This window comes from Desulfoplanes formicivorans, assembly GCF_001748225.1.
Classification (GTDB): Bacteria; Desulfobacterota; Desulfovibrionia; order Desulfovibrionales; family Desulfomicrobiaceae; genus Desulfoplanes; species Desulfoplanes formicivorans.
Genome location: NZ_BDFE01000020.1, coordinates 247,481 through 303,940 on the forward strand (window position 1 = coordinate 247,481; position 56,460 = coordinate 303,940).

General features: G+C 54.0%; 56 protein-coding genes and 3 tRNA genes (2 of these 59 only partly in view). 43 read left to right on the forward strand and 16 right to left on the reverse strand.

Features of this window, described 5'->3' with window-relative positions; translation table 11 throughout:
- On the forward strand, positions 1–261 hold the 3' end of the coding sequence (gene upp, locus DPF_RS12645) for a uracil phosphoribosyltransferase (RefSeq protein ID WP_069860030.1). The gene continues 366 nt to the left of window position 1, outside the view; 261 of the gene's 627 nt are visible here — the last part of the coding sequence; its start codon lies off the left edge, out of view; its stop codon occupies positions 259–261.
- A 128-nt stretch (positions 262–389) separates the two neighbouring features.
- Positions 390–1,631, forward strand: coding sequence for a uracil-xanthine permease family protein (locus DPF_RS12650; protein ID WP_069860031.1), 1,242 nt, complete (start codon positions 390–392; stop codon positions 1,629–1,631).
- A 310-nt stretch (positions 1,632–1,941) separates the two neighbouring features.
- On the opposite strand, the gene DPF_RS12655 is transcribed toward DPF_RS12650, so the two are convergent.
- A tRNA-Pro gene (locus DPF_RS12655) sits at positions 1,942–2,018 on the reverse strand.
- Between the two features lie 212 nt (positions 2,019–2,230).
- Between DPF_RS12655 and DPF_RS12660 the strand changes: the two genes are divergently transcribed.
- From DPF_RS12660 to DPF_RS12690, 7 genes are all read left to right on the forward strand, one after another.
- On the forward strand, positions 2,231–3,742 hold the full coding sequence (locus tag DPF_RS12660) for an HD domain-containing phosphohydrolase (protein ID WP_083254717.1): 1,512 nt from the start codon (positions 2,231–2,233) through the stop codon (positions 3,740–3,742).
- 89 nt (positions 3,743–3,831) lie between these two features.
- The gene (locus DPF_RS12665; protein WP_069860171.1) at positions 3,832–4,896 is read left to right on the forward strand and encodes a protein-glutamate methylesterase/protein-glutamine glutaminase; all 1,065 of its coding nucleotides are present in this window, start codon (positions 3,832–3,834) and stop codon (positions 4,894–4,896) included.
- A 183-nt stretch (positions 4,897–5,079) separates the two neighbouring features.
- Positions 5,080–7,008: a HEAT repeat domain-containing protein gene (locus tag DPF_RS12670; RefSeq protein ID WP_069860032.1), complete on the forward strand. Its 1,929-nt coding sequence runs from the start codon at positions 5,080–5,082 to the stop codon at positions 7,006–7,008.
- Complete coding sequence (locus tag DPF_RS12675) at positions 7,008–7,889, forward strand: CheR family methyltransferase (protein ID WP_069860033.1); 882 nt, start codon at positions 7,008–7,010, stop codon at positions 7,887–7,889. Before DPF_RS12670 ends, DPF_RS12675 begins: the two co-directional genes overlap by 1 nt.
- Positions 7,890–7,891: 2 nt before the next feature.
- A complete protein-coding gene (locus tag DPF_RS12680) occupies positions 7,892–8,299 on the forward strand; it encodes a PilZ domain-containing protein (RefSeq protein ID WP_069860034.1) in 408 nt (135 codons plus the stop codon).
- Positions 8,300–8,338: 39 nt separating this feature from the next.
- Positions 8,339–8,710, forward strand: a complete 372-nt coding sequence (locus DPF_RS12685) for a response regulator (RefSeq protein ID WP_069860035.1) — start codon at positions 8,339–8,341, stop codon at positions 8,708–8,710.
- 68 nt (positions 8,711–8,778) lie between these two features.
- Positions 8,779–11,571, forward strand: a complete 2,793-nt coding sequence (locus tag DPF_RS12690; protein ID WP_069860036.1) for a chemotaxis protein CheA — start codon at positions 8,779–8,781, stop codon at positions 11,569–11,571.
- Positions 11,572–11,748: 177 nt separating this feature from the next.
- Here DPF_RS12690 and DPF_RS12695 read toward each other — a convergent pair whose 3' ends face one another.
- From DPF_RS12695 to DPF_RS12710, 4 genes are all read right to left on the reverse strand, one after another.
- Positions 11,749–12,543, reverse strand: coding sequence for an undecaprenyl-diphosphate phosphatase (locus DPF_RS12695; RefSeq protein ID WP_069860037.1), 795 nt, complete (start codon positions 12,541–12,543; stop codon positions 11,749–11,751).
- 3 nt (positions 12,544–12,546) lie between these two features.
- Positions 12,547–13,326: an amino acid ABC transporter ATP-binding protein gene (locus DPF_RS12700; protein WP_069860038.1), complete on the reverse strand. Its 780-nt coding sequence runs from the start codon at positions 13,324–13,326 to the stop codon at positions 12,547–12,549.
- The gene (locus DPF_RS12705; RefSeq protein WP_069860039.1) at positions 13,313–14,344 is read right to left on the reverse strand and encodes an ABC transporter permease subunit; all 1,032 of its coding nucleotides are present in this window, start codon (positions 14,342–14,344) and stop codon (positions 13,313–13,315) included. The genes DPF_RS12700 and DPF_RS12705 overlap by 14 nt, the downstream gene beginning before the upstream one ends.
- Positions 14,345–14,463: 119 nt before the next feature.
- Positions 14,464–15,255 (reverse strand): amino acid ABC transporter substrate-binding protein, encoded by a 792-nt coding sequence (locus DPF_RS12710; protein ID WP_069860040.1) that lies wholly within the window; start codon positions 15,253–15,255, stop codon positions 14,464–14,466.
- A 291-nt stretch (positions 15,256–15,546) separates the two neighbouring features.
- Here DPF_RS12710 and DPF_RS12715 point away from each other — a divergent pair, with 291 nt between their 5' ends.
- From DPF_RS12715 to DPF_RS12725, 3 genes are read left to right on the forward strand one after another with little or no spacing between them, the layout of a single operon-like run.
- Positions 15,547–15,732, forward strand: a complete 186-nt coding sequence (locus DPF_RS12715; protein WP_069860041.1) for a hypothetical protein — start codon at positions 15,547–15,549, stop codon at positions 15,730–15,732.
- An 11-nt stretch (positions 15,733–15,743) separates the two neighbouring features.
- Entirely contained in the window at positions 15,744–16,934 is a 1,191-nt protein-coding gene (gene lptF / locus DPF_RS12720; protein ID WP_069860042.1) for an LPS export ABC transporter permease LptF, read from the forward strand.
- Positions 16,924–18,015 carry an LptF/LptG family permease gene (locus DPF_RS12725; RefSeq protein WP_069860043.1) on the forward strand — a complete coding sequence of 364 codons (1,092 nt, stop codon included), beginning with the start codon at positions 16,924–16,926 and terminating at the stop codon, positions 18,013–18,015. The genes lptF and DPF_RS12725 overlap by 11 nt, the downstream gene beginning before the upstream one ends.
- 141 nt (positions 18,016–18,156) lie before the next feature.
- On the opposite strand, the gene DPF_RS14170 is transcribed toward DPF_RS12725, so the two are convergent.
- Positions 18,157–18,321, reverse strand: a complete 165-nt coding sequence (locus DPF_RS14170) for a hypothetical protein (RefSeq protein WP_176724267.1) — start codon at positions 18,319–18,321, stop codon at positions 18,157–18,159.
- Positions 18,322–18,475: 154 nt separating this feature from the next.
- Between DPF_RS14170 and DPF_RS12730 the strand changes: the two genes are divergently transcribed.
- Positions 18,476–18,763: a hypothetical protein gene (locus DPF_RS12730; RefSeq protein ID WP_069860044.1), complete on the forward strand. Its 288-nt coding sequence runs from the start codon at positions 18,476–18,478 to the stop codon at positions 18,761–18,763.
- A gap of 49 nt (positions 18,764–18,812) precedes the next feature.
- Here DPF_RS12730 and DPF_RS12735 read toward each other — a convergent pair whose 3' ends face one another.
- Both DPF_RS12735 and DPF_RS12740 read right to left on the reverse strand, forming a co-directional pair.
- Entirely contained in the window at positions 18,813–19,007 is a 195-nt protein-coding gene (locus tag DPF_RS12735) for a hypothetical protein (RefSeq protein WP_069860045.1), read from the reverse strand.
- 11 nt (positions 19,008–19,018) lie between these two features.
- On the reverse strand, positions 19,019–19,210 hold the full coding sequence (locus tag DPF_RS12740; RefSeq protein ID WP_069860046.1) for a hypothetical protein: 192 nt from the start codon (positions 19,208–19,210) through the stop codon (positions 19,019–19,021).
- A 343-nt stretch (positions 19,211–19,553) separates the two neighbouring features.
- Here DPF_RS12740 and DPF_RS12750 point away from each other — a divergent pair, with 343 nt between their 5' ends.
- The 6 genes from DPF_RS12750 (at position 19,554) to DPF_RS12775 (ending at position 23,235) form a co-directional block, all read left to right on the forward strand.
- The gene (locus DPF_RS12750; protein ID WP_069860048.1) at positions 19,554–19,934 is read left to right on the forward strand and encodes a rhodanese-like domain-containing protein; all 381 of its coding nucleotides are present in this window, start codon (positions 19,554–19,556) and stop codon (positions 19,932–19,934) included.
- A gap of 179 nt (positions 19,935–20,113) precedes the next feature.
- Positions 20,114–21,301, forward strand: coding sequence for a phosphoglycerate kinase (locus DPF_RS12755; protein WP_069860049.1), 1,188 nt, complete (start codon positions 20,114–20,116; stop codon positions 21,299–21,301).
- The gene (tpiA, locus tag DPF_RS12760; protein WP_069860050.1) at positions 21,298–22,053 is read left to right on the forward strand and encodes a triose-phosphate isomerase; all 756 of its coding nucleotides are present in this window, start codon (positions 21,298–21,300) and stop codon (positions 22,051–22,053) included. The genes DPF_RS12755 and tpiA overlap by 4 nt, the downstream gene beginning before the upstream one ends.
- Before the next feature lie 133 nt (positions 22,054–22,186).
- Positions 22,187–22,615 carry a preprotein translocase subunit SecG gene (gene secG / locus DPF_RS12765; protein ID WP_069860051.1) on the forward strand — a complete coding sequence of 143 codons (429 nt, stop codon included), beginning with the start codon at positions 22,187–22,189 and terminating at the stop codon, positions 22,613–22,615.
- Between the two features lie 16 nt (positions 22,616–22,631).
- Positions 22,632–22,718 (forward strand) — tRNA-Leu (locus tag DPF_RS12770).
- 187 nt (positions 22,719–22,905) lie between these two features.
- Positions 22,906–23,235: a hypothetical protein gene (locus DPF_RS12775; RefSeq protein ID WP_069860052.1), complete on the forward strand. Its 330-nt coding sequence runs from the start codon at positions 22,906–22,908 to the stop codon at positions 23,233–23,235.
- A 106-nt stretch (positions 23,236–23,341) separates the two neighbouring features.
- Here the strand turns inward: DPF_RS12775 and DPF_RS12780 are convergent, their stop codons facing one another.
- The gene (locus DPF_RS12780) at positions 23,342–23,650 is read right to left on the reverse strand and encodes a PilZ domain-containing protein (RefSeq protein WP_069860053.1); all 309 of its coding nucleotides are present in this window, start codon (positions 23,648–23,650) and stop codon (positions 23,342–23,344) included.
- 253 nt (positions 23,651–23,903) lie between these two features.
- Here DPF_RS12780 and DPF_RS12785 point away from each other — a divergent pair, with 253 nt between their 5' ends.
- The 17 genes from DPF_RS12785 to DPF_RS12870 all read left to right on the forward strand — a co-directional run bounded on the left by DPF_RS12785 (position 23,904) and on the right by DPF_RS12870 (position 41,710).
- The gene (locus tag DPF_RS12785) at positions 23,904–24,251 is read left to right on the forward strand and encodes a hypothetical protein (RefSeq protein WP_069860054.1); all 348 of its coding nucleotides are present in this window, start codon (positions 23,904–23,906) and stop codon (positions 24,249–24,251) included.
- A gap of 303 nt (positions 24,252–24,554) precedes the next feature.
- On the forward strand, positions 24,555–25,205 hold the full coding sequence (locus tag DPF_RS12790) for a succinate dehydrogenase/fumarate reductase transmembrane subunit (RefSeq protein ID WP_069860055.1): 651 nt from the start codon (positions 24,555–24,557) through the stop codon (positions 25,203–25,205).
- A 14-nt stretch (positions 25,206–25,219) separates the two neighbouring features.
- On the forward strand, positions 25,220–27,055 hold the full coding sequence (locus DPF_RS12795) for a fumarate reductase flavoprotein subunit (RefSeq protein ID WP_069860056.1): 1,836 nt from the start codon (positions 25,220–25,222) through the stop codon (positions 27,053–27,055).
- A 3-nt stretch (positions 27,056–27,058) separates the two neighbouring features.
- Entirely contained in the window at positions 27,059–27,811 is a 753-nt protein-coding gene (locus DPF_RS12800) for a fumarate reductase iron-sulfur subunit (RefSeq protein ID WP_069860057.1), read from the forward strand.
- 78 nt (positions 27,812–27,889) lie between these two features.
- Positions 27,890–28,729 carry a fumarate hydratase gene (locus DPF_RS12805; protein ID WP_069860058.1) on the forward strand — a complete coding sequence of 280 codons (840 nt, stop codon included), beginning with the start codon at positions 27,890–27,892 and terminating at the stop codon, positions 28,727–28,729.
- The gene (locus DPF_RS12810) at positions 28,726–29,277 is read left to right on the forward strand and encodes a Fe-S-containing hydro-lyase (RefSeq protein ID WP_069860059.1); all 552 of its coding nucleotides are present in this window, start codon (positions 28,726–28,728) and stop codon (positions 29,275–29,277) included. The genes DPF_RS12805 and DPF_RS12810 overlap by 4 nt, the downstream gene beginning before the upstream one ends.
- A 145-nt stretch (positions 29,278–29,422) precedes the next feature.
- The gene (locus DPF_RS12815) at positions 29,423–29,665 is read left to right on the forward strand and encodes a hypothetical protein (protein WP_069860060.1); all 243 of its coding nucleotides are present in this window, start codon (positions 29,423–29,425) and stop codon (positions 29,663–29,665) included.
- Between the two features lie 866 nt (positions 29,666–30,531).
- On the forward strand, positions 30,532–32,064 hold the full coding sequence (locus tag DPF_RS12820) for a sigma-54-dependent transcriptional regulator (protein ID WP_069860061.1): 1,533 nt from the start codon (positions 30,532–30,534) through the stop codon (positions 32,062–32,064).
- A gap of 539 nt (positions 32,065–32,603) precedes the next feature.
- The gene (locus DPF_RS12830) at positions 32,604–33,860 is read left to right on the forward strand and encodes an EAL domain-containing protein (protein ID WP_069860063.1); all 1,257 of its coding nucleotides are present in this window, start codon (positions 32,604–32,606) and stop codon (positions 33,858–33,860) included.
- An 88-nt stretch (positions 33,861–33,948) separates the two neighbouring features.
- Positions 33,949–35,637, forward strand: a complete 1,689-nt coding sequence (locus DPF_RS12835; protein WP_069860172.1) for a bifunctional sulfate adenylyltransferase/adenylylsulfate kinase — start codon at positions 33,949–33,951, stop codon at positions 35,635–35,637.
- A gap of 480 nt (positions 35,638–36,117) precedes the next feature.
- Complete coding sequence (locus DPF_RS12840) at positions 36,118–37,551, forward strand: DegQ family serine endoprotease (RefSeq protein WP_069860064.1); 1,434 nt, start codon at positions 36,118–36,120, stop codon at positions 37,549–37,551.
- Positions 37,544–38,452 (forward strand): 4-(cytidine 5'-diphospho)-2-C-methyl-D-erythritol kinase, encoded by a 909-nt coding sequence (gene ispE, locus DPF_RS12845; protein WP_083254719.1) that lies wholly within the window; start codon positions 37,544–37,546, stop codon positions 38,450–38,452. Before DPF_RS12840 ends, ispE begins: the two co-directional genes overlap by 8 nt.
- Positions 38,453–38,455: 3 nt before the next feature.
- Positions 38,456–38,531: transfer RNA gene (locus tag DPF_RS12850), tRNA-Gln, on the forward strand.
- A gap of 22 nt (positions 38,532–38,553) precedes the next feature.
- Positions 38,554–39,501 carry a ribose-phosphate diphosphokinase gene (locus DPF_RS12855; RefSeq protein WP_069860066.1) on the forward strand — a complete coding sequence of 316 codons (948 nt, stop codon included), beginning with the start codon at positions 38,554–38,556 and terminating at the stop codon, positions 39,499–39,501.
- Between the two features lie 24 nt (positions 39,502–39,525).
- Complete coding sequence (locus DPF_RS12860) at positions 39,526–40,149, forward strand: 50S ribosomal protein L25 (protein ID WP_069860067.1); 624 nt, start codon at positions 39,526–39,528, stop codon at positions 40,147–40,149.
- 129 nt (positions 40,150–40,278) lie between these two features.
- Complete coding sequence (pth, locus tag DPF_RS12865) at positions 40,279–40,863, forward strand: aminoacyl-tRNA hydrolase (RefSeq protein WP_069860068.1); 585 nt, start codon at positions 40,279–40,281, stop codon at positions 40,861–40,863.
- 310 nt (positions 40,864–41,173) lie between these two features.
- Positions 41,174–41,710 carry a CarD family transcriptional regulator gene (locus tag DPF_RS12870; RefSeq protein WP_069860069.1) on the forward strand — a complete coding sequence of 179 codons (537 nt, stop codon included), beginning with the start codon at positions 41,174–41,176 and terminating at the stop codon, positions 41,708–41,710.
- Between the two features lie 252 nt (positions 41,711–41,962).
- Here the strand turns inward: DPF_RS12870 and DPF_RS12875 are convergent, their stop codons facing one another.
- A complete protein-coding gene (locus DPF_RS12875) occupies positions 41,963–42,175 on the reverse strand; it encodes a hypothetical protein (protein ID WP_069860070.1) in 213 nt (70 codons plus the stop codon).
- Between the two features lie 56 nt (positions 42,176–42,231).
- Here DPF_RS12875 and rho point away from each other — a divergent pair, with 56 nt between their 5' ends.
- The 6 genes from rho to secF all read left to right on the forward strand — a co-directional run bounded on the left by rho (position 42,232) and on the right by secF (position 49,236).
- Complete coding sequence (gene rho, locus DPF_RS12880) at positions 42,232–43,479, forward strand: transcription termination factor Rho (RefSeq protein ID WP_069860071.1); 1,248 nt, start codon at positions 42,232–42,234, stop codon at positions 43,477–43,479.
- A gap of 55 nt (positions 43,480–43,534) precedes the next feature.
- Complete coding sequence (nadE, locus tag DPF_RS12885; protein ID WP_069860072.1) at positions 43,535–44,419, forward strand: NAD(+) synthase; 885 nt, start codon at positions 43,535–43,537, stop codon at positions 44,417–44,419.
- A 27-nt stretch (positions 44,420–44,446) separates the two neighbouring features.
- Positions 44,447–45,964: a beta-barrel assembly-enhancing protease gene (locus DPF_RS12890; protein ID WP_141721135.1), complete on the forward strand. Its 1,518-nt coding sequence runs from the start codon at positions 44,447–44,449 to the stop codon at positions 45,962–45,964.
- Between the two features lie 71 nt (positions 45,965–46,035).
- On the forward strand, positions 46,036–46,407 hold the full coding sequence (yajC, locus tag DPF_RS12895; RefSeq protein ID WP_069860073.1) for a preprotein translocase subunit YajC: 372 nt from the start codon (positions 46,036–46,038) through the stop codon (positions 46,405–46,407).
- A 130-nt stretch (positions 46,408–46,537) separates the two neighbouring features.
- A complete protein-coding gene (gene secD / locus DPF_RS12900; protein ID WP_069860074.1) occupies positions 46,538–48,139 on the forward strand; it encodes a protein translocase subunit SecD in 1,602 nt (533 codons plus the stop codon).
- A 14-nt stretch (positions 48,140–48,153) separates the two neighbouring features.
- Positions 48,154–49,236 carry a protein translocase subunit SecF gene (gene secF, locus DPF_RS12905; protein ID WP_069860075.1) on the forward strand — a complete coding sequence of 361 codons (1,083 nt, stop codon included), beginning with the start codon at positions 48,154–48,156 and terminating at the stop codon, positions 49,234–49,236.
- Between the two features lie 105 nt (positions 49,237–49,341).
- Here secF and DPF_RS12910 read toward each other — a convergent pair whose 3' ends face one another.
- Entirely contained in the window at positions 49,342–50,748 is a 1,407-nt protein-coding gene (locus DPF_RS12910) for a multiheme c-type cytochrome (protein ID WP_083254736.1), read from the reverse strand.
- Between the two features lie 63 nt (positions 50,749–50,811).
- Positions 50,812–51,363, reverse strand: a complete 552-nt coding sequence (locus DPF_RS12915; RefSeq protein ID WP_231702183.1) for a NapC/NirT family cytochrome c — start codon at positions 51,361–51,363, stop codon at positions 50,812–50,814.
- A 416-nt stretch (positions 51,364–51,779) separates the two neighbouring features.
- Here DPF_RS12915 and DPF_RS12920 point away from each other — a divergent pair, with 416 nt between their 5' ends.
- A complete protein-coding gene (locus tag DPF_RS12920; RefSeq protein WP_069860076.1) occupies positions 51,780–52,811 on the forward strand; it encodes a mechanosensitive ion channel family protein in 1,032 nt (343 codons plus the stop codon).
- A 141-nt stretch (positions 52,812–52,952) separates the two neighbouring features.
- Here the strand turns inward: DPF_RS12920 and DPF_RS12925 are convergent, their stop codons facing one another.
- The 4 genes from DPF_RS12925 to DPF_RS12940 all read right to left on the reverse strand — a co-directional run.
- Positions 52,953–53,243 carry a HypC/HybG/HupF family hydrogenase formation chaperone gene (locus DPF_RS12925; RefSeq protein ID WP_069860077.1) on the reverse strand — a complete coding sequence of 97 codons (291 nt, stop codon included), beginning with the start codon at positions 53,241–53,243 and terminating at the stop codon, positions 52,953–52,955.
- Positions 53,216–53,770 carry a HyaD/HybD family hydrogenase maturation endopeptidase gene (locus DPF_RS12930; RefSeq protein WP_069860078.1) on the reverse strand — a complete coding sequence of 185 codons (555 nt, stop codon included), beginning with the start codon at positions 53,768–53,770 and terminating at the stop codon, positions 53,216–53,218. The genes DPF_RS12925 and DPF_RS12930 overlap by 28 nt, the downstream gene beginning before the upstream one ends.
- A 63-nt stretch (positions 53,771–53,833) precedes the next feature.
- Positions 53,834–55,534: a nickel-dependent hydrogenase large subunit gene (locus DPF_RS12935; protein ID WP_069860079.1), complete on the reverse strand. Its 1,701-nt coding sequence runs from the start codon at positions 55,532–55,534 to the stop codon at positions 53,834–53,836.
- A gap of 200 nt (positions 55,535–55,734) precedes the next feature.
- Positions 55,735–56,460, reverse strand: the 3' portion of a protein-coding gene (locus DPF_RS12940) for a hydrogenase small subunit (protein ID WP_069860080.1). The gene runs 228 nt beyond the window's last position; 726 of the gene's 954 nt are visible here — the last part of the coding sequence; the start codon falls outside the window, past its right edge; its stop codon occupies positions 55,735–55,737.

Below are 56,460 nucleotides of genomic sequence, written 5' to 3' on the forward strand. Positions count from 1 at the left end.
AATCGTATTGCCTTGATCCTTGACCCCATGCTTGCCACGGGTGGAACCCTTATCGCGACCATTGACCTGCTCAAGAAGGCCGGTTGCAAGACCATCAAGGGCATTTTTCTTGTGGCTGCTCCCGAAGGGCTTGAAAATCTTGAAAAGGCCCATCCGGATGTTGATGTCTATGTTGCCGCCATTGATGATCATCTCAATGAAGATGGCTACATCATTCCCGGTCTCGGTGATGCCGGAGACAAGATTTTTGGAACCAAATAGGCCTGTTGGCCTTTTTTTTTGATTGTTTGACAATGGCACCAATAACCGAAGCGCGGTATGATTGGTCTTGTGATTTCCCTGTAACGTACCTGTAGATCCCCAAGAACGGGATAGAAATGGAGGTAACGATGGCTGAGAAGAATCCCACGGATTATGATTTTCGAATCAAGGATTGTCTGCTGGGCGGACAAATGCTTTTTGTGGCCTTTGGGGCCCTTGTTCTTGTTCCCCTGCTCACGGGACTAGATCCCAATGTGGCATTGTGTACTGCAGGGCTTGGTACCATTGTGTTTCAGATGGTCACCAGGCGCAGTGTACCCATTTTCCTGGCCTCGTCCTTTGCTTTCATTGCTCCCATTATCTATGGTGTCCAGACGTGGGGCATTCCCTCAACCATGTGTGGTCTGGCCGCTGCCGGCATTTTCTACATCGTGCTCAGCCTGTTCATCTCCTGGCGAGGAACAGGGGCCATCGAGAGGTTGCTTCCCCCGGTGGTGACGGGGCCGGTAATCATGGTTATCGGTCTGGTTCTCGCCCCGGTTGCCGTGAACATGGCCATGGGCAAGACCGGTGACGGGGCTGTTGCCCTGGTACCGGAAAAGACCGCTCTTATCGTGTCCATGATTTCTCTGGCCACCACGGTCATTGCTTCGGTCTTTGGCAAGGGGATTTTTCGACTCATTCCCATCCTGTGTGCCATTGTTGTCGGCTATGTCACGTCCCTGATTATGGGAATCGTTGATTTTACCGAGGTGACCAATGCCCCCTGGTTTGCGGTGCCCAATTTCACCTTTCCCGAGTTCAACTGGCAGGCCATTTTGTTCATCGTGCCTGTGGCTATTGCCCCGGCCATCGAGCATTTCGGGGATATCATTGCCATCAGTTCCATCACCGGCAAGAATTACCTCAAGGACCCCGGTGTCAACAGAACCATGCTCGGTGACGGCCTGGCCACTTCCCTGGCCTCGTTTCTGGGCGGTCCTCCCAACACCACCTATTCCGAAGTCACCGGAGCCGTGGCCCTGGTCAAGGTGTTCAATCCGGGCATCATGACCTGGGCGGCCATTTTGGCCATTGCGTTGTCCTTTGTGGGCAAGGTGGGTGCCTTTTTGCACAGCATCCCGGTCCCGGTTATGGGCGGAATCATGATCCTGCTGTTCGGAACGATCATGGTTGTCGGCATCAACAACCTGGTCAAGGCCCAGATCGACCTGATGAAGGCCCGCAATCTGGCCGTTGTGGCCCTGATCGTCATCTTTGGCGTGGGCGGCATGGCCTTTTCAGCAGGCCAGTTCACCATCCGCGGCATCGGCCTGGCCGGTATCCTCGGAGTTGCCCTTAACCTGATCCTTCCTGACAAGGATCGGTAATTTTTGTTGGGTTAACGCGTTATTCCTTAAAAAGGGCGGTGTTGAAACACCGCCCTTTTTGCATGGAAGAAACTTGGACTTCATCCGGCTGAGTTGTTTTTTGGGGCGAGACAACCACGGAACAATCGGCAAATGGAAACGTTCAAAAATCATCAATAAAAGAAAAGCCCCTGAAATTCAGGGGCTTTTCTCATTGTAAATGGGCTTTTGAGTAGAGCGATAAGATTTTGGGCCATTTTTCATGGTCTCTCATTAATAAGGATCAAAAAAAGGGGCTCGCGAAATTGAATTCGCAAGCCCCTGATTTTACTGGTCGGGATGGCGCGATTTGAACGCGCGGTCTCTGCGTCCCGAACGCAGCGCTCTACCAAACTGAGCCACATCCCGTCGAGGGATATGTCTTTAGAGATTTTCAAAGAAGAATGCAAGAAGAATTATCTATTGTAATTGTCAGGATTATTTTCTATTCGCATATGAATAGTTGCCGCCTTTAGGGCTGGCTAGCAATTGATGTGAAAACGGGCTGTGCTGGCTCATGATGTACGCAAGTATGATCCTTTTTGAAGATTACCTTAACGAATGGGAAGAGATGTGTGGATATGACCAGTTTGGAATCTACCTCCTCCGCGCCACCAGGGCACCGGGAGAAGCACGGCCAGCTAGACCGGATACTCGTGGTTGATGACGAACCGGGATTGCGGGATATTTGCAGGGAGGCCCTGGTTGACTGCGGCTATAATGTCGTTTGTGTGGGGTCTGGCCAGGAGGCCTTGGAATATCTTGCAAAGGCCCAGGTGGACCTGATTCTTTCTGACTATCGCATGCCGAACATGTCTGGTCTTGAATTGCTAGAAAAGGTCAAGACCATGGGGCTGGACCCCGATTTTCTGATCATGACCGGTTTTGGGACCATAGAGACGGCCGTTGAATGTATCAAGACGGGCGCTGCCGACTATCTACCCAAGCCTTTCAATATAAGCCATCTGCTTCTCAAGGAGGAAAAGGTTCTCAGGGATCGTCAAGACCGGTTGGATCGCAAGAAATTGAGTAGCCTGGTGCGCATGCTTAACCTGAGTAATGCCCTGAATGTTCAACTAGATTTGTCAGCACTGGTGCAGGAGTTTCTGTTCCACGTGCAGAAAAATTTCGGCCCGGACAGTATCCTGTTCCATCTTCCCGATTCCCAGTCGTTCAATCGGGTCACCGTGCGTGGCGCGTTGCTTCGGACCAATAGACCTCTTTTCGTGTGGCTCAATCAGCTCTGCGAAGCTGTGCAGCGCAAGGGCGAATCCAAAATCGTGGATCGTTCCACTGTGGCCCTGGAAACCAATCAGCCACCGGCCAGTCTCGAAGATTTCCCTTATTCGATCATGGTCGTTCCCATGGTCCAGTACTCCCGGAAAATCGGGATTATTGCCGTGGTCCGCTCCAAGAATAAACCCGGATATACCCCGTCTGATCTGCAACTCCTGACGGTTTTTTCGTCCCACATTGCTTCGTCTCTGCAAAATGCCCGGTTATACACCAAGATGAAGACGCTCAACCGGGAAGTGATCAGTTCCTATGCCCAGGCCGTGGAAGCCAAGGATATTTATACGCGTGGGCATTCTGAACGGGTGGCCACGTACGCACGCAACCTCGGTCAGTTCCTCGGCCTTTCCTCCAAGGAGCTCGATACCTTGTACATGGCGGGGATTCTCCATGATATCGGCAAGATCGGTATACCTGACAGTATTTTGAATAAACCCGGGAAACTGACTTTTGAGGAATACAATGTCATGAAGAGTCACCCGCAAGTGGGCCGTGACATCTTGTCCCGGGTGACTAGCTTCAAAGAGATTTTGCCCATTGTCTACCATCATCATGAACGTGTGGACGGCAGGGGATATCCCGAGGGATTGAACGGTAGTGAAATCCCCTTTCTGGCCAGGGTGATCAGTGTAGTCGACAGCTACGAGGCCATGACCTCGGACCGGGCCTATCGAAATGCCCTCCCTCCTGAGGAGGTGCGTTGCATCCTCAAAGCAGGAGCCGGCACCCAATGGCAGGAAGACTTGGTGCAACAATGGTTTCAATTGATTGATTCAAATCCCTTGGCGAAGGGACGGTAAGGCATGTATGTCAAACGTTTTTTGTGCGCCATGCGGTTGAGGTGCGGTGCTGGATTGTTCGCGGATTTTTTATCAGGAGGATGGTTCACTTGATCCGTGTACTTGTTGTGGATGATTCTGCCTTCATGCGCAAGGCTATCAGCACGATGTTGGAGAAAGATCCGGATATCCATGTGGTGGATACCGCCAGAAACGGGGAGGAGGGTCTGGAAAAGGTTCGCAGACTCGATCCTGATGTGGTGACCATGGATATCGAAATGCCCAGAATGGATGGTCTCACTGCGCTTAAGCATATCATGATGGAGATGCCCCGTCCCGTCCTTATGATCAGTTCCCTGACCACAGAAGGTGCCGAGGCGACGTTTAAGGCTATGGAGGCCGGTGCGGTTGATTTTATTGCCAAGCGTCTTTCCCTGGTCAGTCTGGATATTGTCCGGATTGAGGATGAATTGCGGGCCAAGGTCAAGGCCGTTGCCAGGCGTCGGATGCGTATGGTTCCTGTGCGACGGAAACGTCCGGTGCATACTGTCAGAAAATCAGTCACAAAATCGGGCCGTCCTGGGCGGGTTGTTCGAGATATTGTGGCCATAGGGGTTTCCACGGGTGGTCCTCCGGTGGTGCAGAAAATCCTTTCGGAGCTCCCTGCTGATTTTCCGGCCTGCATCCTTATTGCCCAGCATATGCCACGGACGTTTACAGGCCCTTTTGCCAAGCGGTTGAATGATTCGAGCCCTCTGGATGTCAAGGAGGCTGGCCCCGGTGATGTGGTCAGACCAGGCAAGGTTTTTGTCGCTCCGGGAGGATCGCATCTAAAGATCAAACAGCGGATTTCGCATATTGATGTGGTCGTGGACTCAGAACCGGAAAAGGCTCTGTACAAGCCTTCTGTCAATGAGCTTATGGGTTCAGTGGCCCAGGCCGTTGGTCGACGTGGCTTGGGAGTCATTCTTACCGGGATGGGCAGTGATGGTTGTGAAGGGATCAAGAAGCTCAAGGAACGTGGGGGAACCACGATCGCCCAGAGCAATGAAACCTGTGTGGTCTACGGGATGCCCAAGGCCATTGTGGAGGCTGGTCTGGCGGATCAGATTGTGAGTCTGGACGACATGAGTTCAGCCATCACCCAGGCCTTGTACGCCAGCATCGAGCCTTGATCGTTCCGTTCTTTGTATTGCGTGTCCGATGTAGATTCAGACTCGGCTGAAGGATTATATATCCCGGCCTTACGTGCAGCATGCCAGCATATTTTGGATGAACAAAATGACCGGCAGGATATTGGTTCTATCAGATGATGTGCTTTCCCTTATACCAACGTTTTTACCGAGGTCTCTATCGCAATGGATCATGAACAGATATTAACCCTGTTGCAAAGTGACGAACCCGAATCGCAACGTGAGGGTGCATTCATGGCCGGAGAGGCCATGGTCAGGGAATCCATACCCTATTTGACAGCCATGCTCACCAGCCCGAATCTGGGGGTTCAGGATGCCGCTGACATGTCCCTTCGGAAGATCGGGGGCAGAGAGGTTGTTGATGCTCTTGTGCCTTTGTTGCGCAGTGAAAATGTGCCCGCCAGAAATCTTGCCATGGATATTTTGAGGCAGATCGGCTCTCATCATGTTGAACCGATCATTGCTCTTCTTGACGATCCCGATCCGGACATCAGAATTTTTGCCAGCGATATTCTGGGCTCCACGAACAATTACATGGCCGTTCCTCCCCTGTGCAATGCTTTGTTGCATGACGATGAAGTCAATGTGCGCTACCAGGCAGCAGTGAGCCTGGGTGAGCTTGGTAAACCCGAGGCAACCGATGCGTTGAACAAGGCCTTGGGCGCGGATGATTGGGTTAATTTTGCGGTCATTGAAGCCCTCATGAAGATTGGAGACGATGACTCTATTACGGCTCTCATGGGCGCTTTGGACCATAGCTCGGAACTGGTCGCCTCGATCATTATTGATGCCTTGGGGAAGCTTGGCCGTATCCGAGCGGTTCCGGTGCTGGTCAAATACCTTGACAAGTCGACAGAGGCATTGCGCAACAAGACCTTGAGGGCGATCGTTAATATTATGGGTTCCAAGGCATTGTCATTACTGTCAGATGAAGAGCGGGAAAGTTTTGCCGGCTATCTTTTGGCCGCAGCTGATGACGAGGATAAGGAAATTCAGGATGCTGTTATTATGGGACTGTCTGCCCTTGGTGGAGATGATGCGTCTCAAAAGATGTTTGCCCTGGCAACGAATATTGATCCAGAAATCGAGGCAGAACGTTATTCCAATGCTGTTAATGGGCTGGTTTCCATGGGTCTGACTGCGGCTGTTTGCGAAGGAAGTCGGTCTGATGATGAACGTGTATCCCAGGTGGCCCTTGACGTCCTCATCCGGTTGGGCACGCCGGAGTCGGCCAAGGTATGCATGGATGTTTTTTGGGACAAGGGGCGCGACATCCAGCGCTTCATCGCCAAAGGTATTTCGAGTACGGCCTGTAATGAGGGTAAGGCTTTTTTCCTTCGCGTGCTTAATGATTCTACGGATGGAGATCTTCTCAAAAGCGCCCTGAAATTTTTGGGAATCCGGATGCGGTTCCGTGATACCACGGAAGCCATCATTCCTTTTTTGCAGCATCGTTTTGCCGATGTGCGCAAAATGGCCCTTGATGCTTGTGTGGCCATTGGTGGCAAAAAAGTGGAGGACATTTTTGTAACCATGCTTCACAGCGAGGATGCTTCCCAGCGAATGATGGGTATTTATGGCCTGGGGAAACTCAATGCGGTGGAACATGTGGGAGAGTTTGAAAAAGCTCTGTCTGACAAGGCGGTTGATGTCCGAAAAATGGCCATGGAGGTTTTGATCGCCTTGTGTGCGGGTGATGGCAAGCTTCTGGCTCGTATTGCTGCACAGATGCTTCATGACCCAAGCGTGGAAGTACGGCGCAGTTTGGTCAACCTCCTTGGATCGACACAATGTCCGGGTGCCATGGTGTTTCTCATTGAGGCCCTGGATGACGAGGATAGCTGGGTTCAGATACGGGCAGTGGAATCTCTGGGTAGTTTGAGAAAAGAAGAGGCCATCCCTTCCCTGGTGGACTTGTTGAAAAGGGACAACGCGTTGGTAAGCATCAAGGTGGTGAAAACCCTGGGGCAGATCGGGGGGAAAAGGGCTTTTCAGGAGTTGCTCAAGGTTTTGGGAACCGAAAACAGGGATATCCAGGAAGCTGCTGAACAGGCTTTGGACAGAATTCAGTCTGACAGTGGCGAGGTGTTTTGATGACTTCGTTTTTTGACGGAACTTCTGTCTTGGAAAAGTCGCCGACCATTAAAGATGATGAGTTTTTCAAACTGCGTGGTTTCATTTATGATAAGTGTGGCATCTATATAGCTGATAATCGTAAGTATCTTTTGGAAAATCGTTTGCTGAACCGTCTTAAGGTCTTGGGTCTCAATCATTTTGGTGAATATTACGAATATTTAAAGTACGATCCAGGTGCCCGCCAAGAACTCAAGGCTCTTTATATTGTCATCACGACAAACGAGACCAGTTTTTATCGAAATCCTGCTCAACTCAAGATTCTGGAAGACGGGTTGCTGCAATCTTTGTTGGATAGTCAGAAACAGCGGGGATCAAGGGAACTGCACATCTGGTCGGCGGGCTGTTCCACAGGTGAGGAACCGTATACATTGGCGATGATCGCTCATGAAGTCCTGGGCCCTCAGCTAGGCGGTTGGAATATCCGTATCTCTGCCAGTGATCTTTCCGAAGGAGTTCTTGTCAGTGCGCGTAAAGGCGAATATGCTCCTTATTCGCTCAGGACCACTCCTTCTCATATCAAGGCCAAATATTTTGACCAAGTGAAAGGAGGAAGGTATAGGGTCAAAGATATCGTCAAACAGATGGTCACTTTTCACCCCATTAATCTGAAGGATTGGGCGCAGATTCGGTCGGTAAGACGTTCGCATCTGATTTTTTGTCGCAATGTGCTCATCTATTTTGACGAGCCCATGAAAAAGCAAGTCATAAGTTGTTTTTATGGCAATCTTTATCAAGGCGGGTATCTTTTTATAGGTCATTCGGAATCATTGCATAACATCTCTCGGGCGTTTACTCCGCAACATTATCCGGGAACCATTGTGTACAAAAAAGGAACATGAGCATGGCTATCGACGAAAAAGATCGGCGGCAATTTGCCCGTTTGCCACGTCAGTTCAGAATGGAGATCAGTGCCTTCACCTTTCCCCTGTCCAAAATGCGACCCTTTGATGTTACTGGGGTCGATATCGGTGAGGGCGGGGTGGCTGTCCGTTGTCCCAAGGAATTTGGCGTGGGAGAGCAGGTCCAGCTCAAGATCTATATTCCCAAGTTGAACCGGTATCATCCAGGATTTTTCAAGGTATTCGAACATGATCTCGGCCAATATATTGTTGCTGTTGCCAAAATAGCATGGAGCAAATCCGATCCTGACCAGGGAGATTATATGTACGGTTTGGAATTCGTGGATGTATATGAAGATGATTTGAAGGCGCTGCATAACCTGATCCGAAACGGTCTCGAACAAGGCTAGGCACATTACAAATGTGCTGACTCTGGTTTGGAGAGTGAGATGACGACGAAACATATACTTATTGTGGATGATTCCAAAACCGTACGTAATCTGGTGGCCTTCATCCTGAAAAAGGAAGGATTTCGGGTGACGACCGCTGAAGATGGACTTGATGGCCTGGAAAAATTGTATTCCCAAAATGAGATCCATCTTATTGTTTCGGACGTGAATATGCCGCGGATGGATGGGTTCTCGTTCATCAAGGCGGTTCGTGAACAGCAGGGATACAGGGATTTGCCCATCGTGGTCCTTTCCACAGAGGGGCAGGAAAAGGATATCCAAAGGGGCATGAGCCTTGGAGCCAATTTATACATGATCAAACCGGCGCAACCAGAAAAATTGGTACGGAATGTCAAGATGCTTCTTGGATAGCAGATCGATTCCGGTTCCGGGAAGAGAAAAAAGCAGTCAACAATCGTCGTGGCTTATGAGGAATCGTCATGAACCAAGAGTTTATGGATCCTGAAGTTTTTTCTGAATTTATTGTTGAGGCGCGGGAGCATCTGGAAAATATCGAGCCTTCTCTGCTTGAGCTTGAAAAGAATCCAGATGATCCTGGGCTGCTTGATGATATTTTTCGACTCATGCACTCCCTAAAAGGTGCTTCCGGTTTTCTCGGGTTGAGCCGGATAAACGGGTTGACGCACAAGGCAGAAAATATTCTTGACGAAATCCGTAAAGGCAACATGAACCTGACTCCGGCCATAACCGACCTGATCCTCGTATCCACCGACGCCCTCAAGGCCATGGTTGAAAATTTGGAACAAAACGCGGTGGAAGGGGATGTGGAAACATCATCCATTATTGAAAAAATTGATAATTTGCTCAAGGATGGACATCAGTCTGTCACTCAAGATGCGTCATCTGTTGCTTCTCCCAACCCGCACCCATCTGTATCCCCGCCCCAAGACGATGCCGAGGAAGTCCGGCCTGCTATGGAGTCTATGGAAGATGTGGAACCAGAACTTGCTTCACAGGGGTATGAACTGACTCTGGTTAACCAGGACCATCTGGGGGACTTTCTTGAAGAGGCCCGGGAGATTCTGGAGCAGCTCAACGAGAATCTTCTGGACCTTGAAAAAAATCCCGAATCCGGTGGAGATATTGTTAATGATATCTTCAGGTTTTTCCATAATCTCAAGGGAAATAGCGGCATTATCGGGTACAAGGAGCTCAATAAACTTACTCATGAGGCTGAGACCCTGCTGAACAAGGTCAGAAAGGAGGAAGTTCCGGTTACCCATGGGTTGGTGGATCTTCTTCTTAACGTTGTAGACTCCATGGATGCATTGCTTGCGTGCATTCAGTTGGACGGCCGTGTCATTCCCGTGGATGTTTCCGCCATTATCCAGCGTGTTAGATACCTGCTGGAAACCGGCGAGATCAAGGCGCCTGAAAACGAGGGCCCCAATCAGGAGCAGCCCGATACTGGATCGTCGCAGGAAGGTCAGGATGAGTCTGCTGTAATGGTTGACCCCGAAGATGTGCAGATTTTTTCCCAGACGGTTGCCCAGCAATTGAGCAACCTGGATTTTGCGTTGTCTGCTTTGGAAGAAGATAGCACTCAACAACAGATTATTGATGGGTTGTACCGTTCCCTGGTCAGCATCCAGAATGCTTCCGGTTATATGGGCATGGACGAGATTAATGCCTATGTCCAACGGGTGACTGCCCTGGTGGACCAGGCTCGTTCAGCAGATATGGATTTTACGGCCCTTATCGACATATTGCGTCAAGAACGGGATATTGTCAGAGAAAAGATCAATGCGGAACTTGATCAACTGGGAGAGGCCCCATTGGACCACCTGGTGGCTACCAGTTGGGGAAACGGTCGGGAAGAGGATGCGGTGTCTGCTGAAGAGCCCAGGCCATGCGAACCCGAAACGATTGCATCTGACACGCAACCGTCTCGGCAGGAACATGGTGCGTCCAGCCCGGAAAGGCCACAACCCGTTGCGACATCCCCTCAACCGGCATCACAGCCAGGCAAACCTGCGGCCAAGAGCAGCGGGACCCCGGCAGCGCATCGGGCCAAACTTACCTCAACCATCCGGGTGGATCACACCAAGCTGGATCATCTCATGAATCTCATCGGAGAGTTGATCATTAACCGGAACCGGTTTGCCATGCTCGCCAGGGGCCTTGAAGAGGGCCAGGATGTCGGCGAAATTGCCCAGAAACTGAGCGAAACCACCTATTCCGTTGGTCGCATTTCTGATGACCTTCAGGACACGATCATGAACGTGCGTATGGTTCCTGTCCAATCCGTGTTTTCCCGGTTTCCTCGGCTGGTCAGGGATTTGGCTCAGAAAAGTGGCAAGCAGGTGGAACTGATCACCGAAGGGGAGGACACGGAACTCGACAAGAGTGTGGTGGAAGAGATCGGAGATCCCTTGGTTCATCTCATTCGTAATGCTGTTGATCATGGTATTGATTCGGCGGAGGATCGTGCCCGGGCCGGAAAGCCAGAAACAGCCAGGGTCTGGCTGCGGGCCTTTCACAAAGGCAATTCCGTTGGGATTGAGGTGGAAGATGACGGCAAGGGCATAGATCCGGAAAAAATGCGGGCTCAGGCCATCCGCAAGGGTGTGATAACCGAAGAAGAAGCGCGGACTCTGGATGATCGGGCGGCCGTTGAACTTATGTTTGTGCCAGGGTTTTCAACGGCCGACAAGATTACGGACATTTCGGGCCGTGGCGTGGGCATGGACGTTGTCCGCAACAATATCAAAAATTTGAAGGGAAGTATTTCCGTTCAGTCGGAAGTGGGCAAGGGGACCAGGATTACCCTGACGCTTCCCCTGACCCTGGCCATTATTGATGCTTTAATGATCAAGGTGGATGGGGCCACCTACGCCATTCCCCTGGATGCGGTTTCCGAAACTACCAAAATTGAGACCAAACGCCTCAACGAGGTCAATGGGCAGAAAGCGGTTACCCTGCGCGGCGAGGTCCTCGGACTGGTGGAATTGGCCGAATTGCTTGGCTTGTCCTGCCATGAAGGGGAGCGTGATTTTTTGCCCACGGTCATTCTCACGGTGAACGAACGCCGTCTTGGACTTGTTGTCGATGCCTTGCTTGAACGTCAGGATGTGGTCATCAAGTCCTTAGGTGATTATCTCGGCGATCTTCCCGGAATCTCCGGTGCGACCATCATGGGGGATGGGAGCGTGGTGCTCATTCTTGACCCGCACGAAATTTACAGGATGGCCACTTCTCGAGGCGGGATCTGATTCATCCTGGATATGATGCCTTTTATTGACAAGGCCCCCTTTCATGCATTCTGCATGGGAGGGGGCCTTGTTGGTTGTGTGCCGGGGTTTGTCCCCGAGGCTAAGCTGCCTTGGCTCACGATTCTTGTATCAGATTACGGCGTTTGGTCCGGGCGTCATCCCAACCCCGAGGTAGGTTCAACTCCAGAAGTAGAGAACCAGAGGGGCCAGGATCAGTCGGTAATAGGCAAAGGGGCGCAGGGATATTTTTTGCACCAGGGAGATGAACAGTTTGACCGCGGCCCACGCCGACACAAAGGCAAATACAAAGCCTATGGCCAGCACAAGGATGTCCCCCCGCTCGAAAAGGGTCCAGTGGGAAAGGAGATCAAAACCTGTTGCCGCAATCATGATGGGGACCGCAGCAATAAAGGAGTATTCGGTTGCCAGCTTGCGGTCTGCCCCCAGGAGCATGGCCCCGAGGATGGTTGATGCCGACCGGGAGAAACCGGGCCACAGGGCCAGACATTGAAAGCACCCGATGCCCAGGGCCAATGAAGGCGTCATGGAGTCCAAAGAGGTATATTTTGTCCTCAGGGAGAGGCCTTCCACCAGGAGGATGGCCAGGGCGCCCACGGCCAGGGCCCAGGCAACGGTTTGGGGGGTGAACAGGTAGATCTTTATGGCCTTGTGAACCAAAAGCCCCAGAACCGATGCCGGAAGGGAGGTCAATATGAGCAGGAAGATGCCCCTGGCGCCGGTGAACGATCGCTGGGGATCGGGACGAAGAAGCCCCAGAAACGTCGGCCAGTAGAGGATGACAACAGCCAGAATGGCCCCGAGCTGGATGACCACCTCGAAGACATCGGCCTTGAGACCGGTAAATCCCAGCAGATGGCCGGTGATGATCAGATGTCCGGTGGAAGAAACCGGAAGAAATTCGGTCAGGCCCTCAATGATGCCGAGAATGATGGCGGAAAGAGTGTGATCCATGATTTACAATATCTTGGCGAGAAAGCTTTGAACCCGCTCGTTATCCTGGTTGGTGCTGAAGAAATCCCGGGCATCCCCCTGGGCAATGAATCCGCCTTGTTCCATGAAAATGACCCGGTCGGCGATTTCCCGGGCAAAGCCCATTTGATGGGTGACCACGATCATGGTCATGCCTTCCTTGGCCAGGGAACGGATGGTTTCAAAGACCTCGCCCACCAGTTCCGGGTCCAGGGCCGAAGTGGGTTCGTCAAAGAGCATCAGTTTGGGGCGCATGGCAATGGCTCGGGCAATGGCCACCCGCTGTTTCTGACCACCCGAGAGGGTAGCCGGATAGACATCCTTCTTGTCGGCAATGCCCACCTTTTCGAGCATGGCCATGGCAATGTCCCGGGCTTCCTCCACGGGCTTCTTCTGCACGGTCAAGGGACCTTCCATGACATTGCCAAGGACGGTCATGTGGGGAAAAAGATAGAAATGCTGGAAAACCATGCCGATTTCAGATCGCAGCTTGCATATGCGAGAGGGCTTGTCCAGGACCATGCGCCCTTTTTTCTGAACATATCCGACTTCCCGGCCCTCGAAAAGGATGGTGCCTTCGTCGATTTCCTCCAGAAAGTTGATGGCCCGCAACAGGGTGGACTTGCCCGAGCCTGAAGGACCGATGATGACCAGTTTTTCTCCGGGCTTGATTTCAAGGGAAATATTGTTCACGGCCGTAAGGGAGCCGAAACGCTTGACAATATTGGACAGCCGGATGAGCGGGGCGGGATTATCGGTTTTCATAGGCTCCCACAATGGCTTCGATTTTTTCAAAAATCACGGTGAACACCGAGGTCATGGCCAAATAGATCATGGCGGCAAGAACAAGAACCGTTATATTGAAATAGGTGTTGAAAAGCAGATCCGCGGATCGCATGAGTTCGACCATGGCAATGGTTGAAACCAGGGCCGTATCCTTGATCAGGGCAATGAACTCATTACCCACCGGAGGCATGAGCCGTTTGTAGGTCTGGGGAATGATGACCCGGCGCATGGATTGCCAGTAGGTCATGCCCAGAGCCTTGGCCGCCTCGGTCTGACCGTAGTCGATGCTCTGAATGGCCCCTCGGATGATCTCGGCAAGGTAGGCTGAATAGTTCAGGGAAAGACCCAGAATGGCCGCTGTCATGGGTTTGAGGGTCAGGCCGAAGGTGGGCAGGGCATAGTAGATGAAAAAAAGCTGGAGAAGGAGGGGGGTTCCGCGAAAGATCCAGATGATGAACCAGCACAACATGGTCAGGGGCCTGAACGAGCTGATCCTTCCCAAGGCAATGAGCAGTCCGCCAAGGGGTGAAATGAGGATGGTCAGTACCACCAGAAGCAGGGTCATCACCGTGCCCTTGGCCAGGGCAGGAAGAAATTTGAGGGTATCCAGGAAAAACTGGACGTAGGGCGGGCGGCTGAGCTGTTCAATGGATGCCAGGAAGTTGGTTGCCTCGGGATTGTCCGGATAGATGTTCAGGATTTCCTGACACGCCTGGGCAGCTTGTTCATAATCCTTGATGGAAAAGAACATCCGGGCCAACAGCATCCTGCTCTGGACAAAACTGCCATCGTCTCCCTGACCAGTGGGCGGTGGCACCTGGTACAGCAGATCCGTGGCGGTCTGGATATCCCCGACACTCAGGGCGTTTTTGCCCTGGATGAGCAATTGGCTCGGGCTTTGGGCCAAGCCGGGGGCGCTCCAGGCCAAAAGTGCAAAAAACAAGAAAACGAGCAGGAGTGGATGCACATGCCTGCCCGTCATGAGGGTCTTCACCATGGTATGCCTCAAGACAATTCTCTGCATGGTTTCGATGATGAGAAAACGCAGGTTCCCCGCCCGGCAAGGGACGGGGAACCCGTGTTATGCAATGGATCCCGGCATGGCAGGGTGATCCCCTACCAGTTTGCAGGATTGGTCAGATCTTCGGCAAACCACTTTCTGGAGATTTTGGCGGCCTCACCGCTGGCAACCAGCTCGTCAATGGTTTCCTGAATCTTGTTACGCAGACTGTTGTCTGCTTTGCGAAAGGCAACGCCAAAGGGTGCCTTGGTGATGAACTGGGGAAGGATCTTGTAGACTCCGGGTTTCTTGGAAATGATGTCCCGGGCAACCAGGTTGTCAAGGACCACGCAGTCCAGACGGCCGGATTCCATGTCCAGCATGGCCTTGGGATTGGTTTCATACTGCTTGAGCTGGCCGGGCTTGTTGGGCAGGGCTTCAATGGCCTTCATGGCAGTGGAACCCTGCTGAATGCCCACAACCTTGCCCCCGAGATCTGCAGGGGTCTTGATGGATGTGTTGGACATGACTACGGCTGCCACCTGACCATCCATCATGTAGGGCTTGGAAAAGTTGACCTTTTCCTCACGTTCCTTGGTGATGGTCATACCGTTCCAGATGCAATCGAACTTGTTGGCGTACAGGGAGGGAATGACCCCTTTCCAGGCCGTGGGAACCCATGTGATCTTGAGACCGAGTTTTTTGCCCACGGCTTCGGCAAAATCAATGTCAAATCCGTAGAGTTTGCCATCGGCCTTGCGAAAGGCCATGGGGGGAAAATCGTCATCCAGGCCGATACGCAATTCGCCGCTGGACTTGATTTTCTGCCATGAATCATCGGCTGCCGAGGCGGTGCCGACCAGGGCCAGGACAAACAGGGGAACAAGCATCTTGAGCAGGGGTTTCACAATGCCTCCTAAGTTGTTTGGAAAAGGTGAACAGGCTGGAATGAATGATGTACGCAGGAGCACATGACCCGGCCATGGCAAAACACGGGAGACGTGTGTCGGGTCATGTTCCCTTTACCCTTTGCCGTGCCGGCTTGTTGAGGCGTGGGAAGGGCAAGCAGTAAAGGTGACGAATTCAAATAGCTGAAGGCCGTTCAAGTTGCAAGCATGATATGGTCTGTACTTTTGCCAGGGGACTGCGTAAAGGATGGTGACTCAATCACATCATCATCCTGCGTCAGGGAGGAACCCATGACAACCATAATGCCTGAAGGAAAACAATTGCGCATGGCCGTGGAATGGATCGAGGAACATCTGGGTCAGGGTGGCGACATCAAATCTCTGCTCCGGGATGTGGGCATGCGGTTCAATCTCGGTCCCGAAGACCAACGTTATCTGTATCGGTTGTATCTTGAAAAGGATGAACCCGCCTCGTAGGAGTCCCCCACGTGCGTATTCTGCAGCGTCAGATTTTCAAGGAATTGGTGACCATTTTCGGGGTGTGCCTGGGAGCGGTGCTTGTGGTGCTCCTCATTGGCAGGCTCTTGCAGATGCGGGAACTGGTCATGGGACAGGACATTTCCGTGCTGGATCTTGGCAGGCTTTTTGTCTACCTGAGTCCCTTTTTCATGAGTCTGCTCATCCCGGTTTCCTGCATGCTGGCCATCTTTCTGACGTTCTTGCGCATGGGGACCGACCGGGAGCTCATTGCCCTGCGGGCCGGAGGCCTTGGCGTGTACCGTTTCTTGCCCGGCCCCCTTCTGTTTTCCCTCATGGGGGTGTTTTGCTGTGGTGTCATGACCCTGTACGGGATTTCCTGGGGCATGGATCATTTCAGGCAGACGGTGTACGATCTGGCTAGGACCAAGGCTACCCTGAAGCTCCGGCCAGGAGTGTTCAACACGGATTTTTCCAAACTGGTCATTTTTGCCCTTCGGGTGGATCCACGCACAGGGGACATGGAAAAGGTCTTTGTGGAAGACGCCACTGACCCCCATTTACGCACAACCATTGTCGCGCCCAGGGGACGGATCGTGGCGGATTCTGATGCGGGAGAGATGTTTTTTGTGCTGACGGGCGGCACCATCTACCGGTATACCGAAGACGAGATTGATGAGATCGGGTTTGATTCGTACCGGGTCCGCATGGACATGAACAGCCTGCTTGGGGGGAGCAAGGGGTTGGGGGACAAGCGCATCAAGTCCCTGTCCCCTGAGGAGATCCGTGCCCGTCTTGCTGCACTGCATCCGGGTTCGGGCAAGGATGCCCAGAAATGGCGTGATCTGAAGGCCGAATTGTACAAGCGGTATGCATTGCCCGTGGCCTGTCTGGTTCTGGGCCTGTTTGCCATCCCCCTGGCCTTTTTGTTTCAGGGCATGAACCGCCAGTATGGCCTTGTCCTGGTCCTGGGTTTTTTCATGCTCTACTATTCCCTGTTTTCCCTGGGAATGGTCCTGGCGGAAACAGGGACTCTTGCTCCGGGGATGGCCATGTGGATGCCCAATGTGATCTTTGCTCTGCTCACGGTGGGCGGGTTTGTTCTCGTTGCCCGGGAAAAGAATCTGGATGCCATGAGTTTCTGGGGCTGGTGCCGGACCTGTCTGCAAACCAGGAAGCCACACATTGTCCATGAACAATAATATCCTTGTCCGGTATCTGATCCGGCAGAATCTTTTTTTACTGGCCCTGGTTTTTGGGGCCGGCATCGGCATTTATCTGCTCATTGAACTTTTTGACCGCCTGGATGATTTTCTGAAGGCAGGGGTGGGCCTGTCCACCATTGTCATGTATTTTGCGGCCAAGACCCCCCTGATCATATCCCAGATATTCCCTGCCGTGTTTTTGCTTTCCCTGCTCATCCAGTTCAGCCTCATGCACCGCAATCGCGAAATCATCGCCCTGACATCCTGCGCAGTGCCCTTTGCCGTTATCGGCAGGACCATTGTCGTGTACGCCCTTGTCTGGAGCGCCCTTTTGTTCGGATTTTCCCAGGTTCTCGGGACAAAAGGGTATAGCGTGGCCCACCGTATCTGGAAGGAAGATGTGCGCAAGAAACAGCTTTCCCAGCAGGTTCTGTACAATGTCTGGTTTCGGGAAGAAAACAGAATTATCCGCATCCGCTCGTTCAAGCCCTTTCAGGGCGTGGGCCGTGGAGCGGCCGTATATGCCCTTTCCGGAGACGGCAACAAGGTGGAACAGATTGCCGAGGCCAAGGGGGTGGAGGTTCACGGGAACACATGGACGTTCATGGAGGTGAACCACCTGCACATCCAGTCTTTTTCCCGCCGGTGGGAAGACCGCATGGATCTGATTTTAAAGACCGATCCTCGTTCCTTTGCCACCCTGGAAAGTGAAAAAGCCCCCCAATACCTCAGTTACTGGAATCTTTCCCGGGTCATCAAGGGGCTTGGTCAGGCCGGATCCAATGTGGAGGGGCTGGTTACCGCCCTGCATGCCAAAATCAGTTATCCTGTTTCCCTTTTGGTCATGGCGTGTGCGGCCATAGCCCTCACCCTGGCTGTCACCAATGTCTATCTGAGCGTTCTTGCGGGGCTGGTTCTGGTGTTCGCCTATTATGCCATATTTGTCATGAGCACTGCTGCCGGTGAAAACGGACTGCTTCCGCCTTTTGTGGCCGCCTGGATGCCCAATGCGGTTTTCGGACTGGGGTTTCTCGGGATGCTGGCTGTTTCCGTTTTGAAAAAAGAAAAGCCGATCTAGGATTGTTTCTTGTGGGGAGTGAGCCGTTTGTGAAGGATCATGACCAGCCCGATGGCTGCGCCCAGAAACAGGGATATATAAAGAAGGCATTTTACGAGCATTATTGTCTCCGGAAGTGAGAAGGGTTAATGTGACAGGACTTTATTTCGCCTTGGGCTGATCAAGTTCAACCAGGAGCACGTTGTCGGAGGCGGGGTCGGCAATGGCCACAAAACCGCCTTTTCTGTCGATGTAAACAAGTCCCGGTTCGAGTTCTTCGAAATCCTTTTCCTTTACGATGGCCGCATCGGCCTTGTACATGTGCATGATTGTCCTCGTTAGTTGTGTCGTGTCTGTCATCAATGTGGTTCCATGATGCATGGCTGTTGCCTTGGCAAACCATGATCATGGAGAAAATGCAAGCAAACCTGCCTGCCGGACAGGTCAACCATTCCGAACCAATACCCTACCAGATACTATCATGATGGAATTACCCGGTCACTATCTCGGAGCCGTGAATACTTCGGGCGATCCCCTGTCCTGGAGCCGAGAATTTTCCCTGGAAATCAATCCCAGCGGGTCCTACTCCCTTTTTGTGCGTGATGAGGACGGTTACGTCATGCTGGTCCATTCCGGGACATCCGGCCGTTCGCTGGCCGAGTTTGTTCTCAAGAACGGATTCGATCACCAGGAGATCCATGCGGACATCCGGGATATTGATCCGCATTTTGCCGCCCAATACGGCCGGATCATCAAGGACAGAACCTGAGATTGTCGGGCACAAAGAGTGGCTGGCACGGGCGTGTCGGCCTTAAGCGTCAGACCTGCCTTCCCTGGGGACCGATGTCAGCCGCCAGGTTGGTCTTGCCGTGTTGTTGGATCATCAGGGCGCGGACGCATCCCTGCCAGGCTTCTTGGGTCCTGCAGACCTGCCTGATGGTCTCCTTGACCCGGAGGTTGTCGGACTGACGGAAAAACATGAAAAATTTGCAATGGGATGAAAAGGGGCACATGGAGGTATCCTTCACAGAAGGCCCGTGACTGAAGTGATGGTTTCTCTGACGGTATCGAGGTTATCCCGTATCCACGCCTCCCCCTTGTCCTGAAACAGGGTGGCGATGATTTCAAGAGCCACGTTTCTTTTGAGAAGATGGTCGCCGGTCAGGGACTCCATGCCAATGGTCTCCAGTAATGTTTCAGGGATGGGTGGTTGCATGGCTGTTGTGATCCCTCGCAAGGGTTTGGCCAAAAAAGTGTGTGCACGTCATGACAAGACGTATACCCATGCCAAAGATGATCCGGTTTTTCAATGAAAGATATGCCCGGGAATGCAGGTGGCAGGTTGGCGGGGTGTTGTATGCGTCAGGTGCAGGGAAACGTGGCGGAGACTGTCAGGGATCTGAAGAGGCCTGTTGCAGCCTTATTGAAGCAGGCGTCATGTCTTGTTTTGGGTGGCATGGGGCAGGATTTTTTCCTCTGGCGCTCTTTTTTTTGCTTGCAAAGTGGAGTACAGGGTAGTGGTTTTTTGAATGTACCATTCTACCCAAGGAGGTATGACAATGCAGGCGTGTGAAGACATTTTGCGTGATATGGATTTCACTTTCTTTGCAACTGGTGAATACGGCATGACCATGGCCGAGGCCCTGCCCCTCATCGGGAACGATCATTTCCTGTTTTTGGATGTCCGGGCCCGGGAAGAGGTGGATCATTTGCAATTTCCCTTTGCCAAACATATTCCCCTCAACGAGATCCCGGACCGGTTGGACGAAATTCCCCGGGACAAATTCATCATCCCCTTTTGCGCCACGGCATTCAGGGCTGCCATGTGCTATCTCTATCTCCTGTCCAAGGGGTATGAAGAGGTCAAGGGATTGACTTCAGGGACCGATGCCATGGCTGCGAGTCTCAAGCCCGGTCCTTTGGCCAAGATTGTTGCCTAGAAGATTGTTGCCCCGAAGGGAGAAATTCCACCTGGTTTGCATCCTGTCCGTTGGGGAAAATGGTGGGATGCCCCGTACCGGTTCTGCCGCCAAGCAGCAAACACTCAGGCATGAAGGGAAAATGCCGACCCTTTCACAAGATGATTTTCACACCATGATCAAACCTGAAGGAGTCATGCATGCGTTTTATTGATAATGCCCCCATCAAGGGCAAACGTCTGCTCATTCGCGTGGACTACAATGTCCCCCTCAAAGACGGGGTCATCAAGGATGACAATCGCATACGGGCCAGTTTGCCCACGTTGCGGTTCGCTCTTGAGCAGGGCTGTACCCTGGTTCTCTGTTCCCATCTGGGAAAGCCCAAGGGTAAGGTGGTTCCCGAGCTTTCCCTGGCACCCGTGGCCAGACATCTTGCCGAACTTCTCGGCCAGGAGGTGCTCATGGCCCCGGATTGCATCGGCAAGGCCACAGAGTCCATGGTTGATGAGCTCAAGCCCGGCCAGATCCTCATGCTCGAGAACCTCCGGTTCCATGCGGGCGAAAAAAAGAATGATCCCGCTTTCTGCAAGGCCCTGGCTGGCGGTCTTGATGGCTATGTCAACGACGCCTTTGGGGTATGCCATCGTGCCCACGGATCCGTGGTCGGGGTCCTGGATCATTTTGCCTTGTGCTGCGGCGGACTGCTCCTCAAAAAAGAGTGGGAATATCTGGGCGAGGCCCTGAAAAATCCCAAGCGACCCTTTGTGGCCATTACCGGGGGTGCCAAGGTCTCCTCCAAACTCGGCATTCTGCATGCTCTTCTGGACAAGGTCGATCGCATTCTCATCGGCGGGGCCATGGCCAATACCTTTCGCAAGGCCCAGGGGTATGAAGTGGGCACGTCCCTGGTGGAGGACGATCTTCTGGACGAGGCCCGGTCCATCATTGCCAAGGCCAGGGACAAGGGAGTCAGTCTGTATCTGCCCGTGGACTACATCCTGGGGGACGGTCCCCAGGGGGAGATGACCGCAGGCGTCTGCCCGTATCAGGATGTTCCCAAGGGAGAAATGATCCTGGATATCGGTCCGGCCACTTCGGCCCTGTTTGCCGAGGGTATCCGTGACGCAGCAACCATTGTCTGGAACGGCCCCATGGGCGCCTTTGAAAACAAGGTTTTTTCCCAGGGTTCCTTTAATCTGGCCATGGGCGTGGCCCAGTCCGATGCCCTGAGCATTGTCGGGGGCGGTGACACGGATGCCATCATCCATACCCTTGGTATCCAGGACAGGATTTCCTTTATCTCAACGGGTGGCGGTTCGTTTCTGGAGTTTCTCGAAGGCAAGGAACTTCCCGCGTTCAAGGCTCTGCAGGACAAGGAGGCGCAATGAAAAAACTCATGGCTGCCAATTGGAAGATGTTCAAAACCCATGAAGAGGGGGTGGCAACGGCCCATGAACTCGTGCAACTCGTGTCCGGCCGCCTTCCCGATGACAGGGAGATGCTGGTCATTCCGCCCTTTACCCTGCTTCATGGGGTGGGTCAGGTGCTTGCAGGCCACAAGGGCATGCTGCTGGGCGGAGAAAATTTCTATCCTGCAGATCAGGGGGCGTTCACCGGAGAGATCTGTCCCGACCAGCTTCTGGATCTCGGATGCACCTTTGCCCTGGCAGGCCATTCCGAGCGCAGGCACATCCTGGGCGAAACGGACGACTTTGTGGGTCGCAAGGTTGCTTTTGGCCTTGAAAAAGGACTTGCTGTCATCCTGTGCATCGGGGAAACCATTGAGGAACGCAGGCAGGGCCGGGTGGAGGAAGTACTCTTCCGACAGCTTGACAAGGGCCTGTCCGGCGTCACCAGGGCGGTTGATCCGGACAGGATGGTGGTTGCCTATGAGCCGGTTTGGGCCATTGGTACGGGCGAGGTGGCCGGTCCCGAAGAAATCATCCAGGCCCATGGCGTGGTCCGCTCCAGACTGGTGAATCTGTTGGGCGAGACCGGGAACAACATCCGCATTCTCTACGGAGGAAGCGTCAAGCCGGACAATTGCGCATCCATCCTTGCCCTTGACAATGTCGACGGGGTGCTGGTAGGTGGCGCGAGCTTGAAGGCTGAAAGCTTCAGCCGGATCGTGCTGGCATAATTATCTGAAAAGATATTATTTTTGTTTGTCGGGTGCGTTGCGCACGTGGCTGCACAACAGACAACTCCGGGACAAAGTTCCCGGACAATGAAAGACCTTCGGGTCTTGTTCGGCAGGTCAGGAGGTCGAGACCTTGAATTCTCTGGTTATCACCATTCATATTATCGCGTGTATCGTTTTGGTCGTTTTGGTACTTCTGCAGTCCGGCAAGGAAGGCATGGGGGTCATTTTTGGTGGCGGAAGCACCTCCCTGTTTGGCAGCAGCGGCGCAGGTGGCCTGTTGACCAAATTGACCGGTGCAGCAGCAGCCGTTTTTTTCGTCACCTCGCTGACATTTACGTATATGAGCACGGCCCAGCATCAAACACCCCGGGAGTCCATTGTTCTTGACGCCCCGGTTCCGGCTGTCGAACCGGCTCCTGCCCCGGTTTCGGAGGCAACAGAAAAAAATGTTGCCGAAGATGCAAAAAATGCTGGACAAGAGGAATCGAAATCCGTAAAAGCCACTCCTGCTGACGCGGTGCAAGACACCGAAACAGCAAACGATCCTGCCGAGCAATAGGGCAGGGTGACAGGATGCCGAGGTGGTGGAATTGGTAGACACGCTAGCTTGAGGTGCTAGTGGGTTAACACCCGTGGGGGTTCGAGTCCCCCCTTCGGCACCACGCCATTGAAAAAGCCGTCTGAATATTCAGGCGGCTTTTTTTATACCTTCTCTTGCGCATGTCCACACAGAGACATATGATTGTACAGGTTGTTGCGTGATGGAACACAAGGGCTTGTGGATCCGTCCTGTAGGGAGGTCCATGAGCCCGCAAGCATGGCTGACCACGGTCAGCACGGGATATGAGCATGTCCGATCAAGATAAATATACCCGCAATCTTGTTGTCAAACCCCGGCGCAAACCCGTTGAGGTCAACCCCGAGACCGAAGAGGCCTTTGAGGAATCCAAGGCAATGGTCAAGGAATCGGTCCATCAGGCTGCCAGGAGCAACATGGCCTTTGTGGCCTGGGTGGGAATCTTTTCGTGGCGACTGATCAAGCACGGATTTCTTTATCTGGGGGCCCAGCTTGCGGGTTGGAAGCAGCGCAAAACCAAACAGTCCCCTTCTCCCGACCCCGCGCGCCAGCACGGGAGGTCCTCCAAACCGGACAAGACGGGTCGGCCCAAACAGGGCTGAACACAACAGGCAATCGTTTTATTGTTGGCCTTGATGCGCGGGCAACACCCGGGCATCATCCTGTTTTGCCTTTCCAAACGTGGTTCGCGTACCGTAACCCCTGCCTTTAATTTGTCCCGTCGTGGTCTTGAAAAAATCTGATACCTGCCCGGAAATGGGGGCGTTTGCCGGCCACGAATGAGCACCAGACAACGCTGCCCTTGCAGGTCTGGGGAACCTTGTCCCTGAGGTGCTCATCCGCGGCAAGATTTACCGGAGCGCCCGGAGCAAGATAACGTGGACTTTTGATATACACCCCGGCCTTGCTGTAGTTGAGGAGCACCACCCTGGTTGGGCTCTGGTTGTCACTGGAGACCTGGAGCTCATCCACGTTGTCATGGCGGTCGTACCGCCGTTTTTCCCGGTAGTATTGCATGGCTTTCTCCCTGGCTGGAAGTTGATTCTCTTCGTTAACACGCTCTCACCACGAGAACAAGCCCGGACTCGACAAATCCCTGTTTCTCACCAGACGTCCGGGCGCATGTCTGGGAGACGATAAAAGTTTTGTACCCCCCATGACTTGATATTTGTTCTTTCTTTCACTAAGTGATCCACACGTTTGTGCATGCGGTCATGAGTACTGGTCGGCACCAGCCGGCTTGAATCTGTCAGATTGTGGGGATCAGGGTATGGAAAAGTTGCATGGCAAGGTTGTCATCGAGACGCTTGGAAACTCCGAGGATGAAATTTTCACCAAGGAATACGAGTATGAAGACGGTATCTGCGTTCATTCCCAAGACGCCATTGATATCCGTCTGGAAATCTGCCGGGAAAACGAAATCCAGACGGTTGTCTGGTACAAGGAACAGAATGTCGGGGGGACATGGTACGATCCCACCCAAAAGACCTGGGTGGCCGAACTCATGGGTGTGGAGTGGACTGATTACGATATCGATGTGATCGAGGAACTGCGTGCCAAGAAACAGCAGGTGGTTCGTGCCAATCACGCCGAATGCTGGTCTCCCCAGGCCAAGTAGGATGCACCGATGTTCTTCGTGCTTTTTTTGTGTTGTACGGGCCCCTCTGACCTGAGGGGGGCCTGCCACCAGTCTGCCTGACCTGGCGACTATGGCCTCTTGCTGGCCATCAACTCCCTTTCTCTTGCCGTATATCCTCTTGGTCGGCCCGTTTGCAGCCTTTTTTTGCCGATTCCCCGGATATATCGGCCTTTTTCTCATATTCCCCTGCATTGTATTTGCTTTTGCCTTTCATATCGAGTAACAGAATTGCACCCGTTTTTGCGTGTTGTTCTTCTGTTCCAATATATTATGGGAGGTCATATGTGGAGTGATACGACCATGCACGTCCAGTCGTCCACCAGGACACCGGCGGTCCTGGACTGGCTGGAAGTGTTGTCTGGTATCGGTTTGGTCCTTTTTATCATGGGCCATTCCCTTTTCGTGGCCAGCGTCATCTTCGGGGCGTCCACGTTCAATGGTATGGCCGGTTTTTTCGAGAATACCGGCCTGGCACAAGTCGGCGGGCCGATCATCGGGCTCGTCTTTCTGCTGCATTTCGTGCTTGCGGCCCGCAAGATTCCCTTTCGGGCCGCTCAGCAGTCCGTGATTTGGAAGCATGCCCGCATGATGCACCATGAGGATACCTGGCTCTGGCTGATCCAGGCTGTCACCGGGATGCTCATCCTGCTCATGGGCTCCATCCACATGTGGGTGCTGCTCAATGATCTTCCCATTACCGCGGAAAAGTCCGTGGCTCTCCTGTATGCCGGAACCTGGCTGTGGTTCTATCTTTTCTTTCTCCTTTTCGTGGCCATGCACGTGGCCATCGGCGTCTACCGGGCAGGGGTCAAGTGGGGGTATATCCGTCGCGAGAACAGGGCGAGGATGAAGAAATATCTGTACATCTTTGCAGGCGTTCTGGTCGCCATCGACCTGGTCTCATTGATCCGTTTCTATTTTCTGAGCGTGTAGAGCAAGGGGGAAACATGGTTGAAACTATATATACAGACCTGTTGTGCCTGGGGGCCGGGTTGGCCGGAGAGCGCGTGGCCATTGAGGCCGCAGGAGCCGGGTTCGATGTCATCTGTTTGAGTCTGGTCCATTCCAAGCGCTCTCATTCCTCGGCAGCCCAGGGCGGCATGCAGGCGGCATTGGGTAATTCCGTCATGGGCGAAGGCGACAGTCCGGATGTCCATTTTCTGGATACGGTCAAGGGATCGGACTGGGGGTGTGACCAGGAAGTGGCCAGGATGTTTGTGGACACCGCACCCATTGTCATGCGCGAGCTTGCCCATTGGGGGGTTCCCTGGAACCGCGTTGTTGGCGGCAAGGGGTTTTATTACAAGGGCGGTCAGAAGTACGAAAAATTTGAAGACCCGGCCAAGGAAGGGCTTATTACCTCCAGGAATTTCGGGGGTACGGCCAAATGGAGAACGTGCTACACGTCAGACGGGACCGGGCACGCCGTGCTCTACACCATGGACAACCGGGCCACCCAGATGGGTGTTCAGGTGCATGATCGTGTGGAAGCCATTTCCATGATTCATGATGGGGAGCATTGCCAGGGGGTTGTGGCCCGCTGTCTGAAAACCGGCAAGCTTCGCGTGTATCTGGCCAAGGCCACGCTTGTGGCCACGGGTGGATACGGAAGGATTTATAAGAACACGACCAATGCGGTCATCTGCGAGGGAGGAGGCCAGTCCATTGCCCTGGATACAGGCGTGGTTTCCCTGGGGAACATGGAGGCCATCCAGTTTCATCCCACGGGTATTGTTCCCACGGATATCCTGGTCACCGAGGGGTGTCGTGGAGACGGCGGGACCCTGCTGGACAAGAACGAGGACCGGTTCATGCCCGACTACGAGCCCGAAAAGGCCGAGCTGGCCTCCAGGGATGTTGTTTCCCGTCGGATGATCGAACACATCCGCAAGGGCTTTGGCGTCAAGAATCCCTATGGGGACGACCATCTCTGGCTGGATATCCGTCATCTTGGCGAAGCCCATATCCGGACCAAATTGCGGGAAGTCGACGAGATCTGTCAGAATTTTCTGGGCATTGATCCCCTGCATCAGCTCATTCCTGTCAGACCCACTCACCATTACAGCATGGGCGGGGTGCGCACCAACAAGCACGGCGCTGCCTATGGCCTCAAGGGCCTTTTTGCCGCAGGTGAGGCTGCCTGCTGGGATCTGCACGGGTTCAACCGCCTGGGAGGCAACTCCCTGGCCGAGACCGTGGTTGCCGGCAAGATCATCGGAGCCAAGGTGGTCGAGTATCTTCAGGGGGCTACGGCCACGTTCAAGACCGCTGTCATTGACGAACGGCTCAAGAAGGATCAGGCCCGGATCGACACGCTCATCCATGGAGGGGGCAAGGAGAACGTCTACGAGCTGCGCAACATGATGCAGGATGCCCTGATGAAAGGCGTGGGCATTTTCCGCAATGAAAAGGATCTGGACCAGGCCGTCAAGACTCTGCAGGAAGTCCATGCCCGCACCGCCAACCTGGGCTTGAAGAGCAACGGTCTGGGTGCCAATCCCGAACTGGCTCTGGCCCTCAAGCTTCCCGGCATGGTGCGCATGGCCCTTTGTGTTGCCTATGGCGCTTTGGAACGTCGGGAAAGCCGTGGATGTCACGCCCGCGAAGACTATCCCGCACGCAATGATCGTGACTGGCTGGTCAGAACCCTGGCCACCTGGGAAGAGGGTGCGGATCTGCCCACCTTGCGGTACGAGCCCGCCACTCCGAGTTTTGAACTTCCCCCGGGTGAACGAGGCTATGGCGGAGGAAAAATCATCAGCGCAGACGATAAAGAGGCCTAATCCATGGACAGAATGCTCACTATAAACATTTTTCGATACAATCCCCAGGACCCGGATTCCAAGCCGCACATGGAATCCTTCTATATTGACGAGACCGAAAGCATGACCCTGTTCATCGCCCTGAACAGGATCCGGGAAGAGCAGGATCCTTCCCTGCAATTCGATTTCTGTTGTCGGGCCGGGATTTGCGGGCAGTGCGGCATGGTCATCAATGGTCGACCCAATCTGGCATGCAAGACCAAGACAAAGGATCTTCCCAGTCAGATTACCCTGCTTCCGTTACCCTTTTTCAAGCTCATCGGGGATCTTTCCGTGGACACGGGCACATGGTTTAGGGAGATGAACACCCATATCGAATCCTGGATTCATACCTCCAAGGAATTCGATCCCGAGGCCGAAGAAGAGCGCATGGACAACGAGCTTGCCGAGCAGATCTACGAGCTTGACAGGTGTGTGGAGTGCGGGTGCTGTCTGGCCGCCTGCGGTACGGCACGGATGCGCGAGGATTTTCTCGGGGCCGTTGCCCTGAACCGCATTGCCCGATTCATCCTTGATCCCAGGGACGAGCGCGAGGAAAAGGATTATTTCGAGATCATCGGCAACGATCAGGGCATCTTCGGGTGCATGGGTCTTTTGGGCTGCGAGGATGTCTGTCCCAAGAATCTGCCCCTGCAGGATCAGCTCGGATTTTTGCGTCGCAAAATGGGCTTTTTTGCCCTCAAGGATCTCAAACGCGGGAAAAAAAAGACCTGCTGAACGGGCGGGTCGTGATCTGATTACCCGGGCCGGGCATGGGACACCGTGTCCGGCCTTTTTTGCAACAAGGAGCGAACCATGCGCCAGATAGACGCTGCAAGCATCACGGACAAGGTCGCGGAAATGGTTGTCAGGGCCAATGTTGAGCTTCCCCAGGACGTGCTCAAGGCCCTTGCATCGGCTTTGGAAGAGGAAACGTCCCCGGCGGGCCGCGAGGTCCTGCAACAGCTGTTGGACAATGCCGCCCTGGCCAAGTCAACCCGGCTGCCCCTGTGTCAGGATACCGGATTGGCCGTTTTTTTTGTGGAACTGGGCAATGATTGCCATGTTCAGGGAGATCTTACCGAAGCCATCAACCAGGGAGTCCGACGGGGATACAAGGAGGGCTTTCTGCGGAAATCAGCCTGCCATCCCCTGACACGTGCCAATACCGGGGACAACACCCCGGCCATTATCCATACGGATGTGGTCCCGGGCGACGGCTTGACCATCCGGTTCATGGCCAAAGGGGGCGGCAGCGAGAACATGTCCCGGGCGACCATGCTCACACCGGCTCAGGGATGGAAGGGCATCCGGGACTTTGTGATCAACCGCATGGCCGAGGCCGGCCCCAATCCCTGCCCGCCGACCATTGTGGGTGTGGGCATTGGCGGGACCTTTGATCAGGCACCCATCCTGGCCAAGAAGGCCCTGTTCAGACCCCTTGATGTTCCCCATCCCGATCCCGAGATCGCGGCCATGGAGGACGAATTGCTTGCGGCCATCAATGATCTGGGCATAGGTCCCATGGGCCTGGGAGGGAAGACCACCTGTCTTGGCGTTCGCATCAATATGGCTCCCTGCCATATCGCCAGTCTTCCCCTGGCCGTGAACGTTCAATGTCATTCATCACGTCATCTGGAGGTGAGCATCTCATGAGCAAGGAATACAAACTCCAGACCCCGTTGACCGACGAGGATGTCGAAAAGCTGCGGGCCGGTGACAAGGTCCTTTTGTCCGGTCTGGTGTACACGGCCAGGGACGCGGCCCACAAGAAGATTGTCACGGCCTTGGAAAAGGGCGAAGAACCGCCGTTTCCCCTGCAGGGTGCGGTCATCTATTATGTAGGTCCGTCCCCGGCTCCCGAGGGCCGTCCCATCGGTTCGGCCGGACCGACCACGAGCTACCGGATGGACAGCTTTGCTCCATACCTGCATTCCCTCGGGGTCAAGGCGAGCATTGGCAAGGGCAAGCGCAACCAGGCGGTCAAGGATGCCCTGCAGACCCACAAGGGTGTCTATTTCGGAGCCACCGGAGGCGCAGGAGCGCTCATTTCCCAATGTATCGAAAAGGCCAGGGTCATAGCTTATGAGGAACTGGGACCCGAAGCGGTCCGGGTTCTCAAGGTCAGGGATTTTCCCCTTTTGGTCATCAACGACGCCTTTGGCGGGGAATTGTACGCAATGCCCCGTTTGCCCACCACCTGAATACCGGCAAGGTGTGAAAATCGTTTCGGGAATATTTCAAAAACCCTCTTGTCATATGTCCTGTTTTCGTGCTATTTTCTATGGTGATAATGTAAGCGAATTGGACATGTAACGGTCCATCATTACATAACTTCAGGAGGCGCGTATGGCTCAGGTCAGGGTTGATGTCGCAGAAAAATGTCTGGCTATTCCCCAATGGTTCTTTTTTACCAAAAAAGTGCCGCTGAGCGATGTCCACAAGGAGCTCAAGATTGATTCATCCAGCGGAAAGCATATCTACACCTTGAAGTTGACTGGAAATTTTGGCGAACAGGACGTTACTTTCAACGATTATGAAGGGTATGCCGATTTTGTATACTCTTTTGAAAAGGCAATGATGACGTCTTGACGTTTGCTGGTGTTCACAAAAAAAGCCTCCTGATCGCAAGTCTGCGATCAGGAGGCTTTTTTTGTTGGTCTGTGACCGGGAGATGATACTTCAAAAACGTGCAGTCCCTTTGGCTGCCGTGCATTGATTGCAGCTCAGTCCAGAAAATGTTCACAAGTACGTGGGCGAAACATTTTCGTATTTTTTGGCAAAAATCTGTGGATCGCGTATGCTTTTCGTGCATTGGATTGTGCAAAACATTGTATTCATGGTGTTTGATTATGCGGATGATTGAAATGTCTGTAAAGTCATACGCCTAAAGAGTGTATGCGTGAACGAATGAATGATTGTCCCATGAACAAGGCCTGATGCCCTCTGATGATTTCAAGAAGCGTGTTGTTACGTACATGCTCGCCATGTTCTGAAAAACAGGTGTTGAAACAGAGGGATATTCTGCCTTGATAGCGAAAGCACAACATGATTGAACATTGTGATTCTGTTGTTTTTTGTTTCGTTTTAAGTAAAATCAGTTGGTTGGATGTTTATGCCTTGAGCGCCATGGTTTTGGTGAATGTCATCCTGTGCATTTTGTAATACAAAGTGGTCATGTTTGATTTTTGGGAGCACGATGAGTGGAACCGTGTAATACCATGTTGCATGTTTTATGAAACGGTATTCTAACCTGTTAAAGTATTAAATAATGTATGCCAAATCATGCAAAGTTGTGTCAAAAAGTCCAAAGATGGTAGACAATAAATTTTCATTATGATATTCTTTTATTTCCTGTGATCAGGCAGCTTAAATCATTACATATTATGGGCAAAATGCATTTCTGCAACCCGGTGGAAAAAATGGCAGCATAACGGCATTTCGAAGGAGTTGGTAGCATGGGAAAGATATTGGTTATCGGCAAGCACAACGAATTTTGTGAAGCGATCCTCTCGCTTTCTCAACGCATGGGGCATGATCCCGTTTTTGTCGAAGGCATCAGGGAAGGGTATGCAACAGCCTCTTCGGACGGCAGTTATGAGGTGGTTTTTCTGGATGTCATGCTGGAAGGCGGCCATGGCCTGGAATGGATTCCGAAATTGCAGGAGCTGCCTTCCATGCCCGATGTCATAGCCATGACCAATGAAGGTGATCCGGAGACGGCTGCCTCTGCCATCAGTCAGGGGGCCTGGGATTATCTGGGTACGCCCGTTTCCATAGGATCGGTGCAATGCATGATCGCCCGAGTCCTGCAGAGCCGGGAAAAACGAAAAGCCTTTGCCCGGCAAAAGATCCTCAAGCGGGACAAGATCATCGGGCGGAGCATGCGGTTGCGCCGATGTCTGGACTCACTGGCCCGGGCATCGGAATCCATGTGCAGTGTTCTTTTTGTCGGCGAGACCGGAACGGGCAAGGAACTGTTTGCCAGCGCCCTGCATGACAACAGTCCCCGGGGTAACAGGCGCATGGTTGTTGTCGATTGCACCAACCTTACCCGGACTCTGGCGGAGAGTCTGCTTTTTGGTCATGACAAAGGCGCTTTTACCGGAGCTGTCGCCCGGAAGCAGGGGCTTGTGGCCCAGGCCGATGGGAGCAGTCTGTTTCTGGACGAGATTGGCGAACTGCCTCTTGAGGTTCAAAAATCGTTTTTGCGGGTGTTGCAGGAAAAACGGTTTCGGCCTCTGGGTTCCAGAAATGAGGAACAGAGCGATTTTCGCCTTGTCTGTGCAACCAACCGTTCTCTTCTCCAGATGGTCGAGGCAGAGGAATTTCGCAAGGACCTTTATTTCCGGATCAGCGGCATGGTTATCGAGCTGCCGCCTCTTCGTGAGCGCAAAGAGGACATCCCTGATCTCCTTGCCCATTATGTCCCTAAAATATGCAAAGAATACAAAGTCATAGATAAAACGCCCTCTGAAGACTTCATTCATGCCCTTTTGTGTTATTCCTGGCCGGGCAATGTTCGGGAACTGCTCAATACCCTGTACATTGCCGTGAACAATGCCCTTGAGGAACGGCATCTGTATCCTCACCATCTGCCTGTGGATATCCGGGTGAAAATCATCCAGTCCAATCACACGCTGCCCCGGCCGGAATTGACAACTTATGTGTCACCGCCGCCCCCCCCCAGCCCGCCCCCCAAGAGCACTCGGGAGGGCATGTCAGAAGAAATCTGGATCCCGAAACCTGCAGGACGTACAAACAGATGCGTGAAGAAGCCATATCCAAGATGGAAGAGGTGTATCTGGACGACCTGGAGGCCCTTTCCAACGGCGACATTGCCCAGGCCTGTGCCTATTCGGATCTTTCAAGAGCGCGTCTGTACCAGCTTCTCAAGAAGCACAACCGGTATTTTCGCAAGCCCAAGAGGAACAGCCTTGTTTCCTGAGCATCTCGTGCCGGGTTGTCACCACCTGGTTGCATCCCCGTGAAAAAAGGATGACTTGCCTTTTGTGGTGAGTCGATTGCCTTGAATCGGTTTGCGAGCTCGAGCCTGCTGGCGCACCCCGTTGGAACTGCCTTTTCCGGTTTCCCGTGATTCCGGAAAAGGTTTTTTTTTGAAGCGGGGGGACCTGATGATGGGTGCACCGTCCCCTCTACCTCCTCTTCGGCCGTATGGACGCAGGTTCGACCGATCCAGAGCCTCCTTTCTGCATGACCGCTTTTCCCCGGTTTCCTGCAAATATGGACAACACGTCCATTTTCCATTGATCACCACCGGATGTGGGCCGCCCTTGACAGGGCTGTTTACACACAGGGTCCATGCTGTCAGATCGGATGCATGGGTTGATGGCTGGGTTATGGCTGCCAGCAAGGGGGTTTTTTGTATGCATGGGCCACAAAGCAGCAAAAGGGCCTGGAAACGGGTATGGCACGCATCGTGTATGATTCATGAAGTCATGTCGGCCCGATCCATCTTCTGTGTAGACAATGAAAGATAACCTCTTGGGACTGTTTGGTAGCAAAAATTATGTCACATATCATGTATCTCCCGGATCCGTGCGAGCGATTTGTCGATCCCGAACTCGACGATGACTTCTTGCTGCAACAACTTGCCATGGGTTTGTGCATTGTCAGTCGTGACGGACGCATTCACGCCACCAACCGGAAAATGCATGTTCTTTTCGAGGAGTATGATGGCGGTTTCTTGCGGTGGTGGAACAAGATGGCAGACGGATTGATCAATGATCTGGATGAGGGGGGAACAACGCCTCATGTGGTGTTCCGCTCCTGGACCGATGCCAGCGGTACCCTTCGAGGCATGACCATCTGGATGTTTGCTGCAGGGTTTTCTTCTGAAATCCTGTTTTTGTTCATGGCGGAAAAGGAGCCTTCCACGGCCATGAAGACCGACACCCATTTGAAAACGGCCCGGTTTGCGGATGACCTGGATCGGTTTGGTTCGGCGGAAGCCCTGACCGAATGCATGATGCAGGCATTGATGAACAACGCCTTTTCCGTTCGGTACCAGCCGGTATTTGATGTGCGTTCGGGACGGGTGGCAGGGGTCGAGGCCCTGATTCAGGTGGCCTCCAGCAAGGATGCACCCTTGTCCCGGAATTTTTTCAACCTTCTGGATGCATCTGGGGGATCGTTGCTCATGGGACTTTGGCTCCTTGGCAGGATCTGTCGGGATGTGCAGGCATGGAAGGAGCAGGGGAATGGTGTGCACCCCTTTTTTGTCCAGGTGCGCATGTCTGAACGTCAGCTGGCTTCTGCGTGCATGTTGCACGCGTTTCGCCACGCCCTGGAACATTCCGGCATGGATCCCGGGAATGTGTGGATCAAGGCTTCCAAAAAATGTTTTGATGATCAGGACATGAAAAAACAGTTTTTCATCCACCGCTACCATGCATTGGGTATCAATTTCATTGTGGACAGGTTGCGGACGAATCTTGCGGATTTGAAATATTTTTTTGCCTTTTCGGTTATTCCCTTCAAGGCGGTCCAGCTGGGCAATCAGGATTTTGTCACAAATCGTGGTACGCGGCAGCAGGAACTGTTTACCATCTTTGCCAAGATTTTTTCGTCCCTGGGTGTTCATGTGGTGGCATTGTACACGAGCGGCCCGTGCGCCCTGGATATCCTCAAAAAGACCACATGCAGGTATATTCAGAAACAGGGGCGTGGATCACAGTTCTTGAAGGCCTCTCAGGTCCCCGGGTTCGTCGGTATGTATCCGTCGTGTCTGCCTGTTGATTCCTGTCACTCCCTGTTGATGCCATGATTCGTGAAACCGGACCATCCTTGATACCGGTGCATGCGAGGAGGCCATTTCGTACATGCCGGAGCACGCCCAATCCCTTATGTCTTTTATGAATACATCCGAATCCCTGCTTGTCCATTTGAGAAGGGCCGAGCATCTCAAGACGAGTGTTCTGTCTTGCCCGTTCATTGACTTGAGTTCCCGTCAGCTGTGCGATCTTGAACTTTTGCTCAACCGGGCCTTTTATCCTCTTGAAGGGTATTTGTGCCAGGAGGATTACGAGTCCGTTCTTGCCAACATGCGTCTGGCAGACGGCATGCTCTGGCCCATGCCCGTGACCCTGGATGTTCCCCGTTGTCTGGCCGAACGATGCGAGCCCGGGACCGTTGTCGGACTTCGTGATCAGGAGGGGTTTCTCCTGGCCATCCTCCACGTGGAGTCCGTGTGGCGTCCGGACAAGCGCCAGGAGGCCTTGCAGGTTTTCGGAACGGATGATCCTGCCAAACATCCGGCCGTGCGCTACCTCTACGACCGTGTGGACGAATGGTACCTGGGAGGCAGGGTTGAAGGTCTGCATCTGCCCATGCATTATGATTTTCCGTCCCTCTGGATGACACCGTCCATGGCCCACCAGCAGTTTGCCCAGAGAGGGTGGCGGCGGGTTGTGGGATTTCAGGCCGATACCTGCCTGCATTGTGCCCACAAGGAAATGATCCTTCGGGCCTCGCGCGAAGTGGGCGCCAGCATTTTCCTGCATCCCCTGGTTGGCGGTTTTCAGACCGGAAAACTCGACCCCATCACCCAGGTGCGTTGTTATCAGGCCTTTGCTGCCAGGTTTCCCGACAACATGATTGCTCTGGGCATCCTGCCTCTTGCCGCACGCTGGGCCGGTCCCCGGGAAGCATTGTGGCGGGCCCTCATCCACAAGAATTATGGATGCAGCCATGTCATGCTCTCGGACTGCATGGCCGATCCTGGGGCTGATGGAGACCAGGCCTTGTATCCCCGATGGGCGGGATACGATCTGGTAGCCCGTCATCACGAGGAGATCGGTATCCAGCCGGTACGTCTCAAACCCATGGTTTACGTGGAAAACAGGGCCCAGTACATTCCTGCCGATGAGGTCCGGGAAGACATGGACATCAGGGAAATTTCCTCCCAGGAGCTGCAGCGTCGTCTGGAATGGGGTCTGGATGTGCCTGAATGGTTTTCGTTTCCCGAAGTGGTCCAGGAACTCAGATACGCGTTTCCACCGCGTCACAAGCAGGGATTCACGATTTTCCTGACCGGATTTTCCGGTGCGGGCAAATCCACCCTGGCCAAGGTGCTTCGCAAAAAATTTCTGGAGATGCGGGATCGTCCGGTCACCCTGCTTGACGGGGACATTGTCAGACGAAATCTTTCCAGTGAGCTTGATTTTTCCCGGGAACACAGGGAGATCAATGTTCGGCGTATCGGATTTGTGGCTTCGGAGATTACCAAAAACGGGGGCATTGCCATCTGCGCACCCATCGCACCCTTTGAAGACTCCCGCCAATACAACCGGGAACTGATTTCCCGATATGGGGGATATATTGAGGTGTATTTGAGCACCCCCCTTGAGGTGTGCGAAAGCAGGGATCGCAAGGGGCTGTATGCCAAGGCCCGCAAGGGCATGATCACGGGGGTCACGGGTATTGATGATCCCTACCAGCCGCCCGTTGATCCCGAACTTACCGTTGATACGAGCGCGGTCTCGCCGGCAGAAGGGGCCCAGATGGTCCTGCTTTTCCTCGAGGAACAGGGATACATCAAATAGACTTGCTCGTGGCGTGAAGTTTGCGGAAGACGAATCAGACATGCCGGATGACCAGGCGTGATCACGGGCCTGGTTTTCCCCTTTCCCGACGGCCCGTTCCTGGCTCCTGAAGCCCTGTGCGCATTTTTCCCGCGCAGATGATGATTTCCCTCACCTTGCATGTCCACATACCCTTTGCTATCCACCCCTTCGTCAAGAACACTATCCGCAGTGTTGTTCTTTGGAGGACGAAGGGGGAGGCACGCATGCCGTGTCTGCCTTGATGTCCGAATCCGGTTTGTGTGTGTCGACATGGCTATTGACTATCGTCCGTGCCGGCTTACAAGTACGGGGTGTTTGCCGAGCCGAGTAGCGGGGGGGCTGCTGTGTGCATGTTCCCTGTTGTTCGCTGTTTGCATGTCAGGTGTATCCGGTTTGCCGGGTACATTGTGATCAGGGGATGCGCTGATCGACCGGCCGTTTGCAACCAAGGAGAATGCCATGATGAAAAAAACCGCACTGCATCTTGTTCCCGTTTTCCTCATACTGCTTTTTCTGACCTCATCCAGCTGGGCCGCCTTGCCCGAGTTCACCCGGCTGGCCGAGGAAGCGGGCGAAGCGGTGGTGAATATCAGTACGGTCAAGACGGTCCAGCCCAAACAGGGCATTGAGAGATTCATGCCCAACCGACCCAAGCAGGGCACGCCGTTTGATGATTTTTTTGATCAGTTCGAGCGTTTTTTCGGAAAACAGTACCGGCAGCCCCGCAAGGAACGTTCCCTGGGATCGGGGTTCATCATCAGTTCCGACGGGTACATCGTGACCAACAACCATGTGGTTGATGGCGCTGACGAAATCAAGATTCGGCTTCGGGAAAACGGCAAGCGGGAAAAATCCTATCTGGCCGATATCATCGGCACGGATTCGGAAACCGATCTGGCTCTTCTCAAAATCAACGCCAAGACCCGTCTCCCTCATCTTGCCTTTGGTGATTCCGACAAGCTCGAGGTTGGCGAGTGGGTTATGGCCATTGGCAACCCCTTTGGACTCGATCATACGGTAACCGCCGGGATCATCAGTGCCAAGGGGCGGGTCATTGGTGCCGGACCCTATGACAATTTTCTGCAAACGGACGCATCCATCAATCCCGGCAACAGTGGCGGCCCGCTTTTGAACATGAAGGGCAAGGTCATCGGGATCAACACGGCCATTGTGGCTTCGGGGCAGGGCATCGGATTTGCCATTCCCAGCGCCATGGCCAAAGACATCATTGATCAGCTCAAGGAGTTCAAGAAGGTCAAGCGGGGGCTTCTGGGGGTCATGGTGCAGGCCATGGATGACAATACCGCCCGCGCCCTTGGTCTCAAGGAGAACGTGGGAGCCCTGGTGGCCTCGACCACGCCCGGAGGGCCTGCCGATCGTGCCGGGGTCAAGGCCGGAGACGTGATCCTGTCCGTCAATGGTGACCAGGTGGAAGACTATGGTGATCTGACCCGAAAAATCGGTCGGCTCATGCCCGGTGCCACGGTCAACCTGACCATCTGGCGCAAGGGCAAGAAACTCCGTTTGACCACTTCCCTTGATGAACGGTCTGCCGAGGAACTGGCCAAACAGGGGCAGGGAAACAACGGAGAGCCCGGGCCGGGCGATCAGGTTCTGGGTATGACCCTGCGTGCGCCATCACAGGATGAATTGGAAATCCTCGGACTCAAGGATGTGCGGGGACTCCTGGTGGTGGACATGAGCGGTGATTCCCCGGCAGGCGAAGCAGGGATTGCTCCCGGCGATCTCATCCTCGAGGCCAATCAGCATGCTGTCAACACGGTCTCTGATTTCAAAAGCATTGTCGAAAAGGCCAAAAAGAACGGGGTGGTTCTGCTTTTTCTGAAACGCAAAGGGCAGAATCTGTTTCGCACCATTCCCCTGGATGACTAGAGTAATGTCCCTGGCCCGCGCTTTTGAGCACGCAACAAGCAGCCCGGTCGTTTTGCGGCCGGGCTGCAAGGTCAATGTGAACCTTGCCATCAAGGGGGTGCATCAGGACGGGTACCATGAGCTGGATTCCCTGTTCGTACCCATGTCATCGCCTTGCGATACCCTGACCATCACCCGCAATTCCAACCCGGGCCTGAAAATTGTCTGCTCGATTCCCGAGCTTGCAGGCACGGGAAACATCTTGCATGCGACCCATGCGGCGTGGTCCGGGCGTGTGGGCTATACACCCGGTCTTGTGCTTTATCTGGAAAAAAACATACCCATGGGAGGCGGTCTGGGCGGGGGAAGTTCGGACGCTGCCGCCTTGCTGCAATGGCTCAATCAGACGGCCGGAAAACACGGGCTTGGCCGTGAGGAGCTCGCGGGCCTGGCCCGCGAGCTCGGGGCCGATGTTCCCTTTTTCCTGGTCAACCACCCCTGTCGTGCCAGAGGTCGGGGGGACCGGCTTGAGCCGGTGGACATTGACCTTGCGGCCTACCATGGGTTGATCATCTGCCCACAGGTTCACGTTGCCACGGCCTGGGCCTACAAGGCCTGGGATGAAAGGTGGGCATCGGGTCATCGGGAAAAAAAATCTTCCCGAATCTTGACAATGTACAGCCGAGCCGATAGGAATCCTTCCTCTCGACGACATCTTGTTCTCTACAACGATTTCGAGAGCGTTGTTTTTCCTGCTCATCCGTCATTATATCGTCTCAAGTTGGCGGTGATCGCCATGGGAGCGTGTGGTTGCGTGATGAGCGGTTCCGGAGCGAGCCTGGTGGCTTTCTTTCAAAGGGAACAGGATAGGGAAAGGGTATGCACGTATCTGCGTGCACGGTCCGTTTCCGTTTTTACATGATGCTGGGGCGTCGCCAAGCTGGCAAGGCAACGGGTTTTGGTCTCGTCATTCGGAGGTTCGAATCCTTCCGCCCCAGCCAATTTTTTTTGAGGAATCAAGTTATGCCGCGACATGGTGACTTGCGGATTGTTACGGGAAATGCCAATCCGCGTCTGGCCGAAGCCATATGTGAACATCTCGGGGACCGGTTGACCCCGACTCTGGTCGGTACTTTCAGCGACGGTGAAACCCGGGTGGAAATAGGCGACAATGTTCGCGGCGATGATGTCTTCGTCGTTCAGTCCATTTGCGCGCCGGTGAATGACAGCCTCATGGAGCTTTGTCTGATGCTTGATGCCCTGAAGCGGGCCAGTGCGGGCAGGGTGACGGCTGTTGTTCCCTATTTCGGGTATGCCCGTCAGGACAGAAAAGTGGGGCCGAGGGTTCCCATCAGTGCCAAGGTGGTTGCGGATTTTCTGTCCGCAGGAGGTGTTGATCGGGTTCTGACCATTGATCTCCACTCGGGTCAGATTCAGGGATTTTTTGATATCCCGGTCGACAATCTGTATGCTGCCGAAGTGCTTCTTGATTATATTCGTACCCTGGGTCAGAATCTTGTTGTGGTTTCGCCGGATGCCGGCGGGACCGAACGGGCCAGGGCCTATGCCAAGCGTCTCGGTGCCGGTCTGGCCATCATTGACAAGCGGCGTGAAGGGCCCAACAAGGCCCAGGCCATGCAGGTCATTGGCGATGTCAAGGACAAGGTGGCCATGGTTCTTGATGACATGATCGATACGGCCGGAACCATGGTCGAGGCCGGCAAGATCTTGATGGAAAACGGTGCCAAGAAGGTTGTTGCATGCACCACGCATCCCGTTCTTTCGGGCCCGGCCATCAAGCGTCTTGAAAAATCACCCTTTTCCGAGATCATTGTCACTGACACCATTCCGCTTCGGCCCGAGGCCCAGGCGTGCGGCAAGTTCAAGGTGATTTCCGTTGGCTCCCTGCTGGGGAAGGCCATTCACAATATTCATTCCGAATCGTCTGTAAGCGTCCTTTTTCGGGGCTAGGACGTGTTTGAAGGAGAAAACGATATGTCTGAGTTGTTGAAGCTTGAAGTAGAAGGACGCACAGAGACCGGCAAGGGTCCCAACCGTCGTCTTCGCGAGACCGGCATGGTTCCCGGAGTATACTATGATGCCAAGGGGCACAACATTCCGGTCAAGGTCGATTTTGTGGCTTTGTCCAAAGTGGTTTCTGCCGTGGGGTATGCCAAGGTTTTCGAACTCGAAATCGACCGGGACGGCAAAAGCGAAACCATGCCCTGCCTGATCAAGGACATTCACCATCATCCCCTGAAGCCCATTTATAATCATGTGGACTTTTTTGGTGTCGATCTGCACAAGAAGGTTGTGGTATCCATTCCCGTGCGTGTTGAAGGGAAGGCCGTGGGTGTGACGCGTGGCGGCCGCCTGGGCATTTTCCGTGAAACCGTTGAAGTTGAATGTCTCCCCAAGGATATTCCCGATTCTCTGACTCTTGATGTGACGGATCTTGATCTGGGCCACAGCATCCTCATCGCCGACGTTGAGTTTGGTGAAGGCGTCAGTGCCGTGTATGAAGACAATTACGCTGTTGTGGGTGTTGTTGCTCCTCGCGCTGTTGAAGAAAAAGACGAGGACGAAGAAGAGGTAGCGGAAGTGGCGCCCGAAGAATAGCAGGACGTTGTTCTTCCTACGCACATGTTCTGTTTTGCCACTCCCACGTAGTTTTGAGCATTCCAAGAGGCCTCCTTTCAGAGGCCTCTTGTTTTTTATCTTTCCGCAGACGCAACCCCCGAGAATGTCATGCCTCATGCTGGTCTCATTGTCGGCCTGGGTAATCCAGGCCAACAATACGACAAAACCCGCCATAACTTCGGTTTCATGGTTGTTGATCGCATTGTCGCCCATGAACCCGAGTGCAGGCTCCTGTCCTCGAAGTCTGAAAAGGATTTTCTCCTCTGGGAATGGAAGCCCCGTGGTCTGGACCCCTGGCTCCTGCTCAAGCCGCTGACCTTCATGAATCTGAGCGGACGGGCCGTTCACAAGGTGCTTGCCTATCGCAAGGTCGATCCGGGCCATCTTCTTGTCATTCACGATGAACTTGATCTTCCCCTGGGCCGGATTCGGTTCAAGAAAGGGGGAGGGCTGGCCGGTCACAATGGACTGCGCTCCATTGCGTCCATGTTGGCAACGCGCGACTTTCATCGATTGCGCATGGGCATTGATCGTCCCCAGGCAGGTCGTGATGTGACATCGTATGTGCTGGGTCGGTTCTCTCCCCAGGAGCGTCCTGTGGCGGAGCAGGCTCTTGGGCTCGCTTGCGAAGGGGTTTCCATCTATTGTCGTGACGGTATCGACCAGGCCATGCAGGTGGTGCATGGGCGATGAACTTGCCTAAATCACCTTTTCGAGCATGGACTATTCTCGGTTTTTAACGTACAACCACAAGCGAAGTGGCGATGAACCGAAACGGCCACGAGCATGTTGCAATATGATTTGACACGGATCACCCGTTTGCCGTGAGGGTGGGGATTTCCATGGCGGTATGATGGCAAGCATCATGAAATTGTCGCCGCAGTTTTTTCAGTATCGTCCATAATTCGGCCGTTGCCTGTTGTGCAAGTGGCCTGTAGTTCAGCGCTTGTTCATCATTGTCATGCAATGGTGAGCATTGTCCTATCGAACCGGAGGAAATGTCGTGTTTTCTGTCGACGAACTCGTAGTCTATCCCGCGCAGGGAGTGGGAAAGGTGGAACGCATTGAAACCCAAGAGATTGGTGGTGCTTCCACGGAACTTTATATTGTCCGCATTCTGAGCAACAACGTCACCCTCATGGTTCCCGTGAGCAATGCCGTTAACGTGGGCCTTCGTGCCGTCTATACCCCCGAAGAGGCCAACGGGATTCTGGCCTATCTTGATGATCGTTCCGATTTTACGGGCTATTCGGGGCAGAACTGGAACCGGAGATACCGGGAATATTCGGAGAAGCTCAAGAGCAGTGATCTCAAGGATGTTGCCTATGTGCTCAAAGAGCTCATTCTCATTGGCAAGGACAAGGACCTGTCCTTTGGCGAACGCCGTCTTCTGGAGCAAGCCATGGGACTCATCTCGCTTGAATTGTCATTTGCCCTTGACAAAGACCAAAATGACGTAAAAAAGGAAATCGAAGCCCTTTTTGCCGATGTTTTGCAGAAAAAGGATGGAGAATCCGACGAGGATGAAGGCGACTCGTAGTGGAAAGCCCTTAAGTCCTTAGAGATGTCCTCATCAATGTGAAGTCCCTTCTCTCTTCTTTGCCACGCATCATCCCTCTCATCCATCAGGGTAAATCAGCGTATCCACACTCCTTTTCTTTGTTGAAGTACATAAAGAGATCTACTGTGGACAATAATGACATGCGGTCTTTATTGTCCATGGTAGCCATGCATGTGTCCTGCATATATCAGTCCTCTGCTATTTGAATGAAGTGATCACAACAAATCCGAATCAGGAAATTTCCGTTTCATTGCAAAAACAGTTTCTTTTCTGCGTTTGCATGTAATGTGGCAGGCGTGTCATTTTCATGGGCACAGGCCAGGTGACAGATTGGTTGTGTTCGGAATCGGGCAGGTCGGTTGCCAATGCTTGTTCAGGAGGTTGCTGTTCTTGCTGGTGCTGTTCGTTGAGTGACTTGGCTGTGTTTTTCTCGTTAACAATCATATCCTAGCTGTGTTGGTGGGAGCATCTGACTCTTCTTTTCTTCTGGAGTATTCTGTATGAATTTATCTGAATTGAAAACCAAGACCATGGCCGAACTCATGGAACTGGCCGGCCAGTACAAGATCGAAAACCCAAGCGGGATGCGCAAGCAGGAGCTCATTTTTGCCCTGTTGCAGGGGTGCGCCTCCCAAAACCGGGCCATCTCCGGCGAAGGTGTCCTGGAAATCCTGCCTGATGGTTTTGGTTTTCTCCGTTCGCCCATGTACAGCTACATGCCCGGGCCTGACGATATTTATGTTTCACCGTCCCAGATCAGAAGATTTGGCCTGCGTACAGGCGATGTGATCGTCGGTCAGATTCGTCCTCCCAAGGAAGGAGAACGCTATTTTGCGCTCCTTCGGGTCAAGAGTATCGGTTTCGAGAATCCGGATCTTTCCAAACGGGTGGTTCTTTTTGACAACCTGACTCCGATCTATCCGGACGAACGATTCAAGATGGAAAACGGCAAGGAAAACTATTCCGCCCGCATTGTTGATCTTCTGGCCCCCATCGGCAAGGGGCAGCGCGGCCTCATCGTGGCCCCGCCCAGGACAGGAAAAACCATGCTCATGCAGTCCATTGCCAATTCCATCAATGCCAACCATCCCGACGCCTTCCTGATTGTCCTGCTCATTGACGAGCGACCCGAGGAAGTCACGGACATGGAGCGCACGGTCAAGGCCGAGGTTGTCAGCTCGACCTTTGATGAACCTCCCCAGCGCCATGTGCAGGTGGCCGAGATGGTCTTGGAAAAGGCCAAACGCCTTGTGGAACGCAAGATGGATGTGGTCATTCTGCTTGACAGCATCACCCGCCTTGGCCGGGCCTATAATGCGGTCAGCCCGTCGTCGGGCAGGGTCCTTTCCGGAGGGCTTGATTCCAACGCCCTGCAACGGCCCAAGCGTTTTTTCGGGGCAGCACGCAATATCGAAGAGGGGGGCAGCCTGACCATCATTGCCACGGCCCTCATTGATACCGGCTCGCGCATGGACGAGGTCATCTTCGAGGAGTTCAAGGGAACGGGCAACATGGAAATCTATCTTGATCGCCATCTTTCCGACAAGCGGATCTATCCAGCCATTGACATCCACCGTTCCGGAACCCGCAAGGAAAATCTGCTTCTCCCGCCGGATGTTCTCAATCGGGTATGGATATTGCGCAAGGTTCTTTCTCCCATGAATTGCGTGGACAGTATGGAATTCCTTCTGGACAAGATGCGTGGGACCAAGAACAACAACGATTTTCTGGACATCATGAACAAGTGATATCCCTGACCCCTGTTTGCGACCGTGCACGGGGCATGATAGCAAGGAGGCAAGGATGATACGTCCCGAAAGCATGGATGTTCCCCGGGAGGATGATTTTGGTACCTGGCTCGACTTGCTCGGGGTCGAACCTTCAGCCGAACTTCTTGATCGCATTGCCCGGTTTTTGCGGGATTATCTGCAGACCCATGCCCTTTCCTGCTATGTCCTGGGGGTTTCCGGCGGCATTGACTCGGGTTTTCTGGCGGCCCTGATGCATGCGCGGTCCATTCCTTTTGTCCCTTTTTCTCTGGTCATCGAGGGCAACACCCCTGAGGAGGCCGCCCGGGCACAGGCCATTATCAGGGCGTATGGGCCTGATGCGCATTCCATGGATCATACCCTGGATCTCACTAGCCTGTACAAGGCCGTGTCCTCGATGTGTGAAAGCGTGTTCCAACGCACGACCAGGATTGCCGAAGGCAATCTCAAGGCCAGGTGCCGGATGGTGTTTCTCTATCACGCGGCCCAGCTTGTCAGGGGATGCGTTCTGTCCACGGATCAGCTCGACGAGTTGCTGACCGGATTTTGGACCTTGCACGGGGATGTGGGGGATGTTTCTCCCTTGCAGCTCATTCCCAAGACCACGGAATACCAGCTGGCAGGGCTGCTCTGTGCCGAGCTGGATGATCCGGCTCCCCTTGAGGCGGCCATGGCAGCCACGCCTACGGATGGACTGGGTATCTCCTCATCCGATCTGGATCAATTGGGCGTTTCCTCCTACAAAGAGGTGGAGGAGATTTTCAGGGAATATTTCTCTCTTCAGAATCGTCGAACCCAGGGTATTCCCATGCCCGATGACGGAGAGCGGTTGGCGGCCTTGCAGCAACTGACCGTGGTCAGACGTTTCGAGTCCACATCGTTCAAGCGTCAGGGACCGGTGGTACTGAATCCCCTTTGACAGTTCACCTTTTTTTTGGACGTCACCATGACCCAGCGAACGTCTCCATCCACTTCATGCCGTACCCTGCCGACTCCATCCGGACGGAAGGGACGCTTGTGGTCGGCAGGCACGCTGGCCGTGCGCGAAAAGGCCCACCGGCTGGTGGCCCTTGTGGTGGCCCTTGTGCTGCTTCTCGTGTTGGCCGTTCCCTCCCAATCCGCTCTTTTCAGTGAATTCACCATTTCGGATGAGGCGGAACTGGGTCGCAAGTTCAACGTCATGTTCCGGGCTAGGTTTCCGCTTATCGAGGATCCGGAAATTGTCGACTATGTCCGGGATCTCACCGGAACGATTGTCGATGTCATGCCGCCCATTGCCTTTCCCATCAATGTTCATGTGGTCCGCAACGATTCCATGAACGCCTTTGCCACAGCAGCGGGATATGTGTTCGTGTTCAGCGGGCTGATCCTCAATCTGGATAACGAGGCCGAACTCGCGGGCGTTATTGCCCATGAGCTCGCACATGTGCAGCAGCGGCACATTGCCCAGAGTATCGAGCACTCCCAGATTGCCAGTGCCGGGGCCCTGGTGGGGATGCTGGCCGGTGTTTTCCTGGGATCCCAGGGGAAAGGAGATGCCGCTGGAGGGGTCATGCTGGGGAGCATGGCCGGAGCCCAGTCGGCCATGCTCAGCTATTCCCGGGAGCACGAGCGTGAGGCCGATAATATCGGACTCACCAGTCTGGTCGATGCCGGGTACGATCCCCGCGGCATGATCGATGCCTTCGAAACCATCCGGCGCAGGACATGGATGGGCGGTGGAGGTGATATTCCGGCCTATTATCTGACCCATCCCGGTATTGAGGAGCGGATCGGGTACATTGAACAGCGCATTGCCCGCTATCCGGAAGAGGTGCGTACCCAGCACAAGGACTCCGGCCGGTTTGATCGCGTGAAGACACTTTTGCGGGCCCGGTATAGCGATCCCAAGATTGCTCTGGGTTACTATGCCCATGAGGATGAAGGCAGCATGTCGTGTCTGGATCGGTTGGGCAGGGCCATTGTGCTCTCCCGTCTCAATCGCATTCAGGAAGCCGAAAGGGCCTTTGCCCGCGCCCTTGCATGTTCTCCGGGCCGCGATCCCCTGTGGCTGCGGGAAACAGGCATTTTTTATTTTGAATACGGGCAACGGCAGGACAAGGCTGTGTCCTATCTTCAGGAAGCGGTTCTGCGCAATCCCCGGGATCTGATGGCCCTGTTTTTTTATGCGCGGATTCTGGCCGAGACCGGAAAGGTGGACGAGGGCATTGCCATGATGCAGCGCATTGAAAAACGTCTTCCCGAGGATGCGGAAATCCATTATTATCTGGGCAGGATGTATGGGCAGAAAAACGACATGTTCCATGCCTACCTGCATCTGTGTTATGCGCGGTTGTACAAGAATCAGAAACAGAAGTTCCTTCGACGTCTGGACGGTTTGAAAACGTATGCACAAACCGACGGGCAGAAAAAGGAACTTGCAAGGCTGGAAAAAACGTACAAGGAGTGGTCCCAGTACTGGTAGTTGACAGATCTCCGGGCCATCCTTTAACTGAAACATTCTTTTTTCGTCATTTCGTCGCCAAGGAGGCTTCAATGTTTTTCGAAAGTGTGGCTTTCGCCATGGGACAGGCCGGCGGTGCCGGCGCGCAGGGCGGGGGCAACCCCATTGCCGCGTTCGCACCCCTGATCATCATGTTTGCCATTTTCTATTTTCTGCTCATCCGTCCGCAGCAGAAAAAGGCCAAGGAGCACAGGGAAACTCTGGCCAACCTCAAGCGGGGGGACCGCATTGTCACCAGCGGCGGGGTGTGCGGTCAGATCGTGAACCTGACCGAAGAGACCGTGACCATTGATGTGGGCGGTGATGTCCGCATTCCTGTCAAGCGGGCCTTTATTTCCGGTCTTGACCAGGTCGAAGAGGTCCAGAAAAAGGATACCAGGAAGGACAAGGCCAAGAAGAAATAATCGGCTTGACCGAGCCCGTGCGAGACCGTTTGCTGGAAGGTCTCGCATTTTTGTGTCTGTTTGACGGGATGTGTCCTGCATGACTGGTTTGCAGGACGGTCGGTCCATTTTTTACATAAGGAAATCGGAGATGAATGGTAGCTTACGCTGGCGGATAATTCTCACACTGGTTGTCGCGGTCGTGGCGATCGCTTTTGTCCTGCCGTCATTCCCATCGCTTCACACCTCGGGATTGAAGAAGGTTCTGCCTGACAGCGAAATCAATCTCGGCCTTGATCTCAAGGGAGGCATCCATCTGACTCTGGGTGTGGACGTGGACAAGGCAATTCTCAACTCGGTTGCCCAGATGGGTCAGGACATCCGGGCCGAGGCCCGGGAGGAAGGGGTCCTTGTTCTGCGGCCTCGTGTGAACGATCTGGGAGAACTGACCTTTGTGCTGCTGAAAAAGGAACAGCAGGCGTCCCTGGAGGATATCCTGTCTTCACGCTTTGCCAACCTCAAGGTGAACGGTAAGACCGTCCAGGATAACGGCCAGGTTCTCTACACCATAGGACTCAAGCCCGACTATCGGGCCAAGCTGGAAAAGATGACCCTGGATCAGGCCGTCAAGACCATTCGCAACCGCATTGATCAGTTTGGTGTTGCCGAGCCCGATATCCGCAAGCAGCAGGACAATCGCATCCAGATCCAGCTGCCCGGCCTGGACGATCCCCAGCGGGCCATCAAGATCATCGGCAAGACCGCCCATCTGGAATTCATGCTTGTGGACGAGGAAGCTGATGTATCCAAGGCGGTCAGGGGCATTGTGCCTCCGGGATCTTCCCTGTATCAGCTCCAGAAGCGACGGGCCGACGGTTCCTATGCCAAGCAGCCCATTGTGCTCAAGGATGATGTGGTCATGACCGGCCAGTACATCACCGATGCCAAGACCCAATTCGATTCCTACGGTCAGGCCTATGTCAGTCTGACCTTCAATAGCCGGGGCGCCCGCATTTTCGAACGGGTCACCGGAAACAACGTCAAAAAGCGTCTGGCCATTGTTCTGGACGGCAAGGTCTATTCCGCACCGACCATTCAGGAACAGATCAGTGGGGGTCGGGCGAGCATCACCGGACATTTCACCACGGATGAGGCTCATGATCTGGCCATTGTGCTTCGGGCCGGATCCCTGCCAGCTCCGGTGACCATTCTCGAAGAACGCAGTGTTGGTCCTTCCCTGGGTCAGGAATCCATTGACAAGGGAGTCTTTTCCACCATCCTGGGCATGGTCCTGGTTCTGGGTTTCATGGTTGTGTACTACCGGTTTGCCGGTATGGTCGCCGACCTGGCCCTTGTCCTCAATATTGTGCTCATTCTGGCCGGTTTGGCAGCGTTTGGGGCGACCCTGACCCTGCCCGGTATTGCCGGTATCATCCTGACCATCGGTATGGCTGTTGACGCCAATGTGCTCATTTTCGAGAGGATCAGGGAGGAACTGCGCAAGGGGCTTTCGGCCAAGGCCGCCATTCAGGAGGGATTCGGCCGGGCTACCTTGACCATTCTCGACGCCAACGTGACCACGATCATTGCCGCAATCATCCTGTACCAGTTCGGGACCGGCCCCATCAGGGGCTTTGCCGTGACCCTGACGCTTGGTATCTGTGCATCCATGTTTACGGCCATTTTTGTCTCCAGGATCATTTTTGATCTGTGGATCGAGAAACGTAAACCCGGCGCCACATTGAGCGTATAAGGAGATAGACGGAAATGGGACTTCAGATAATCAAGCCAGACACCAATTATAATATTATCGGGTTGAGGAAGATTGCTTTCGTCCTCTCCGGGATTCTGATCCTTATCGGATTGGCCTCCCTGGTGATCAAGGGCGGACCCAAGTACGGGATTGATTTTGCCGGCGGCATTGTCGTGCAGGCCAAGTTTCAGGAGAGTGTGGATGTCAGTGAAATCAAGGATGCTCTGGCGCCTCTCAATCTTCCCGGACTGGCCGTACAGCGGTTCGGTGATGCCGAGGCCAACGAGTATCTCATGCGCACCTCCCAGGGAACCATCAAGGCCGAGGACGTGCGTAACCAGGTCAAGGAGGCCCTGACCCAGGGGCTTGACGGCAAGGCCTTTGAAATCCAGCGGCTGGAAATGGTCGGACCCAAGGTGGGTGCTGATCTGCGTTCCAAGGCCCTTGAGGCCCTGTTCTACGCGGTCCTGCTCATTGCCATCTATATCTCCGGGCGGTTCGAACAGCGGTGGATGACCGCCGGGATCATGGCTGCCGGGCTGGCAGCGGGCATATATGTTCTGCAGCTTTTGAGTATGCCCATGACCTATCTCATTGTGGCGGCCATGATCATTACCGTTGGGTTGTGCTGGTACCTGAAGCTCAACTACGCTTTGGGGGCCGTGGTGGCACTTATTCACGACATCACCATTACGGTGGGTATCTTTTCCCTGCTGGACAAGGATTTCGATCTGACCATTGTGGCGGCCCTGCTGACCATTCTCGGGTATTCCCTCAACGATACCATCATCGTGTTCGACCGTATTCGCGAGAATCTTCATGCCAAGACGGCCAAAACCCTGGGCGACACCATCAATATCAGTATCAACCAGACCTTGAGCCGTACCCTGCTCACATCCGGAACCACCCTCATCGTGATTCTGGCCCTGTATTTCTTCGGGGGCGGTGTGATTCACGATTTTGCCTTTGCTCTGCTCATCGGCGTTGTGGTGGGTACCTATTCGTCCATTTACGTGGCCAGTCCCATTTTGCTCGGCTTTTCCGGCAGCAAGGGGGCGGGCAGTGAAGGAGCTCCGGCCACGGCCAATGCCTCCTGACGCACCACATTCATACACAGACGCACCAAAAAAGGCGGTCCCGCAAGGGGCCGCCTTTTTTGGTGCGTCATGTCGGTAAGGTTGTTTCGGGTAACCGGGAGTATATTACTCTGCCGAGGGCTTGCCCTGTTTTTGCTTGAAGATCTCCGGCGGTCTTGTGGTATCGCCATTGGCGTTGGGGAAATCCTTGAACATGACCGCCTTGGTTCCTGTTTCCAGGAGATGGCGGGCCTCGGCCATGAAGTTGTTGAACCGGTGCTTGCACTCGTAAAATCCGTGCCACCATGTGTAGTCCGGGGCCATCATGGCCGTACCCATGCGCGCCCGGCGTCCTTCATGGTGCCAGAGTTCGTAGAATTCCACTTCCAGTTTTTCGTCAAAGAATCGTGATTGGTCCAGAATGCCCTTGGCATAGAGTTGGTCGAGCATCGCTTTGGCCGGTTTGAAGTACACCTCGTTGTATTCCTGAACAGCCCGGTCCAGCTTGACGTAATGGGCGTCCACCCAACTCTTGCCATGGCATTGCATGCAGATGGCCTTCATCTTTTCCTGTTCCGCAACACCGTTTGTCTGGGCGGGGAAGGCTTTGAAATCCTCAGGTCGAACGGTCAGAGGCGCCTGGAGCTCCCAGCCCAGGCGTTCGGTCACGTCATGAGTGGTCATGACCGAACCCGAACCCGACATGTGACAGGCCGAGCAGCTGGGGGTTCTGTAGTCCACACCGGCCGTCCAGGTTCCCGGGGCAGCCGACCAGTTGTAGGTATGGCCAAAGGCGTCATAAATGGCCCCGTGCTTGGATTCGGTATAGATTTCTATTTGAGGATGGTCGGGACCGAGATGGCATTGTCCGCAGGCCTCGGGCTTTCTGGATTCTTCCACGGAAAATTTGTGCCGGGTGTGGCAGGAGGAGCAGCTTCCCAGGGAACCGTCCATGTTCAGCCGGCCAACGCCCACATTGGGCCAGGTGGACGGGTCAAGACGCCCGTCCTCTGTCTTTTTGAGGATGGTTCCGTGGCAATAGTAACACCCTGCTGTGCGTTCCCAATCGCTGTTCATGCCCTTGTTGAGCCAGGGATCGATTTTCCACATGATTTCGATGGTATTGGCGTGTTTGCTTCGGGAGTATTGCTTGACTTCATCGGGATGACACCTGGAGCAGTCCTTGGGAGTGACGGCCGCAGCCACAGGTACCCGGTATTTCTTGGTACCCCATGGGTTGTCCGAACGCTGGTACTGCTTGTAGTGGACGTCTGATACATCGGGATCGTGTTCCTCGGCCTGATGGCAGTCAATGCACGTGATGTTGGCGCTGGCGTGGCGACTGCTTGCCCAGTCCACAAACAGGCCGGGAGATTCCGTCTTGTGGCATTCGATGCACGCCTTGGCCTGTTGAGACATGCCTCGTTCAATGCGAAATTCCTTGACCTTCTCCATCTGGGCACCAGCTGGCAGTGCGATCCAGACCATGAGAAGCAGCGCAAACACGAATCCTGTTTTGGTGCGGCCAGTCATAAAACCCTCCTTGGCAAAGATGGTTGCGTGATGATCGAGCCGGGACAAGGCGTGCGGATTGAATCAGAGACTGGATGCGCCTTCCTGGCAGGTCTTGAAGTCGTAATGCGTCCTGTCGTTGTGGACGAGGTCGTAATGACAGTCCACGCACTTTTTTTCATAGCCCGGTCGGGGATAAAGAACCTGTTTGTGAGCGAGCATGGCTCCCCGGTTCCTGGGCAGATAGGCAATGTTCCGATGGCATTTCTGGCACTGGTTGTTCTTGAACGAGGCATAGGCCTGGGCCCTGTTTTTGGCATGGTCATAGTCTTCCGGGCCGTCCATGGTCAGGTGGACGAACACGTCCTTGAGACCGTGCAGGGTCTTCATGTAAAAAAAGTTGATGGTGTCATGGGGAGCGGGAAGATGGCAGTCCATGCAGTCGGCCACGAACCCCTGATCATTGTTCACATGGGTCGATGTTTTCCAGGTGTTGTAGGCCCAGCGGATCTCATGGCAGGAGGCGCAGAAACTCGGTGTCGATGTTCTGACCATGGTGTAGTAGGTCATGCTGAAAAGCGGGAAGGCAATGACGATTCCAATGATGATCCATAAAAACGGACTGAATTTTTTCATCATTTCCCCCGGAAAGTTGCGGATCAAGGTTGCTGATCAAACAGTGACGGGCAGCCCTGGTGCACGGTTCATAACAGATATTACCCTGACCCGTAGCGTAAACCGCATGTTGTAGCAAGGGTTTCCTTGCATTTGTGAGCACAGAGTCAACAATTTTCTGTTCGGAAAAAAGAAAGACGGCTCTGCAACAGACGTTCTGACCCTGCTGCAGGAAGTGCGGGTGCGTGGTACATGGGCGAAGCAAGTCGGCCCAGGGAAGGCGGGAAGTGCCTGCGGAAAGCCCGAAGGATGGGTGCGCACCAAACGCTTGTGCAACACGTGGCGCCGGACACATGGACAAAACCCCTTTGCCATTGCTGCAAACAATGCTAGCCTTGCCGGACAGACATGCACCTTTTCAGGGAGAGTCGGGATACATGCTAGAACAAATCATGGCATTCGTGCCTTTTGCGGGCGTTGTTGCGGCTGTTGTGGGCATTTTGTGGGCGGCGCACTGGTTGCTCATTGGTCGGCAGGCCGAACTGGGCAATGAGCGCAAATTTTCCCGTCAGCTGATCATGCTCGGTTTGACCATTCTGGGGCTTCTTGCATCCGTGCTGGCCCTGCCGATCAACGACAGTTCGCGCAATCAGCTGATCGGCCTGGTGGGGATTGTCATCTCCGGTATGCTCGCCTTTTCGTCCACAACCATCATTTCCAATCTGATGGCCGGGATCCTGCTGCGTATCACCAAACCGTTCCGCGTGGGTGATTTCATCCGTATTGGCGATCATTTCGGGCGGGTAACGGAACGCGGACTGTTTGATACGGAAATCCAGACGGAAACCCGTGAACTCATTGCCCTGCCCAATACCTATTGCATCAGCAATCCCGTGGCAGCCACCCTCAGTTCCGGAACCATCATCTCGGCAACCCTTTCATTGGGCTACGACCTTGATCACGTGAGAATCGAGCGCTTGCTCGAAGAAGCCGCCTCCACGTGCGGGCTCCGGGAACCCTTTGTCCATATCATGGAATTGGGCAATTTTTCCGTAACCTATCGCGTGTCCGGGTTTCTTGATGAACCCAAACGTCTCATTTCCGTGCGTTCCACCCTTTACGGGTGCGTTCTGGATGCCCTGCATGGCCAGGGCATTGAAATCCTGTCACCTGCCTACATGAACCAGCGGCAGGTGGGGGCGGAAACACCGGTCATTCCTTCCAACGTGGCCATGACGACGCCCAAGCAGACGGATGCCTCTCCCGAGGATATTGCCTTTGACAAGGCGGACAAGGCCGAAAAACTGGAGAACAGGAAACAGCGTCTGGGTCAGGAAATTGAAAGACTGGAAACCCTGTTGAAGGAGGATCTGGAGGAGGAGAAGAAAAAGGCGGCAAAAGAAGACCTTGAGCAGACCAAACAACAGCTCAAGGAGCTTGATGAAAAGGTCGACCCGGTACAGGAGTGATGGCACCGGGTTCATGACTCTGGCGCGCGAGGCGTAAGTGCCAGCTTTGTGGGCGGACAGGCCGCAACCATGCCGTCAAGACGGAGAAACCGCGCCCAAGCGGGATGCTGGCGGCATGGACGCTTTGGTCATGTCCGGGGATCAGCGGGGGTAGGCAAGATCGTCGTCTTCCATTTTCTGCTTGTTGTACTCCTGTTCGACAAGCTGAAACTCTTCAGCCATGTGCCGAAGGAGTTGGAGGGATTCTTCGGCCTTTTGGGCGTCCAGGATATGCAGGGCAAAACCGGCATGCACAATGAGATATTCCCCCACCCGGGGAGGTCTTTCCAAAAGCATGGTTGAGGCCTGCAAAAAGGTCTGGCCGTTGCCGACGCGGCAGCGGGCAATACCGTTTTCAAGGGATTCTACTTGTGCTGGAACTGCGAGACACATACGCTACCTCCATGGGCAACACCGGGATCCTGTTCACGGAAGGTTCCTCCAACATCTTGGACTTCCTGGAGAACACGATCCGCCATGAGTGGAAGATTCCTGGTGCAGGTGGGTGAAAGTTGGATGGACATGGTTTCCATATCCTCGGGTTCCATGCCGATGATGACCGCCTGGGGACAATGCCCTGCCAGCTTGCAGAAAATGAGGGTGTCCACGAGATCGGTCTGGTGCATGGAGTTCCTGAAGGAAATGCTCTTGCGCAGATCATCCCCGGTGAGCCGGTAGATACTGCCCGGCGGTTCGTTGCCCAGCACGGCATCCAGCACGATGAGCTGGTCGCATTGCATGATGGGGTCCATGAGTTCAATACCCAGGGTGCTTCCGTCCCGCAAGGTCACGTTGTCGGAAAAGGCGTATTTTTCAATGAGATAATTCACGGCCCTGACACCGATACCTTCATCGGTGAACAGGATGTTGCCCACACCCAGAATGAGTATGCGAGGCGATTTGTTTGAGGCTGCAGTCACCACGGTTCCCCTTGTGGTTGCGTTGGTTCCCCCGGCAACAGGGTTGCCGGGGGAGAGATGTTCTTACAGAATCTTGAACTTGTGGACTTCATTGGTTCTGGAATCGATCACATGCACGCCGCAGGCGATGCAGGGATCAAACGAATGCACTGTACGCAGGATTTCCACGGGCCGCGCGGCATCAGCCACCGGCGTATCCATGAGGGCCTCCTCAACAGCACTGGGCTTCCCGGCGGCACAACGGGGGCCGAGATTCCAGGTGGAGGGCACAACCAGCTGGAAATTGCCGATCTTGCCGTCCTCGATACGGATCCAGTGACTCAGCCCGCCGCGGGGTGCACCGACAAAACCAACACCCCTTGCTTCCTTTTTCATGTCCCACTTGGTGCAGAGGTCCTTCTTGCCAGCAGCCAGGTTCCCCTTGAGCTGCATGATCCAGTTTTCCATTTCCCGGGCAGTGATCAGGGTCTCGATACCGCGGGCCGCGGTCCGTCCCAGGGTGGAAAAGAGCGCTTCCTTGCCAACACCCAGTTTGCCAAGAACCATGTTCACCGTATCCACGGTGGGCTGGTGTCCCCGGCTGTAGGCGATGAGCATATGGGCCAGGGGACCGACTTCCATGGCCTCGCCCTTGTACCGGGGCGCCTTCATCCATGAGTAGCGCTCCTTGTCTTCCAGACTGGTATATTGGGGATCGGTAACCCCTTCGTAGGGATGGGATGCCTTGCTGCCCTTGTACCAGCTATGGGCCAGATGTTCTTCCACATATTGCGGTTCAAAGGGATCCACCTTGCCCAGCTTCCGGTTCATGATCACGCCCGGAGGAAAATAACGGCTTTCCAGGTCGTATTCATCCGTGGGGAATTCACCAAAACTCATGAAATTGGTACACCCGCCAATGGAAGCCCAATCCTTGTAGGCACCCCCGATGACCAGAAGATCGGGAATATATACCTGTTCGATAAAGGTTTTGACTTCGGCATGCAGGTCTTCGAATTCCTTGATTCTTTCGGGGCGCAAACTGTCATAGCAGGTAACTCCGCCCACAACCGTAAACTGGGTATGGGGGTTCTTGGCCCCGAAAATGGCCATCATGCGTGCGGCCTTGACCTGCAGGCGCAGGGCCTGGAGATAATGGGTCGTTGCAATGAGGTTGACTTCGGGGGAGAGATAATAGGCTTCGTGTCCGCCCAGGAAATACGCATTGGTGAAAATGCCCAGCTGGCCGGATTCAACCAGGGCCTTGAGCTGTTTCTGAACAGCCAGGAATTCCTCGGCCGTATGTTTGCCCGGGTAATTCTGGGCCGCGATTTTTGCCGCCTTGAGGGGATCGGCGTTTATGGCAGCGGCCACATCCACCCAGTCCAGGGCGTGGAGGTGGTAGAAGTGGACAATGTGGTCATGAAGATACTGGGCACCTAGGACCAGGTTTCTGATGAGGGTGGCATTTTCCGGAATATGCACATCCAGGGCGTTTTCAACACAACGTGTGGACGCAAGGGCATGGGTGTAGGTACACACGCCGCAGGTGCGCTGGGTGAAATGCTGCGCATCCTGAGGATCGCGTCCCTTGAGAATGATCTCCAGTCCCCGGAAAAGCTGGGCGCTGGACCAGGCCTTGGTGACCCTGCCATCGTTCACCTCCACTTCGATGCGCAGATGGCCCTCGATTCTGGTGATGGGATCAATGACAATAGGGCCGCTGAAATTGCCCTTGGGAGTGGCAACGGCCGCTGGAGCGGCTTTGGGATGACAACCGGACATATTATGAATCCTCCTTGAAATATGAATCCTTTTCAGTTTGCCGACAGGTACCGGGGAACGCACTCGAGGACTGCGACACGATTCGTGTCATCAAGCCATCGTCCCCTGGCACCAGGGACAACAAGATGCAATACCATGCAGAACCTTTCTTGGCCCGGTAAAACAACCTTTGGCCAGGGTTCATGCACGGGTTCAGGTGGTTATGCCTCTTCGTAAAAGGGGCTCATGGCATCCCAGAAATCGGGCTCGCTGCAGCCGATGCAGGGATGACCCGCTTCAACGGGCCAGTTGGTCTGGTTGAATTTGATCTTGGGGCAGTTGTTATACGTATAGGGCCCTTTGCAACCCAGTTCATACAGGCACCAGCCATTGCGTGCCTCTTCGGAGTCAAAGGATGGGGCGAATTCGCCGTTTTCAAAATGTTGTAGCCGGGGGCACTGATCATGGACGGTTTCCCCATAGAACATGACCGGTCGCCCGGATTCATCCAGCTCGGGCATCCCCTTGGTCAGCAGATGGACCACGGTGCCCACGAAATTATAGGGATTGGGGGGGCAGCCCGAAATGTTGATGGGCTTGACACCAAGGTGTTTCAATGCATCGCCGATGCCCTTGGCACCCGTGGGATTGGGGGCGGCAGCCTGGACACCGCCGAACGTGGCGCATGTGCCCATGGAGATGACCGCCTTGGCCTTGGGAGCGATTCTGCTGCAGATTTCCAGCATGGTGTGGCCGGCGATTTTGCCGTAGATGCCGTTGTCTTTGGTGGGAATGGCTCCTTCAATGACACAGATGTATCCTTCGGGATTTGAAACAGCCTGCTCCAGTGCCTCTTCAGCGGCCTGACCGGCAGCCGCCATCAGGGTCTCGTGGTAATCAAGGGAAATGGTGTTGAGAATCAGATCCCCGATATAGGGAGCCACTGT

Excerpts from the sequence above, each read along its gene's own strand:
- DPF_RS12650 (WP_069860031.1), top strand. The coding sequence starts at position 390 with ATGGCTGAGAAGAATCCCACGGATTATGATTTTCGAATCAAGGATTGT.
- DPF_RS12660 (WP_083254717.1), top strand. The coding sequence starts at position 2,231 with ATGACCAGTTTGGAATCTACCTCCTCCGCGCCACCAGGGCACCGGGAG.
- DPF_RS12670 (WP_069860032.1), top strand. The coding sequence starts at position 5,080 with ATGGATCATGAACAGATATTAACCCTGTTGCAAAGTGACGAACCCGAA.
- DPF_RS12675 (WP_069860033.1), top strand. The coding sequence starts at position 7,008 with ATGACTTCGTTTTTTGACGGAACTTCTGTCTTGGAAAAGTCGCCGACC.
- DPF_RS12680 (WP_069860034.1), top strand. The coding sequence starts at position 7,892 with ATGGCTATCGACGAAAAAGATCGGCGGCAATTTGCCCGTTTGCCACGT.
- DPF_RS12685 (WP_069860035.1), top strand. The coding sequence starts at position 8,339 with ATGACGACGAAACATATACTTATTGTGGATGATTCCAAAACCGTACGT.
- DPF_RS12690 (WP_069860036.1), top strand. The coding sequence starts at position 8,779 with ATGAACCAAGAGTTTATGGATCCTGAAGTTTTTTCTGAATTTATTGTT.
- DPF_RS12695 (WP_069860037.1), bottom strand. The coding sequence starts at position 12,543 with ATGGATCACACTCTTTCCGCCATCATTCTCGGCATCATTGAGGGCCTG.
- DPF_RS12700 (WP_069860038.1), bottom strand. The coding sequence starts at position 13,326 with ATGAAAACCGATAATCCCGCCCCGCTCATCCGGCTGTCCAATATTGTC.
- DPF_RS12705 (WP_069860039.1), bottom strand. The coding sequence starts at position 14,344 with ATGGTGAAGACCCTCATGACGGGCAGGCATGTGCATCCACTCCTGCTC.
- DPF_RS12715 (WP_069860041.1), top strand. The coding sequence starts at position 15,547 with ATGACAACCATAATGCCTGAAGGAAAACAATTGCGCATGGCCGTGGAA.
- DPF_RS12725 (WP_069860043.1), top strand. The coding sequence starts at position 16,924 with ATGAACAATAATATCCTTGTCCGGTATCTGATCCGGCAGAATCTTTTT.
- DPF_RS14170 (WP_176724267.1), bottom strand. The coding sequence starts at position 18,321 with ATGCACATGTACAAGGCCGATGCGGCCATCGTAAAGGAAAAGGATTTC.
- DPF_RS12730 (WP_069860044.1), top strand. The coding sequence starts at position 18,476 with ATGATGGAATTACCCGGTCACTATCTCGGAGCCGTGAATACTTCGGGC.
- DPF_RS12735 (WP_069860045.1), bottom strand. The coding sequence starts at position 19,007 with ATGTGCCCCTTTTCATCCCATTGCAAATTTTTCATGTTTTTCCGTCAG.
- DPF_RS12740 (WP_069860046.1), bottom strand. The coding sequence starts at position 19,210 with ATGCAACCACCCATCCCTGAAACATTACTGGAGACCATTGGCATGGAG.
- DPF_RS12750 (WP_069860048.1), top strand. The coding sequence starts at position 19,554 with ATGCAGGCGTGTGAAGACATTTTGCGTGATATGGATTTCACTTTCTTT.
- DPF_RS12755 (WP_069860049.1), top strand. The coding sequence starts at position 20,114 with ATGCGTTTTATTGATAATGCCCCCATCAAGGGCAAACGTCTGCTCATT.
- tpiA (WP_069860050.1), top strand. The coding sequence starts at position 21,298 with ATGAAAAAACTCATGGCTGCCAATTGGAAGATGTTCAAAACCCATGAA.
- DPF_RS12775 (WP_069860052.1), top strand. The coding sequence starts at position 22,906 with ATGTCCGATCAAGATAAATATACCCGCAATCTTGTTGTCAAACCCCGG.
- DPF_RS12780 (WP_069860053.1), bottom strand. The coding sequence starts at position 23,650 with ATGCAATACTACCGGGAAAAACGGCGGTACGACCGCCATGACAACGTG.
- DPF_RS12785 (WP_069860054.1), top strand. The coding sequence starts at position 23,904 with ATGGAAAAGTTGCATGGCAAGGTTGTCATCGAGACGCTTGGAAACTCC.
- DPF_RS12790 (WP_069860055.1), top strand. The coding sequence starts at position 24,555 with ATGTGGAGTGATACGACCATGCACGTCCAGTCGTCCACCAGGACACCG.
- DPF_RS12795 (WP_069860056.1), top strand. The coding sequence starts at position 25,220 with ATGGTTGAAACTATATATACAGACCTGTTGTGCCTGGGGGCCGGGTTG.
- DPF_RS12800 (WP_069860057.1), top strand. The coding sequence starts at position 27,059 with ATGGACAGAATGCTCACTATAAACATTTTTCGATACAATCCCCAGGAC.
- DPF_RS12805 (WP_069860058.1), top strand. The coding sequence starts at position 27,890 with ATGCGCCAGATAGACGCTGCAAGCATCACGGACAAGGTCGCGGAAATG.
- DPF_RS12810 (WP_069860059.1), top strand. The coding sequence starts at position 28,726 with ATGAGCAAGGAATACAAACTCCAGACCCCGTTGACCGACGAGGATGTC.
- DPF_RS12815 (WP_069860060.1), top strand. The coding sequence starts at position 29,423 with ATGGCTCAGGTCAGGGTTGATGTCGCAGAAAAATGTCTGGCTATTCCC.
- DPF_RS12820 (WP_069860061.1), top strand. The coding sequence starts at position 30,532 with ATGGGAAAGATATTGGTTATCGGCAAGCACAACGAATTTTGTGAAGCG.
- DPF_RS12830 (WP_069860063.1), top strand. The coding sequence starts at position 32,604 with ATGTCACATATCATGTATCTCCCGGATCCGTGCGAGCGATTTGTCGAT.
- DPF_RS12835 (WP_069860172.1), top strand. The coding sequence starts at position 33,949 with ATGAATACATCCGAATCCCTGCTTGTCCATTTGAGAAGGGCCGAGCAT.
- DPF_RS12840 (WP_069860064.1), top strand. The coding sequence starts at position 36,118 with ATGATGAAAAAAACCGCACTGCATCTTGTTCCCGTTTTCCTCATACTG.
- ispE (WP_083254719.1), top strand. The coding sequence starts at position 37,544 with ATGACTAGAGTAATGTCCCTGGCCCGCGCTTTTGAGCACGCAACAAGC.
- DPF_RS12855 (WP_069860066.1), top strand. The coding sequence starts at position 38,554 with ATGCCGCGACATGGTGACTTGCGGATTGTTACGGGAAATGCCAATCCG.
- DPF_RS12860 (WP_069860067.1), top strand. The coding sequence starts at position 39,526 with ATGTCTGAGTTGTTGAAGCTTGAAGTAGAAGGACGCACAGAGACCGGC.
- pth (WP_069860068.1), top strand. The coding sequence starts at position 40,279 with ATGCCTCATGCTGGTCTCATTGTCGGCCTGGGTAATCCAGGCCAACAA.
- DPF_RS12875 (WP_069860070.1), bottom strand. The coding sequence starts at position 42,175 with ATGATTGTTAACGAGAAAAACACAGCCAAGTCACTCAACGAACAGCAC.
- rho (WP_069860071.1), top strand. The coding sequence starts at position 42,232 with ATGAATTTATCTGAATTGAAAACCAAGACCATGGCCGAACTCATGGAA.
- nadE (WP_069860072.1), top strand. The coding sequence starts at position 43,535 with ATGATACGTCCCGAAAGCATGGATGTTCCCCGGGAGGATGATTTTGGT.
- DPF_RS12890 (WP_141721135.1), top strand. The coding sequence starts at position 44,447 with ATGACCCAGCGAACGTCTCCATCCACTTCATGCCGTACCCTGCCGACT.
- yajC (WP_069860073.1), top strand. The coding sequence starts at position 46,036 with ATGTTTTTCGAAAGTGTGGCTTTCGCCATGGGACAGGCCGGCGGTGCC.
- secD (WP_069860074.1), top strand. The coding sequence starts at position 46,538 with ATGAATGGTAGCTTACGCTGGCGGATAATTCTCACACTGGTTGTCGCG.
- secF (WP_069860075.1), top strand. The coding sequence starts at position 48,154 with ATGGGACTTCAGATAATCAAGCCAGACACCAATTATAATATTATCGGG.
- DPF_RS12910 (WP_083254736.1), bottom strand. The coding sequence starts at position 50,748 with ATGACTGGCCGCACCAAAACAGGATTCGTGTTTGCGCTGCTTCTCATG.
- DPF_RS12915 (WP_231702183.1), bottom strand. The coding sequence starts at position 51,363 with ATGAAAAAATTCAGTCCGTTTTTATGGATCATCATTGGAATCGTCATT.
- DPF_RS12920 (WP_069860076.1), top strand. The coding sequence starts at position 51,780 with ATGCTAGAACAAATCATGGCATTCGTGCCTTTTGCGGGCGTTGTTGCG.
- DPF_RS12925 (WP_069860077.1), bottom strand. The coding sequence starts at position 53,243 with ATGTGTCTCGCAGTTCCAGCACAAGTAGAATCCCTTGAAAACGGTATT.
- DPF_RS12935 (WP_069860079.1), bottom strand. The coding sequence starts at position 55,534 with ATGTCCGGTTGTCATCCCAAAGCCGCTCCAGCGGCCGTTGCCACTCCC.